We start from the raw sequence: 57,671 nt of genomic DNA, 5'->3' as shown, positions 1-57,671 counted from the left end.
GGCTCGCCACGAGCAATAGAGCTATCGAATACTTGTCCGTCAATCAAACGGCCTTCGTAATGTACACGAACAGTCGCTTCACGGCTTGGTGTTGCACCCGTACCTTCTTCAAGAACTTCAAACTGCAGACCACTTTCAGTCGTTTGAACGCCTTCTTTTGTTTTGTTTGTAGCAAGAAAGTCTTCGCCCGCTTTCACATTCTCTTCAGACTCTGCACGGCCTTTTTCTTCCATTTTTTGCTGTAGTTCAGCAAAAGCAGCTTCTAGCTCTGCGCCAGGAACACGCATTTCAGTTCCGTTTAGTGCATCTTCAATCGCAGCAAAAAGATGCGTTAGAGACAATTCACCAAGATCGCTACCACGTAGTTGATCACCAATTTGACGACCAATGCCGTATGCGATTTTTGCTTCGTTAGAGTCGAACGACAGTTCTGACATGTTTACACTCTCTTATTCGTTTACTAAAAAATTGAACGCGTATCATAACATAGGCAAATCTCATGAGCTTGTTTTTCAAACGCCTCGACTTACCAAAACCTAAGCAGTGAAAATATATTAATCAGCCCTATAGATTTATTAAATGATATTCATTATCATTTAATAAATCTATATTCATTCAGGAGTGCGTTATGAAACATAAGAGCTTTATCCCGTCTCCAAAGAGATATATAAACGATAAAAAGCCGACCGATTATTGGGGTATGCTGTTTATTAGCTTTATCTTCTTGTCATCAATGAGCTGTTTTTTATTTGCTAATCATGGCAATCGACAAGCTTCCAATAGCTTATCGCTTACCACTCATCAAATAAGCACAACGATAATTGACACAGATCAGAGCAGCAAAAGTTAAAAAGATTAAGCTATAGGTACATTAAAAGAGGATCTTGCCATGTTACCTAAAATAAACACCATTGTTTACGCTTGCGATCTAGACAGTAAAACACAGGCCGCTATGGAGCTAGTACTGAGCTTAGCCAAAACTCATGGGGCAAAAGTCATATTAATGCATGCAATTGAGCCTTTAAATGCTCAAGCATCAAATATGATAAACAACTATATTACCGAAGAAGTTAGAAATGCAATGCGCAAAGATGCCATCACAGACATCAATACACGCATGGATAAATTGCTAGCTGAATTTATGGAAAAGTATTCAGAAGAACTGTCTAGTTTAGAAACAGCTCCTGAAACCTTGATAGTCAATGGCGCTCCAGCTGACTCTATTCAGCGCATTGCAAAAGAAAAAAATGCTGATTTAATTGTTATGAATAGCCGAACACATGGCCGACTGAGCCAAATGATCATTGGCTCAACGGCAAATAAAGTCATTCACACCAGCTCAATTCCAGTGCTAGTTGTACCGATAAAGTAACGGTTGTACCGATAAAATAGCTGTTGTGCCAATAAAATAACACGTTACTCTAGTCACACTTCTCTGTGTCCGATACACTTACTGTATATATAAACAGTAAGTGTATTTATGATTCTTTATATTGCCGAAAAACCCAGCCTTGCCCGAGCCATTGCCGCCGCCCTTCCCTCACCACAAAAAAAAGAAGAGGGCTGTATTTGGTTGCCTAATGGTGACTGCGTTAGTTGGTGTATCGGCCACTTGCTCGAACAAGCTGAGCCTCATCAATATAATCCAGCTTATAAAAGTTGGAATTTAGACCACTTGCCTATCATTCCGACTGACTGGCAATGGCAAGAAAAAGCCAACACAAAGAAACAACTTGGCATTTTAAAAAAATTGATTAAAAAAGCCACTGTTTTAGTTCATGCAGGAGACCCGGATAGAGAAGGCCAATTGCTGGTCGATGAAGTACTTCACTACACCAAGGTTCCAGCACAGAAACTGAAAAACACTCAACGACTTTTGGTGAATGACTTAACACCTTCTGCGGTAAAGCAAGCACTTAGCAATTTGCGTTCAAATAATGAATTTGCGGCGCTATCTCGATCGGCGTTGGGCCGCGCTCGTGCAGACTGGTTGTTCGGCTTAAACCTAACACGTGCTTATACCATCAGGGGCCGTCAAGCTGGCTACCAAGGTGTTCTATCTATTGGGCGAGTGCAAACGCCAGTACTAGGACTTGTTGCTGCTAGGGACAAAGAAAGAGAAGCCTTTTTTCCAAAAGACTTTTATCAAGTATGGGCGAGCATACAAACAACTCAAGATGCCATATTTCAAGCTAAATGGTTGCCTAGTGAAGCTTGCCAACCTTACATGGACGATGAAAACCGAGTGCTAAGCTTGCCGCTTGCGCAAAACGTCGCCAATCGCATTACCAATAAACCAGCGATTGTGATTGAAGCAAATTACAAACAAAAGAAGCAACCAGCACCACTACCCTACAGTTTGTCAGCACTTCAAATTGATGCAGCAAAAGCATTTTCTCTTTCCGCCCAGCAAGTGTTAGATACTTGCCAAGCTCTTTATGAGCGTCATCAGATAATCACCTACCCTAGATCCGATTGCCGTTATTTACCCACTCAACAGCACAAAGACGCTGCAGCTATTATCGCCGCTCTCACACGTTCGGGAGGTGATATAAAACAAGGCGCAGAGAACGCCAATGCATCACGAAAAAGTAAAGCGTGGAACGATAAACAAGTCACGGCTCACCACGCTATTATTCCAACAACTCAAGCTCACAAAGCGGCATCACTTTCCAAAACAGAGGCGCTGGTATTTAACTTGATTGCCCGCCAATATCTTATGCAGTTTTATCCTGAATACGATTATTTGGCGTCTTACATCAAATTGGAAATTGAAGGTGGACTCTTTGAAGCGAAAGGTAATACACCGATTGCACTTGGCTGGAAAGCGCTTTTACCCAATAAAAACAAAAGTAAAGACCCAGAAGATGAAAACCAAAACGAGCTACCAAAGCTAAGTAAGAATGAAGAACTCTGGTGTATACAAGGGCAAGTCCAAGAGAAAGTCACTACGCCACCGGCAGCTTTCACTGACGCGACATTACTGGCTGCCATGACCGGTATCAGTCGCTTTGTGACTGATAAAGACATTCGAGCAATACTGAAAGAGACCGATGGTTTAGGTACAGAAGCGACGCGAGCGAGCATTATAGAGTTACTTTTCAAACGAGGCTTTTTGATGAGACAAGGTAAACAAATTCACGCCAGCCAAACAGGGCGTGCCTTTATTGATTGTCTACCTAAGCAACTGGTCACTCCTGATATGACGGCAAAATGGGAGTCAGCTCTTAACAGTATTAGTCTTGGAGAAGCAAGTTATCAAGAATTCATGACAAATTTAGAAGGCAACTTAAATCAGTTACTAAGTGCTTCCCGAGATATGCCGACATCCGCATTACACAACCTACCGCCGCCAACAAAAAATCCTTTCGCTAAACGAAAAGGCTCAACAAACAAAAGGACGACAAGTACAAGAAAAACAACCGGAACGAAATCTATCAGCACAAAAACGACAAGCTCAAATACAAAAAGACGCTCGAAAGCGCCTTCTTAGTCTATTCAATATTGTTCATTCCACATTTTATTAACGAACAATCAACCGATCGCGAGCCATACACCAACACCAACCATTAATGTACCAGCAATACGGTTCATGATGCGTACATTACCACTTTGCATAAGAATAGATTTTAAAGTTCTCCCGCCTGCAGCGTAAATAAGCAAACAAGTGAGTTCGAGCGTTAAAATGATGGCAATTAATACAATCAATTGACCAGTAAGTGGGCGACTAGCATCTAAAAAAGGTGGCAATAAAGCGACAAAAAAAGCCCAGCCCTTAGGATTAGCAATTGCGGTCACAAAACCTTGTGAGATTAAATCTAAACGTGAAGCAGGCTTGACTCCAGTGGCGTCCGCTTTAATGGCCATTTTACCTTTAGACAACCACATCTGAATCCCAACGAAGGCAAGATAGGCACCGCCTATATATTTCAACACCATAAACACACTAGGATAATTCAATAATAATGCAGCAACACCAATCGCGGATAAGATAGCCACAGTTGCAACACCGACTAACTCACCCAGCATCATCCAAAGTGCGCGCTTAACGCCAATAGTCATTCCCAACGTCATGGCTAATGTCATACACATGCCTGGCGTAATAGAGACAAAAAAGAAGGTCGGTATAAAAGCGGAGAGCAGTGCTAAATTCACAAGAGATCCTTATCTAACATGTAGTAATTTACGAGACAAAATTCTCATGACTTAGCATAAGTAGCAAGCACTAAAATACAGATAAATGGACTTGTTCTTAAAATATAAAAAGAAGGGAAACTAAAAATGTTTTTTTGTTTTAAATGTGGAGTCCTCAATAAACTTGCTCCATTCATCATCCAACTCCCCCTCATCTTCACTATCCATATTTTTAGTCATCTCTTCTTCTGCTTTTTGCAAAGCAAGATCATCTTCAATTTCTTGCAGCAGATCTTTAAGCTTAAGAATAGCAGGTTGAGCTTCGACAGACTCTTTGATGGGTGTTAATTGCGACAAAGCCTCTTTATACATTTCTATAGCTGTGTCCATTTGACCACTCAAAAACGCCTTACGAGCAAGGTAGGCATGATAATCCGAGTTAACTTTGTAGTGATAAAAATTTAATAACTTACTGTATCGATAAACAACATCTTGATCGATGGTTTTTTCTTTCTGCGATAAAATTAAATAGGATTTGAAGGACTCAAAGAGGCGCTTTACTTCTATTATAAGCAATTCATCATTCATCGGCTTAGCACGTCTTTTCTGCGTGTTCGTTTGGAACTCTGCCATTTCTTCTGCTAAATGACCGCGACGACGAGTTAATGTTGGATCTGGTTGCAATTCAATAAGCTGATCGTATATAGCGATCATTCGAGAAAATAACCACATTCTCATATCTTTGGGCTGATACTGGGGAGGCATCTCATCAAGATAGCGACGCACCTGACGCAATTGATTATTAAGCGTTGTCACTTTACGCAATTTTTCCAATCGAGCCTGCTCTTTTAACTGCAGAAAAATTGCGAAGGCAATAAATCCACCGATAACGAGCAAAAGCACTGTAATGGTAACGGCTGTCATATGATGAGTAGTTTACCTTAGTAATATTTATATACGAAACGCCTGCAGGCTTCAAAAGTACGAATACGAATAAAATTCGCCAACTAACTTCTATTTGAGCTCCGCTTTATTGTTCTTTGAAAATAAAACCTTTTCAACTTCCTGTATCATGCTTTGTAGACGTGCCATCTCTCTTTTCGAGCTACTCACAGAAGCATTTTTTTCCATAACTGATAACGCAATTCGATATTTTTCTAGCGCTCTATTTTTCTTATCATTATCTAAATCAAGTCTAGCCTGCCGTACTAAAAGATCGCGATAAGCCAAAGCATGCGCATAACGTATCAAAACAATATGATGCCTTATTATTACTCTACTCGCACCATAACTTTCACCCATGCTTCTCAACTCTCTGAGCATAAATTGAAGTGCGTTTTGGATTTGATCTAACTGCTCTTGACTGACGACACGATCCTTTGCTGTTACTTGACGCCCTAACTTCAGTTCTGTCAACAGTCTTAGTAGATCAGCCTGCTTTGAAACAAACTCCGACTTATAATTAGATGTCACAAGTTGAGTTATAACAGAAAGCAAATATTCTATGAGAAAGATTTTGGTATCTCTCGCCATGTAACGATCAGAAATCATTTCTAATGAATAAAGTAAGCGATCACTTCGATTCGATAAACGAGAAAGTAGCTTCTTTTTTAACTCCCTTTGATGTCTTCTCCAACGGAAAAAAGCAGGCAGCAAGCAAAGAACGGCCAAAAAGATAACGGCAACTAAAATCAACATACTTAATTTCATTACTTAATAGTTACCTAAGTTGCGACTTTATATAGAAATAAAAAAGTAACTTACTTTTATATAACACAGACGGCGGGATGAAAACAAAAAAAGATCAGAGAAGCTGATCTTTTTTTGTTTATCTTGAAAGAGACTTATCGAGAAACAGAAAAGCCGAGTAACATATAAAAAATTATAGCTGAAAGTACAGCAGAAGCAGGAACAGTAATCACCCATGCAGCAGCAATACGTAACAAAGCAGAGCGTTTCACCAATTCTTTCTTCGTTGCTTTCTTCAAGCCTTTACGTTCTTCAGATGAGATAGGGGATGAAGCTTGCGCGGCTTTCAATTCTTTCAAAATTGCACGCTTTTCCTCGACATCCGCCAACTTGAAACGTTTCACAAACTCTTGTGTTTGCTGACCATTGTGACCCGCAGATTCTGAATGAGAAATGATAGACGCCAGTTTTTTCTCATACGATTGTTTCAAGTACTCACGTAAGAAACCAACACCAAAGATCCCGCCCACAGCAATGTGAGTAGAACTAACAGGTAAACCAAGCTGAGAAGCGACAATTACCGTAATAGCAGCTGCCATGGCAACACAAAAAGCTCGTGTTTTATCCAATTCAGTGATTTCAGATCCGACCGTTTTGATAAGCTTAGGACCAAATAGAGCAAGACCAACAGCAATACCAATACCACCAACCATCATAATCCAAATAGGGATCGATGCTTTGCTAGAAACAGCACCAGTCATTAAAGCATCATTAATAGCAGCAAGTGGCCCAATCGCATTGGCAACATCGTTAGCACCATGAGCAAAGCTAAGCAAAGCAGCAGATACAATAAGAGGAAGTGTAAATAAACTATTCACAGCATCTTTATCATTTTTCAATGCAGTTGCCGCTTTATCGATCATAGGACGAATGAGGAAGTAAACAGTTAATGCAATTGCAAAAGCGATCATCGCTGCCGTAACAAAATCTAGCTTCCAAAGATGTTTAAGACCTTTAAGAATAAGATACGTTGAGAACGCCCAAACCATTAGGCCAACTAATAAAGGTACAACCTTTTTAGCCGCATCAATCATGTCGCTTTTATAGGTAATTGAACGTTTGATATACATTAGGAATAACGCAGCGATCACGCCCCCCATCACTGGCGAAATGATCCAGCTAGCAACAATCGCAATCAATTTATCCCAATTCGCAATATCCCAACCGCCAGCAGCAATACCTGCACCAAGTACACCACCAACAATAGAATGAGTTGTCGAAACAGGAGCACCAAGATAGGTCGCTAAGTTTAGCCAAATTGCACCAGCTAATAAGGCCGCCATCATAACCCAAATAAAGGTTTCAGCGTCGCCAATTGAATTAGGATTAATAATGCCATTTTTAATAGTACCAACAACTGTACCACCGGCAATCAAAGCACCAGCAGCTTCAAAAACAGCAGCTATCAAAATTGCTCCAGTCATAGATAAGGCTTTAGACCCTACCGCTGGCCCAACATTGTTAGCCACATCATTAGCGCCAATATTTACGGCCATGTAGGCGCCAATTGCCGCTGCGATGGCTAATATAGATAAATTAGAAACCCCAACACCATTAGCTGAAGCATAAAAACCTGATAGCAAAACAAAGGCTAAGGCAATCAATACACGGACAAACTCATGACCACTCAATAACGTGGATTCTTCTTTCGGGTTATTTGTAAGATCCATACGGGCTCTTCTTTCTATAATTAATCTATGCCAAACCGTTGATAATTTAAACGATGCTTAAACTACCGACGACATGCTTATCCTAGCATCCCAAATAAATTTGGCTCTCAATTCATCCCGTCACATTTTTTGAAAAATGTAAATTCGGCGCCATTCTACACTGGGAGTCTTCAGATAAAAACCCCTAAACTTGCTGATAGCTACGACTCGAAAAAGGACAAAAAAAGTGCCTAAAGAGGCACTGAATGAAAAGATACTACAGAAATATGACCGTTTTGTTACAAATATAATATTACTAAGCAGCTAGCATTCAATCACATTGACGGCTAGTCCGCCTCGAGATGTTTCTTTGTACTTATCATTCATATCTCTTCCTGTGTCTCGCATGGTACGAATGACTTTATCGAGGGAAACATAATGCGTTCCATCGCCCCGAAGTGCCATACTCGCAGAGTTAATGGCTTTAATTGATGCCATGGCATTGCGCTCTATACAAGGCACTTGCACCAAACCACCAATAGGGTCACAAGTCAGACCCAAATTATGTTCCATACCAATTTCTGCCGCGTTTTCTATTTGTTCAGGAGAACCGCCTGTCGCCGCTGCCAATCCAGCCGCAGCCATAGCACAAGCCGATCCCACTTCCCCTTGGCAACCCACTTCAGCACCAGAAATAGACGCATTTTCTTTGAACAACAACCCGATAGCCGCTGCAGTAAGGAAAAAATTAATCACGCCCTCTTCACTAGAACGAGGACAAAACTCCCAATAATAATGCAATACAGCCGGAATAATTCCCGCTGCACCGTTTGTCGGAGCCGTTACTACACGCCCACCAGCGGCATTTTCTTCATTCACTGCCAAGGCATAAAGATTGACCCAATCCATAGCACCTAACGATGGTGTAATCATATCCATGCGTGTTTTACTGGTTAAATCTCTGTATAGGCTAGCGGCTCTACGCTTTACTTTTAGTCCACCAGGTAAGATTCCTTCACTACGAATACCTTGCTGGACACAGGCCCTCATTACAGACCAGATGGAAAGAATGCCTTGCTTGATTTCATCTTCGGTCCGCCAATGTTTTTCATTTTCCATCATGATCTGCGCAATGCTTTTGTCTTGTGCTCGACAAAGCTGAATCAATGTTTCGGCGCTATGAAACACATGAGGAAGTTCAGTGGCATCCTCAACCAACGCCACATTTCCGTGCTCATCTTCCTGCACAATGAAGCCACCACCAACTGAATAAAAGGTCGCTTGGTGAATTACTTGGCCTTCAGTATCAAAGGCAACCAACACCATGCCATTAGCATGAAAGTCTAAACGATCAATACGGTGATAAATTAAGTCTGTCGTGACATCAATAAAAATAGGCCGCTGAGCCAATAGATTAAGATGTGAAGATGTCTCTATTTGCTCAACTCGCTCATTAACACGGCTAGGATCAATCAAATCTGGCAGTTCACCTTCAAGCCCCATTAAAACTGCTGATCCAGTACCATGTCCTTTCCCAGTAGCACCAAGCGAGCCATATAAATCAATTTTTAACCGACTCACTTTAGGTAATAGATGCCGATCTTGTAACTGATGAACAAATTGATTTGCAGCCACCATAGGGCCAACTGTATGAGAGCTGGAAGGACCAATTCCCACTTTAAAAAGGTCAAATAAACTGATTGCCATAGCCTTTTCCCTCTGCCGATAAATGCTTTTTTACACGGCGATTAAAATACAAAGTACGAGTTCAATGCCAAAAGAAATTATCACTTATGAGATAAAGTTTCCAATTGGAAACAGATTTTTTTTGTCTATATCAATTACAAGTTTCGAAAGAGGCAACTTTTTGACGTTTAAAGATCATTATATTGGTGATGAAATTAGTCCTTAAAGTAGAAAAGAAAAAAACCAAAAGACCGAAATCTTTTGGTTTTTCATTATTATTCATGATGAGTCAGCGATCTACTTTGACTGAATTAAAAGAATCCTAATGGATTCACATCATAACTAATCAACATATTTTTAGTCTGTTGGTAATGTTCTAGAGCGATTTTATGAGTCTCACGACCAACGCCAGATTTTTTATAACCACCAAAAGCAGAGTGAGCTGGATACTGGTGATAGCAGTTCATCCAAACACGACCTGCTTCTAAGTTACGCCCCATGCGATATGCAAGGTTGGTATCGCGTGTCCAAACCCCAGCACCTAAACCAAATTCACTATCATTGGCGATAGCAAGCGCTTCAGCCTCGTCTTTAAAGGTTGTTACGCTAACAACTGGGCCAAAGATTTCTTCTTGGAAGATACGCATGCTATTAGAGCCTTTGAACAAGGTTGGCTGTACATAGAAACCTTTATCCAAACCATCTACCGATTCGATGCCGCCGCCAATCAATAGCTCTGCACCTTCTTTTTTACCAATCTCGATGTAGCTTAAGATTTTATCAAATTGTTGTTTGGATGCTTGAGCGCCAACTTGCACGTCAGTATCCAATGGGTTGCCGCGCTTAATGGTTTTAGTACGCTCAATAACCAATGCCATGAACTCATCATAGATAGATTCATGGATCAGGGCGCGAGATGGACAAGTACAAACTTCACCTTGGTTAAAGAAAGCCAACACCAGACCTTCAACACATTTGCTGATAAAAGCTTCTTCATGTTGCATGACGTCTGCAAAGTAGATATTCGGCGATTTACCACCTAACTCAACCGTAGAAGGAATGATATTCTCTGCCGCACATTTCAAAATATGCGAACCAACAGGCGTCGACCCAGTAAAGGCAATTTTGGCAATACGTTTGCTGGTCGCTAGTGCTTCACCTGCTTCTTTACCATAACCGTTGACGATATTAAGCACGCCTGGTGGCAGAAGATCTTGGATCACTTTGACCAATTCAAGAATAGACGCTGGTGTTTGCTCTGCTGGTTTTAGAACCACACAGTTACCTGCAGCAAGTGCTGGAGCAAGTTTCCATGCAGCCATCAAGATCGGGAAGTTCCAAGGAATAATTTGACCAACTACACCTAATGGCTCGTGAAAATGATACGCCACAGTATGTTCGTCTAACTCAGCCGTGCTGCCTTCTTGCGCGCGTAAACAGCCTGCAAAATAACGAAAGTGATCTGCCGCTAAAGGAATGTCAGCATTTAAGGTCTCGCGAACTGCTTTACCATTGTCCCATGTTTCGGCAACAGCAAGGGCTTCTAGATTTTGCTCGATGCGATCCGCAATTTTCAACAATATATTGGAACGATTAGTAACGGATGTTTTACCCCAAGCCGCGCGTGCAGCATGTGCAGCATCTAGGGCTAAATTGATGTCTTCTTCAGTAGAACGAGGAATTCGACAAAATACTTCGCCATTAACTGGGCTAATATTATCGAAGTATTGACCTTTCACCGGTGCGACCCATTTACCGCCGATAAAATTACCGTACTCAGCTTCAAACGTAATAAGGCTACCGTTAGTACCAGGTTGAGCGTAGATCATAAAATATTCTCCATTCTTGTTGTTTTTATTTAAAGAGGACTTTGATGCCTGCTGCACTCGCAACTTCGTGCAAAGCTCTCTTTAGGTTTTTAATCTTTGTTTTAACCTTGATAGTAAGAGTAGGAAGAAAACGAGAAGAAAACTTGCCTGTGAGTCCATGAAACTTGTCTAGCGATCCATTTCTGCTGTGCTTTAGTATTGACCCACGAGCAAGCAAGAGTGATGATGAGTAAAAGATAATTAGCCACGCCGCACAATTAAAATAAAAAACATTGAGACAAAAGAGGTGTGTAAATGAGTCGCTCTATCTCAACAGAGAAAATATTACTGCAACATAAGCGCGCGCCAGTACAGTTGGTCGAAAATCGTGTTTGTTTTGCTGGGCCACACTCCGAGCTCAGTATTTACGACACTTACGAGCAAGCACAAAAAGTCAGCTTAAAAGCCGACTCTTTGCTTTATTGTGGAATGGTTACAGGAGCAAAAGTCATGCACACCAAAGAGCATGACAACATTCCCTTCTTGCCCCATGAATCTTTTATATTGGCACCAAAAGAAGAAGTCTTTATTGATTTCCCCGAAGCACAATTTCATCGCCCAACTACATGTCTCACCATTGCTATTTCACAAGAACGAGTAGCACAAATTTGTGATCGCATGAATGACATTATGGTGGAATCTTTACCCTCTGGCGTCGCACTAGATCCAAACCAACACCTGCACACCCTACATACTCAAGCAACGCAGCAAGTCATAGATAGACTTACCAGTGACTTTCTTCGCAATGATCCAGACAGAGATTTACTCGTCGACTTTGGTGTAAGTGAATTGGTCACTCGAATAATCCGACATCATGGTCGAGACGCTCTATTACGCTTCACCCAACGCTCACCAGATGCAAATGGTCTCACTTGTGTTATCCAATGTATCGAACAAAACCTAGCACAACCTTTGGATATAAATCAGCTAGCTAAGATGGCCTGTATGAGTCGTAGTCGCTTCTACGAAAGCTTTAAACGTCAACTAGGCTGCACGCCATTAGAATATCAACATCAACGCAGAATGAGCCGCGCTTACCAGCGTCTACAAGAAAAATGTTCAGTAACGGAAGTGAGTTATGAACTAGGTTACTTAAGTTTGAGTCACTTTAGCCGACGTTTCCATCAACACTTTGGTATGTCGCCTCGTCAAGCAACACAAACTCAGCTCAATTCATAACAGAAGATAGAACTAAAAGGCGTGTCCTGACTTGGATTTGCAGTACATGAAAACAACCAGCATAAAAATTAGCCCAAACATTAAACCAAAAAATGGCACTAACTGCCCTAATTGGTACAAAGAAGCCAAAATGACAGGCCCCAATGCAGCTCCCAGCCCTTGCATAGAAGCATTCATGCTTGCCAAGCGACTCTGTTGATCATCTTTTACCAACAAAGTTTGTGCGGTCACTATGCCCGGAAACAAGAACCCAAATCCTGCGCCAAACAACCCCATGGCAAACAAAACGCCAGCGTAGGAATCTAAAAAGATAAATGCTAGCTGAGCCAGCACTCCGACGCCAACCCCAGAAAAAATCAAAGTCACTACACCAAGCTGGAATCGTGGTACCAATATCATTTGTACTAAAATGCTAAAGCAAGACATGGTCATCATGGCAAATCCCAACTGATGTGTTGTCTGAGCAACATCAAGCTGAAACCTATCCTGAATCAAAAAGCTCATAATTTGCTGAACACCTGTCATCGATAAGATGGACAACGAAGACATGCACAAAAATGGCATAACCGGCTGAGTAAGCCAATTGATCTTAGGTGGTTTCACAAATTGACGCACATGCTTAGTATCTTTTACAAAAAATACCACCAGCAAAGCGATGCTACCCGCCAAAAAGGCAATGATATAGAAAGGCGCAGTCAGTCCTAAACTACTCAATAAAGACGCAAAAGCTGGACCTAAAATCATCCCTATACTAAAAGCTGCACCAATCATAGCAATGGTAGAACTACGATGTTTAATGTCAGTATGAGCGATTAAATAGGTCTGAACAGAAGGTAAAACACCAGCAATTCCAAGGGAAAAAATAATACGCAAACCGAACACCAAATAATAGGTTTCCTCCGCTGATAAATGCTTAGCCAAGGCTTCTTGCAGCACAAATCCTGTCAGGGTAATGGTCATTGCATAGCTACTCATGCCGATAATCACCGAACGCACACGACCAATTCGATTAATGATGCCACCCCATAAAAAAGCAGCAACAACAAAGGTTGCAGCGCCTGCGGTAATAAGCGTACTGATTCGAACATCAGCCAAACCAATTTCACGACCAATTGGCGGTAAAGACGTAAATATAAAAGACTGCCCAATCCCTACCGCCATCAAACAAGATAACAATAACCAACGGGACAAACGCTCATGAAGAGAGGAGTAGATTTCGGAATTAATCAATGCATATCCTTGATATCAAACTAGCAGTTCAGTCTGCCTAGATAGCAGATCTTTTTAAACAAGCAGGTGACGTAAACTTGATCTCATAAAAGGGCTATTTATCATCCTGATAAACTGCGCAATAAATTATCATATTCTGGTGTTTTTTTCTGGCCATTATGAGTAAAACCAAGGATTTAAAATGGAAATAACGACTATCAAGAAATAATCAGAAAAGCTTAGGTTTTCTTTTTGCACCAATGATAGAAAAATGCGTAAAATCATTTTTATAATAAATGTACCTTCTCGCTCACTCCCGTTAAAAATGGCCGAATTCCCAAAATTAACGTGCTTAACGAGTGCGCTAATGACTGTTTCAGCAATGAAAAAGAAAGGAAATCATGCAGCCTCTTTTTAAACACCCAAATTTTGTCCATTTCTGGATCGGGCAGATAGCCTCTTCTTTTGCTTTTCAAATGCTCAGTGTTGGTATTGGCTGGCAAATGTACGATCTGACCAACAGCCCAATGGCACTAGGTCTAGTGGGACTTTGCCAGTTTCTCCCGCAACTACTACTAACCTTGGTAGTAGGACATGTCGCAGATCGCTACAACCGTCGGTTAATTTGCGTTTGCACTCGCTTCACCATGGCTATGACGGTCGGAATACTAGCCTATGGTAATATGACATCGACTATCTCAGCCGATATGATTTATATTTGCGCTGCACTACTAGGCACAGCGAGAGCCTTTGAAATGCCTGCAAATCAGGCTATTTTACCCAATCTTATTCCTAGCGAACTATTATCTCGAGCTGTCAGCGCGATTGCCTCAGCAAGAGAAATTTCGGTTATCGCAGGGCCTGCACTTGGTGGCTTAATTTATCTCTTAGGGCCAACTACACTCTATTTATCGAGCATGAGTTGCTTCTTAATTTCTTGCGTCATTATGTTCTTTTTACATTACAACTTTACGGTAAAAACTAAGTCGCCAATTAGCATTGAGCACCTATTCGGTGGACTCACTTTTATACGCGGAAACAAAGTCATATTAGGCTCGGTATCATTAGATATGTTCGCGGTTTTATTAGGTGGCGCTACCGCTCTCTTACCTATTGTGGCAAAAGACATTCTTCATACTGGTCCATGGGGATTAGGTTTATTACGCTGTGCTCCAGCACTTGGCGCATTACTCATGTCGGTGTACTTAGCACGTCGTCCATTAACCCACAGCGTGGGGAAAATTATGTTTGCCGCAGTGGCTATTTTTGGTGTTGCAACCATTCTATTTGGTTTATCTGAAAACCTTATTCTATCGATGCTTGCCTTAGTTCTCCTAGGCTCGTCTGACATGATCAGCGTTGTTATCCGCTCAACACTTGTACAGTTAGAAACTCCGGATGAAATGCGCGGTCGAGTCAGTGCCGCTAACTCTGTATTTATTGGCAGTTCAAACCAATTAGGTGAATTTGAATCTGGGGTAACTGCAGCATGGTTCGGCGTGGTTCCAGCCATTGTTATCGGCGGAGTCGGAACCATTGCTATCGTTGGTATTTGGATGTATTTGTTCCCAACCTTATTAAAGCGTCACACATTAGACAAAGAAAACGATTAGCGCTCTTATGTTGGGATTGTGCTTACACTCAGGAAGCACGTCTTAAAATAATGTGGAACAAACCAAACAGTAGCACCGCATAAAACAAAAAGCTGATGGTTAAAGAGGTCAGCCCAAAGTGTCCGCCAATCAAACCACTTAAAAATGGCAAGGTCATGGCTCCAGACACTGCAGCGCTCATTTGAAAGCCGATTGCATGCACTGAATACTTTTTTCCAACTCGTGTGACTGTTTGTGAAATCATACAAGGGAAAATAGGCGCCGCGCAGAAGCCCATTAATGCCAAACCAAAATAACTCGTATAAGGTGTCGCACTCATTGTAAAAGAGAGTGCGCCTAAGGCGACACCAGCCAAACAAAGACGTAATAATTGATCTACGGCAAAACGCTCTACTAAGAACCCGAAAATTGCCCGACCAAATGCTAAAGCGCCCCAATAAACAGCTACCCAAGTTCCTGCGCTGGCTAATGAAATACCGCGAGATTCCGTCATCACAGTAAATGCCCACTGCCCAACACCCACTTCAACACCTGAATATAAAAAGAAAAATGCAATTTGAAAACGAATAACGGGGTGCTTCAATGCCTGAAATTGGGTAATTGCTGGCGTGTCATCTGCTTGAGTGTCGGCTTTTTTGGGGGCATGTTTATCGCTTTCCCAAAGGTGTCGACTAAATATAAATACCATCGCCATGACAAACAATATAGTCGCGAGAACAGCATAACCCAACCGCCAATTCTGAGAAAAACTTACCAAAACTGTTGTAACAATAATAGGTCCAGCGGTTGCACCTACACCGAATGCGGCGTGCAACCAATTCATATGACGGGTAGTAAAATGCTCTGCTGCGTAAGCATTAAGCCCTGCATCAATAGCGCCTGAGCCCATACCAATTACAATAGAAAACAAGACAAAAATAATAAATGAGGAACTGAAATAGAAACCGAAAAGACCGCAACTCACCAGCAAGCTACTGATAACTAGCAACCAACCGACACCAAAGCGAACCATTAAATAACCGACTGAAAAGCTCGACATTAGATAGCCCACGCCACCAGCGGCAATAACTAAACCCAGCCAGCCGGTAGGGACACCAAATTCAGTCCGAACAAATGGCCAATTGATACCATGCGCGGCGTCAGGTAAGCCCAGACTAATAAAGCCTAAATAGGCAATAAATAACAACACGCCAGATGTGCGCATGAAATATCCTTGTTCAAATAAAGATTATTTGAACCCATTCATTGGACAAATAAAATCTTTAAAATAACTTAATGCCACTTACGCTTATCTTTTTCAATAGTCTTCCATTTCCAGTTTGGCGCTTCACCTTTCCAGTAATAACATGCAATCAAAATAAGCGTGCTAATTACCATAGACACGGCCCATTTAAGCAGCTCAGTTTTTGGATCATTCACGATGCTAATAACGACGACCATCAACAGGTATAGGGCTAAAACAGCCCAGCCTTGCCAGGTGTTTGGCCTCCCCCAACCCCAACCATTCTTTTTTGCTGGAAACCAAACTGTCTTCTTTTTATCCGTCATATCAAAAACCCCAGAGCTAAATAATGCTATATGCTGAAACACTTTGCCTTAATTCAGCCCATAAAAAAAGAGCCTACGTGAGCAGACTCTTTTTATTGAAATTAATAATTCTACTTTTGGGCTTGATGATTATGTCTAAAGTACTAATCTAGCCAGCTTATATCTTACAGACTCTTATCTTGCGAGCTCTTATCTTGCAAGGAATTCACCACGCGTTTTGTCGCTGCGTTTAAACAGTCCGCCTAGAGCGGTGGTTTGAGTTGAAGAACTCGCATCCATAACGCCTCGAGCTTTTACACAGTAGTGCACGGCACTAATACTTACCGCAACGTTGTCGGTTTCAAGTAAGGCTTGCAAGGTGACTAGAATCTGCTGAGTAAGACGTTCTTGCACCTGCGGACGCTGGGCAAAGAAACGCACTATACGGTTGATTTTAGACAAACCTATAATTTTCGTTTTAGGTAAATAAGCAACTTTCGCTAAACCATCAATGGTCACAAAATGATGCTCACAAGTACTGGTGAAACTAATATCGCTTACTTTCACCATTTCATCTACTTGCATCTTATTTTCGATCACGGTAATTTTTGGAAACTGTGCGTAATCCAAACCAGAAAAGATTTCTTTTACGTACATTTTAGCAATACGGTGTGGCGTTTCAGCCAAGCTATCATCGGTCAAATCTAGACCAAGCGTTGTCACCACATCTTCAAATGCACTTTTAATACGCTGGTATTTTTCTTCGCTCGTCAAACCATTATCAATCATCGGGGTTTCTAAACCACTATTGATAAGAGCATCGCGTACTTTTATCGCCTCATTAGACAACACAAGGCGGTTTAAATTAGTTTGTTCAGCTGTGTTAGCTTTCATATGTTTGTCCTAAGTTGCTTAACCCTGTCTCATGACATGAAGGCGTTCAAAAAAAGAAGTCCCATTCGGCGAGTTAGACCAAATGCCGGCCTCCATCAAGTGACAAGGTTCGACCTGTCATATAGCGACTGTCTAATATGTACTGTATCGCTAGCACACCTTCTTGCTCCCCTGGCTCCTTGCGCAGCAAGGATTTATTCAATGCTTTGTTACGGTATTCTGTGTCATCGCCACTGTTAAACATTAAAAGTGACGGTGCGATCGCATTAACCTTAATTCGAGGTGCAAATCGTTTAGCAAACGAGCAAGTTAAGTTTGCTAAGCCTGCTTTACTCGCAGCATAAGCTATGTGTTTATCACTGCCTTTTTCAGCTACATAATCCGTCATGTGAATAATGTCTGCTTGCCCATCTTGCTCAGAACCCGCACATAATAATGCTTCGAAGGCCAGATTTATACGATAAGGCGCAAATACGTGGACTTGCCACATTTTTTCCATTAATAACGCCGTATCCAAACAATCTTCTTCAGAATCCCACTCAGAAGCATTATGAATAATCCCACCAAGTCCCGAATACCGAGCTTGTATTGTAGCAATAAATTCATCCACACCAGAGATGGATGAAAAATCAGCCTGTATACAAGAAATCCCCTGTCTTTCTAATATGGCAATGTCTTCTCGTTCTCTGCGATAAGTAATAATTACCTCATATCCTTGAGCAACTAACGCTTTAGCACAGGCAAGACCTAGGCGCTGCCCTCCGCCTGTAATAATAATTGGCATTTTACGCGTCATTAGTATCCGTTCCTACTGAGTTATCATCATTAACTACATGAAAAAATACTATCGATTCAACATCTGTATTTTGTTTCAGCCAACGTTTAATTCTTCGGCTAACCTTAGATACGTGCGCTTTTAAAAAAGAGATCAATCGATATCATCTAAAACATTTTTTTCTACGTATCCATTGAACCACTTTTCATTAATAAGTTCTAAAAAATGCGTTGTTGAATTTCACTATCCAACTAAAAGAAGGAATTGCGATGACCTTACTAAAAGAAAGATCGACCGATACATTATTAACAAGCGGCAGTATTCCCCAGGAAGCTTTCGATTGGTACGACGAATACGCTCATGGCGACATAGATCGACGCACCTTTTTATCTCGCCTTGGAACACTTAGCGTAACTGGATTAACTCTTTCCGTCGTCGCTGGAGCACTAACACCCAACTACGCGTTGGCGGAGCAAGTGTCATTTAATGACCCAGATATTACAGCTAGTTATGTGGTGTACGATTCACCCAATGGGCACGGTAAAGCTCGCGGCTATTTAGTTCTTCCAAAAAACGTCAATGCTGACAACAAAGCCCCAGCCGTGCTGGTTGCTCACGAAAACCGTGGTCTTAACCCATATATAGAAGATGTCGCCAGACGCTTAGCAAAAGCAGGATTCATCGCCTTTGCTCCTGATGCGCTGTTCCCTTTGGGTGGTTATCCTGGCAATGACGATAAAGGCCGAGAAATGCAGAAAACACTGGATGGAAATAAGATTGAAGGTGATTTCATGGATGCGGCAACTTTATTGAAAAAACATGAATTAAGTACTGGAAAAGTCGGCATGGTCGGCTTTTGTTATGGCGGTTACTTAACCAATGCCTTGGCCGCTTCAATGCCAGATACTATCGATGCTGGCGCACCTTATTACGGCACACCAGCTAAGTCCAACATAGATAAAATAAAAGCACCGTTGCAGCTGCATTTTGCCGAATTGGATAAACGAGTGAATGATACTTGGCAAGATTACGAAGCAGCGCTAAAGGCTAATAAGGTTGATTACACAGCCTATGTGTATGCTCAGGCAAATCATGGTTTTCACAATGATTCCACAGCTCGTTACCAAGAGAAAAATGCCGAGCTGGCATGGGAACGCACCATTAGTTTTTTCAAAAAAACATTAAGCGCTTAGTCTATGTAAGGCGTTACGGACGACTAACTTAAGCCGTAACGCCTTTAATATTCTTCACATTAATGGAAGACGATGCTTCATTGTATTTAAAATCAATACCGCGAACATTCGGTGTTTGTCGCCACAAGGACTCACACAAATCAGATACGCTGATATCATTACTAGATTGCAGCCAAGCAACAACTGCACGGGCAACATTCGGGTAAGATATCTGTACCACTCGGCTAGTTTCTAGCCATTCTTTAATCACTTGTGAATTTAAAACATCACTTGTTTTAGCTATGCCTAAAAAATCTAATGCAATGGCATTGGAATGCTGTTCAATTTGACCTTTTAATGGTTTTGCTAAAATACGACGGCCAAGCTGCAAGGCCTCAGAATTTAATTCAAATCCTGCATTACAAAGTACAGATTCGCATTCACCTAAGTTCTTTTGAAATACTTCTCGACCAAAAGGGAACACTTCTACATTGCCATACACACCAGGCTCAATATCTTTGCAATGAAGACGGAAACGATAATTCGGCACGCCATCTAGCCAATCCAACACAGCTTCACTGTTTTCAAAGGGCAGATAGACTAAAACTTGCTCAGGATCGGCCATGTTTTTTATTTGCTGAGCATGAATGAGTGGCGGCAAAATGGGATGACCAAAGTGATGCCAATGAGCACCTAGCTGAGTCGCAGCGGGCGCAAAGTTTGACATTATCCACTGAGCAATAAAGTTCTTCTTATAGCGAGGAATATCATATTTAAATGCATACTGATGACCAAACCCTACGCAAGGCACACCTTGACGTTTGGCCGCCCAAGCGACAATAGGCTCAAAATCCGTAATCACCAAATCGTAACCACGGGTATCTATCGAGCGAATGTCTCGGTACAGCTTATAAAAATTGACACTTTTACAAGTTGCGTACAGATCTAGTTGCCCATTTCGCGCCACAAAGCTCAAACCTTGGAAGGTTCGATAGTTACCAAATACAGCCATATCAAAGTAATCTTCTGGCGGACGACCAGAAAAAACAAAATCAACTTCTACGCCAGCAGCATGCATTTCTGCTGCCATAGCTCTTGCTCGAGTAATATGACCATTACCTGTCCCTTGAACACCGTACAATATTTTCATGCTAATATCCCTATTGCTAACGCAGCACAAGCCGTGCCTAACAAAGCACCAATTACCGTATCAGTTGGGAAATGAACACCAAGAAAAATGCGCGATAAGCCCACATTTGCTGCCCAAAAATACAACATCAGGTTCATACTTGGAAACCATTCAGATAAACAAAAGGCCATAAAAAATGCCCCTGAGGTATGTCCTGATGGGAAAGAAAATTGATCAGAAGGAATAATAAAACTGCTAAAATTATCGAGCGCATCAGCTGGACGATTACGCTTAAAACCTCGTTTTAAAACAAGATATAGAATACGCTCGACTGCAAAGCCCAATAGCAAAACAAGCGTCAAAGAGAGCTCTCCAGCAAACCAAAATAAAAGCGCTAAAAAAGCATAAATCGGGCCATCCGCTGAAAATGAAATAGCGCGCCCAATACGAGTCAGTGTCGCTCGGTGCTTTCTAGCCATACACCAAGAAAAAGTCTGTACATCTACTGCGTGGATATTCTGAAGTATGTTCATACTTATCACCTCACTGGTTTTGTCTTACTCTCAACATAAACCAGTAAAATGTCCGTTCTGTGGCATTACTATGACAACTTAGTGACAGACAGTAATCACAACTTTCAGGCAAAAAAATACCTCGTCATAACGAGGCACTTCAAAGCTTACAATATCAGATTATTTAAAGCCTATGATCAAGCTATAGCCAGTTAGTAAGCATTATCCCAATACCAAGCGACTGAGTCTGATGATTATAATCCAATAAGGATTGCCCATAACCATTAAAGTACTGAATATAGCCACGGCTTTTACCCCACAAAGGAAAAGTAAAACCGACCTGGATAGCCCCTCTGTTATCGGATGATTTAAGGTTATTTCTCAACATTACGTCAATCGTATAATCATCAATAACGTGTATTATATTGAACTCACCATAGCCGTAATAGTTTTCAATATTCGGGTTATCATCAACCTTTGAGCTCTCAGGAATCCGATACCAAGGCTTAAAAGAAAAAGCGGTATCGCCATGCTCAAACAGGAAGTCCACATAAAATCGATTCCACGAACGAGACAGCTCATTTGACTGGCCATTGGACTGATGAACAAAGCCGTAAGACACATAATCAGGGTTAATACCTAGAAAACCATGCTTTGGCTTGGTAACAATAAAGGCTTCAGGCTCATGGTTAGTATCACGAAAAGGTGCCGAGATACTACTGTTATACGCCTGCCAATAAGCTTGCTGCGTGTAAGCAAACCACAAACTACTATTTCTACCCACTACATCATAAGCAACGGGAAACTTAAGACTAAATTGAAACTTAAACTCTACGCTTTGTAGACTTTCAGAATCGCTCGCATCACCTAAAAAAGCACGATCGTTAGGATTAGATGTATAAGCAATAGGTAAAAAATAATTCGGTTTATGAGGTGTTAAAACAAACGGATTATTTACTGTTGCCGTTTCTCTATTCTCTCTTTGTTGCAATAACCCGTTGTCTTCTTTAGCCCGCTTGGCAGTAGATTCTGGTACTTGGGGCTCTTCTGGAGAATAAGCCTCCTCACCACCTTCAACAACCGTCGCTGTATCAGAGGTATTAAAAAAACTATCGCCTGATTTATCTAACGTAGTTGATTCCACTTCAGCCCATAGCAAACTTGGAAGAAGCATTATTGAGCATACAATGGCTTTCATTACTAAAACCCTTAAGTGAAAAACACTATTTCATTGGGACAGAACAACCTTTTTAGCGTAGGTATCACGTTCCATTTCACACACTTCGACCGAAAAACTAACATCTTTTAATGAAAATTGTGTTAATGCTTCTAGAACCAAATGAGAAAGATACTTTCTTTGCTCTATTGTGCGACCAGAAAGCATTCGCAGAATGACATGGACAAATGCATCTTCTTTTCCTGCTGTTAAAAAACTCTTATATGGAAAACTGCGTAATTTGATGTCTTCTTCAGTAAACAATGTCGAGGCAATACAAGCGCCTTTGACGGCTTCAAGAAGGTCAACTGGTGGCACTTCTTGTTCTAAATTTTGGCTATATTCAACAATGCAATGTGGCATTTAAAACTCCATTTTTAGATTTATTGGACGTATTTGACTAATAACCACGAAGCATATCAACAGCCGGCGGAATATTACCCGTTAATCGATACTGTTTAATATTCGTAGCTACAATTTCACTGGCACTAACAGGGTGTGTTGGTGCTGAAATATGTGGTAATACTGTAATAGAATCATGCAGCCAAAACGAGTGATTTATAGGCAACGGCTCTTGCATGAAAACATCCAATACAGCGTGAGACAAATCCCCTTGATCAAGTTTCGCCAATAGAGCTTCATCATCAATTATTAGACCACGGGCAAAATTAATCATGCTTGCTCCAACAGGCAAACAAGACAAATTTTGATGATTAAGCAACCCCTTGGTCTCCATCGTCAAGGGCAAAAGGCAAACGAGTATATCACTTTGATTCAGTAATGGGATGAGCCCCTCTTCACCGTGAAAACACTCCACGCCTTCAACCTGCTTTGGATTACGACTCCACCCAGCAACAGAAAAACCATTAGCAACTAAACGCTGCGCACTAACACGCCCTAATTCACCCAACCCAAGTACGCCAATTCGACGATCCTGAGCACGCACCATAGGCTGCTGAACCCAAGACTGTAAAGTCTGCTGTTTAGCGTATCTTGGCATATCTCTATGAAGGAAAAGCGTCCAGGCTAAAACGGCTTCTGACATAGTTTCAGCCAAATTGGAGTCAACTAACCGAACAATCGAAAAAGATGGCGACGATAATTCATTGATCATGCGTTCTACACCGGCCCATACACTATGAACCCACTTCAATGAAGGAAGAGACAGTAAATCTTTAGGATCTGGGTTGGCGACAATAGCGATTTCACACAGCTGTTTTTGCTCTGTAGTTAAATCGGCAAAAGGGACAATCACTTCATTGGGCATCGCTGATGATAAATGCTTAATCCAATTTTTTTGTTCTGCTAAATCTGCACGACTAACAAAAGGAATCATTTCTCATACACCTGGGCTAAGTCTTTAAATCCTTTTAACTCAATGGCATTACCACTTGGGTCTTTAAAAAACATAGTCCACTGCTCGCCCGGCAAGCCTTCAAAGCGAACACTTGGAGCAAGATCAAAAGCCACATTGGCTTCCGTTAAGCGCTTAGCGACTTTTTGCCATTCATAAAGTGGCAAAATCAAACCAAAGTGAGGCATAGGGACAAGATGCTCGCCCACTCGCCCCGTATTTGTCGTCGGGCTTGGCGTACCTAAATGTAAAGACAATTGATGACCATAAAAATCAAAGTCTATCCAGGTCTCGGTACTGCGACCTTCAATACAGCCTAAAACCTGAGTATAAAAAAGTCGTGTTTCATCTAAGGAAGTGACATGGAAAGCATAGTGAAATAAAGCAGACATAAGGACCCCTAACAATAATAGATTAGGTTAGAAAATACAGTACACAGGATAAAAGTAAACATGAAGCCGTTGTACAGCAACATATAGCAAGCATTAGAAATAGAAATGGCGATAGAAAATAGCCTAAGAAGCTGATTCGATAAGCATAAAATCAGCTGCTAACCAAATAATTTTATAGACTATTTCCACTGCCATATATATTAATTTGTTACTGCAACCTATCTTCCACAGATGAGGCTTTTTCTTGAAGCGCAGCCATATTGATATACTCAGGTCGTACATTAGGCATTGGGTTAATCTCTGAGAACAATACTGAACGACTTTGATTTTCGATAATTCGAACATGAGAGCGATTTAGCTCTCTTGGTTCTTTCACTCCGCAAGAATGCGCAATCATCCCAATACCATGTAATAGCTCTGCAGCGTAGTTAGCCACTCGTTCAGATTTTTCAGCAGCCACTAAGCCTTTTTGTAAATCAGGATTATGGGTCGTAATACCAGTCGGACAGGTATTTTTATTGCATTGCAATGCTTGAATACAGCCAAGAGAAAACAAAAAGCCACGAGCAGTAACAACGAAATCAGCACCCGCACTCAAGGCCCATGCCGCTTTTCCAGGGACAATCAGTTTTCCCGAAGCAATAATTTTAATGTAACGACGTAAACCATAAGAAGTCACAATATTCACCACAGTTGGCAAGCTTTCACGTAAATGCATACCAACATAATCCATTAATGGTTGAGGCGCTGCGCCTGTTCCGCCGTCTGAGCTATCAATTGTAATAAAGTCAGGACAGTAATCGATGCCCTTTTTATGTATTAACTCACATAGGGTTTCAAAAAACTTCAAATCCCCAACCACCATTTTAAAACCAACGGGTTTAGAGGTAACTTGACGGACATGGCGAACCATATTTAATAAATCATCAATGGATTTTATATCGGTATGACCATTTGGACTGATTGAGTCCTGACCCACTGCAATACCTCGAGTATGTGCGATTTCTTCGGTTACTTTTGTTCCTGGCAACATGCCACCTTTACCAGGCTTGGCACCTTGACTCATTTTAATTTCAAACATGCGTACATTTTGGTGTTCGGCCAAAGTCGCCAATTTGCTATCGTCTAAGTGGCCTTCTAAATTACGCACACCGTATTTTGCGGTGCCGATTTGAAACACCAAGTCACAACCACCTTCAAGATGATAAGGCGATAAGCCGCCCTCTCCGGTATTCATCCAGATCCCCGCTTTACGAGCCCCTTTTGACAAGGCTTGAACTGCAGGCTTAGACAAAGCACCAAAACTCATACCAGAAATATTCACCACAGATCGAGTGCGATACGGTTTTTTCGCAGTATATTCACCGATACAAACCTCTCTAGGTTGTGCGGCATCTTCATCTAGAGTTGGAAAAGCACAGTTTAAAAAGAAAATATCTCCCGGTGTTTCTAAAGAACGAGTCGAACCGAAAGCAATCGTCGAATCAACTTTTTTAGCCGCTCGATATGCCCACGAACGCTCAGCACGATCAAATGGTCGCTCCTCCCTATCCATTGCAAAAAAATACTGTCGAAAAAACTCGCCTAGGTGTTCAAAGAGGTAGCGAAAACGCCCAACAACAGGATAGTTTCGTCTGATTGTATGACTGGTTTGATGCGTATCAACCCAGTACATCACCACCACTGAAATAAGAGCTAAAAACAGTAAAAATACGAATAGCAACGCGCCCCAATGAATGGTCAATGTCGCCAATGAAGACAAAAAATCCATACTTAGCCCTTAAGATGAAATGGTGATATGTGAATTGATTTTTAATATTACGCTATAAAAAAGGCTTCAGCGTGGCTGAATCATGAACAAATGCAGTAATAAATTCATTTGGCGGCAAAGGATGTCCAAAATAATAACCTTGGTAATAAAAACAATCTATCTCTCGCAACCGATCATAATGAGGTAAGGTTTCTACTCCTTCAGCGAGAACGCTGATATTAAGAGCCTTTGCCATGGCAATAACCGCGTGAACAATCGCCTCATCACTTTTATCTGTCAATAAATCACGTACAAAAGACTGGTCGATTTTCAATCTATCAATAGGTAAAGATTTTAAATATTTAAGAGAGGAATAACCGGTTCCAAAATCATCAATAGAAAGGTGAACACCTAATGCTTTTATGGCGTTCATTTTCTCCAAACAGGATGAAAGATCGTTGAGTAGCATATTCTCCGTAATCTCAAGGTCAACACAGCTTGCAGGGACATCATGCTTTTCTAACTGTGCTTTTAACATAGGCAAGAAACCCGCTTGTTGAAACTGAATAGGGCTAACGTTAATCGACATACGCCATGATAATTGCCACTTCCCCTCTTTCAGCCAAGTCGCCACTTGGGACAAAGCTTCATTTAAAACCCAATGACCTATTTCAACAATAAGTCCTATTTCTTCTGCCACAGGTATAAATTCAGCGGGTGAAATAAAGCCCTTTTTCTCATCCTTCCAACGAATAAGCGCTTCAGCACCAATCAATTCATTTTTATCGTTGGTTTGCGGCTGATAATACAACTCAAACAATTTAAATTCCGTTGCATGATGAAGTGCCTTTTCCATTTCAAGACGAGCATCTGAAATTGCCTGCATCTCTGGTTTATACAAAGCAAAGGTATTACGCCCAGATTCCTTGGCACGATAGAGCGCGGTATCTGCTTGCTTTAAAATGGCTTCAGTTGAACCTTCATTACCATCAAAAATAGTGGCTCCTAGGCTCGCGGTAATATGAACTTCGTGGTGGCCTGCTTTTTTGACTTGCTGACAGGCATACATAATGCTTTCAACAAAGCCCTTAATCGCCTTTTCAACTTTATCTTTATCATCTCCGATATGAGTCAATAAAAAAGCAAACTCATCACCACCCATTCTAGCAAATACCACATTCTCTTCGGTCAACGAAGAAAGTTGTGAAGCAACACAGCAAAGTAATTGGTCACCAACATTATGTCCTAATGAATCATTAATGGTTTTAAATCTATCAAGATCCATAAAAACAACAGCAGAGTAGCTCAAAGTAAGCTTCTGCTGCTTACGCTTAAAGGTTTCATTAAGCTTATCAGCTAAATATTGGCGATTAGGTAGATTGGTTACCGAGTCGTAATAAGCTAAATGATGTATATGTGCTTCCGTTTCTTTACGTTCTGAAACATCACGGATCAGAAGCAACACTTCTGTTCTATCTAATACTTTATATTTTGCTAAGCGTATTTCGACAGGAAGTTCAACATCTCGAATCAGATAAATGGTTTCAACTGTTAATGGCGAGTTGACCTCGACAGCGCTTAATGAGTTTAAAAATGGCAACCAAGACGAAGAGGTATGAAGAGTTTCCAAAGAACTAGACTTGAGTTCTTCAGCACTCATTTTTAGCATGCGTTCAGCCGCAGTATTTACTAAGATAATTTGATTATTTTCATCCAACAACAGAATACCATCGGCGGCATGCTCTATCATTGCCTTGGTATGACTATCACTTCTCTCTAAATCACTCAGCGCTGTATTTAATTTCTTCCATAATCGCGCAAAAGTAGAATGTAAATTCCCTAGTTCATCAGACTTATGGTGTCGATAAAATGACTTAGGCAATGGCAACTCTTTTTTATAACCAACTGTCGATAAAGATTCAGTGAGACGCATCAAGGGGTGAGTAACTAAAAAGTAAAAAACTAAGGATATCAATGACGCCAACAACACATCTTTAAATAAGTTATAGATCAAACTGGCAAGATGTTCTTTAAATATTTTATCAAGAAGAAAGCGTTTTTCAGGCAATATAAGCAACCGTCCGGCTTGAAAAATAGGCGTTTCTAAACGAAGTTCGCGACTATAATCCTGAAGGTCAGGTAGAAAATAATTGGCTAATGAACTAGATACTGAAAAATGACGTTTAGTTGCTGTTGCTTCTACGAATAGATCACCAGACTCATCGCGAACTTCTACATGAGCAATAGATGGGTTAAAGAGTAAGCTATCAATTTGTTGTTGAGCAAAGGCGGTATCTAATCGAAAAACCGCTTCGGACAATGGCTTTTCAACCACTGCAAGTAACTCTTTAAAGTCTTGATTTATTTCGGTTTTCTGAGATCGCACTCCATCAACGAATTGAATACCACTGCTGACTAAGCTTAAAACAATCGCAAGTGCTAAGGTTAAAATTGCTTGCTTAGTAAATAATGATTTTGAAAATACGACACCCATTTTTACTCACTTAAATTTTTATATCCTGCTGCCACATAACCTTTACAGCATCCATACTAATAAAAATCACAAAAGAGACTGGAAATAACATCTTATCCACCAGACAAAAAATCTAATTTTTTACATTTATCATGCACATTAGCAAGACTGACACTTTATTCAAGGTTAAACAAGACGATATAAAAATAATTTATACTTCCTATGATATAAGTCATAATATAAGTCACTATGAGTATAGGGAGCAAAACATTCCCCCAATTTGTAAATAAAAAAGCCAGTATGAAAACATACTGGCTTTAGAAGCGACTATATATTGATAAAGCAGATAGTTAACCTATCACTGCACCATCTTCACGAGATATGGCTATCACACTAGAACGCGGTACAGACTGACCGCCATCAGGCCAATGAGAATGACCTTCTTCCCCTGGGTGCTGAACACCAATAAACATAGTAGTACGCTCGGCATTCCAGGCAGAACCCGTTATTTCAGATTCTTTTGGTCCGACTAGGAAACGACGAATTTCACCCGTTTCAGGATCGGCAACTAACATCTGGTTATTACCTTGGCCCTGGAAACCTTTTTCATTAGAGTAATTACCGTCTGTTTGAATCCACAATAAGCCTTTAGAATCGAACTTCAAGCCATCAGGCGAGTTAAACATGTTGTCTTGATTAACATTTCTAGAACCCGCATTGGCGTCGTCATACACTGCAGGGTTACCCGCTAAAACGAACAAGTCCCATTTGAACTCATTATGAGTATGATCCGAGTCCATTGGCATCCAACGTACGATTTGACCAAAGTTGTTTTTTACACGAGGATTTGGACCACCAGCTGGCGTTGCATCACCACCCGCATTTGGCTTAACGCCGCGATTTTTATTATTCGTCAATGAACAATATACTTCCGCTTTATGAGGATGAGCCGCTACCCACTCTGGACGATCCATGGTTGTAGCGCCGACTTTAGATGCAGCCATACGAGTATGAATCGAAATTTCTGCGTCAGTCATACCTGTAGTTTTAGGCGTAAGCGCCAGCCACTCACCACGGTTGTTGTCATGGAATTTAGCAACATAAAGAGTACCTTCTTCCAGGAGATCTCGATTATTGCCGCCAGCCAAATATTTGTGCTTAGAAATGAAGCGGTATAAAAATTCACCACGCTCATCATCACCTAGGTAAACCACGACATGTCCATTCGCTGCAATAGTCAGTTCAGCGTTTTCGTGTTTAAAACGACCGAGAGCCGTGCGCTTTTTAGGACGCGAAGTTGGATCTAGTGGATCGATCTCTACAATGTAACCAAAGCGGTTTGGCTCATTTGGCTCTTTAACTAGGTTAAAACGATCATCCGCCATAGCCCAGTTGTAGCGACCTTCGGTGCTCATGCCGTAGCGTTTGAATGCTTCAGGCATTTTGTAGTCTTTGTCGTTTGCCGTGAAGTAGCCATTAAAGTTCTCTTCACAAGTCAAATAAGTACCCCATGGCGTTTGTCCATTGCCACAGTTATTCCAAGTCCCTTTAGCCACTAAACCTTTAGGGTCTTCTGATGTTTGCATCCATTTATGACCACGCGCTGGGCCAGTAATATCCATGGCTGTATCAGCAGTAATGCGGCGGTTGTAAGGAGAGTCCTGGACGATGCCCCATTTACCACCACGTTGCGCCACCTCGATAATGGATACGCCATGGGCTGCTTTGTTCTTGCGGACATCATCAGCTGTTGCAGGCATGCCATCACCACGATTAGCGTGAAGTGTTTTCTCATTGGTATATTCATTGTTAATGGCCATGATTTGTTTGCCATCTTTAGAGAAGAAAGCCATGCCGTCATTATGATCGCCAAATGCTAACTCTTGAGAAGCGCCTGTGCCACCTGTCGCCGCATCAAAAGCAGGAGCATTGCTGAACAATGGGTCCCCCCAAGAAGCGACCACTTCCCATTTGTAGCCTTCAGGTACAGTCACGGTATCCAACGAGTTGGCTTTTACCATGCTGAATGCAAGACGAGACTCTGCCGTTCCAGCAGCTAGCGCTTTACCCGCAGCCAATGTCGTCGAGCCCATAACAAAAGCACCAGCTCCAACGGCCACACCGCCACCTAAAAAGCCGCGGCGAGAGACCATTTTAGTAGCGACTTCTTCGAACTCTACCACTTCAGGTGCTGGTCGTACCAGCTCATCTAATTCATCAAACCCTAGTTTTCTGTTGTTCTTGATATTCATAACACTGCCCTATTATTTATAAAAAATTTGTCGCCTAGGCACTCGAACTTCGGGGGCTTACCCTTTATAAATCGATCCTGGCTACTGGTTTTAGTGTCTATTTTTCAAATACGCTGCTTCCCCCTGCAAAAGGAAACTATCAATGAATTTACGGATAAAACATTACATAGAAATGACAGTAGAACGACATTGTGTTTAGATGAAAAAACATGTGTCAGGAAGACTCATATAAAAGACAAAAAAACGAGCAGCATCATAATAAAAAATATATCTATTAAAGGATGAATTTATGGTTAAGACCTTACGCAACATTCCAATTCGCTTACGCCTAACAGGTTTAGTAGTCTTTTTTTCATTAGGGCTCATCTCTGTTGTTTATTTATCGCTAACCGTCAGCAAGCAATCCTTGCTAGATGAAAAATACGCACAAACAAAAAACGTTGTTGAAACCGCTACAGGTGTATTCAATTACTTTTACAAACTTGAACAATCTGGAGAGCTAAGCCAAGCTGATGCCCAGCGCTATGCAATGAACATGGTTAAAGATACCCGCTATGCAAAGTCTGAATATTTCTGGATTAATGACTACAACGCAGCCATGGTTATGCACTCGGTAAACCCTTCTCTAGATGGCAAAGACCTATCCAACTTAGAAGACCCCAATGGCAAAAAGCTCTTCTCAGAGTTTGTCAAAGTGGTTAAAGCACAAGAAGCTGGTTTTGTGGATTACCTTTGGCCAAAACCTGGAAATAACACACCTGTAGAGAAAATATCTTATGTCCAAGGCTTTAAACCGTGGGGATGGATCATTGGCTCAGGTATTTACTTAGATGATGTGGACACACAATATAATAAAGAGGTCACTAAACTAGGTTCAATTAGTGCAGTCATTATACTAATCGCCCTCTTCATTTCCTTTTTGATAGTACGATCTATTCTTGTACCTATTGGGCAAATACAATCCGCCTTGCATAACATTGCAGATGGTGAAGGTGACTTAAGAGCCCGCCTACCTGAATCCGGTAAAGATCAATTGACCCAAATTGCCATTTACTACAATACGTTTGTAGAGCGCCTTTCACTCACTCTTAGTAAAGCTGTTCTGCTTAACCAAGAAGTCGAAAATAAGAGTCAGGAGCTAAAATCTGTTGCTGGAAAAACACAAGCCATTACACAACAGCGTGAAGGCATGTTTTTGCAAATGGCAGAAACCATAAAAGAAGTGGATGATTTTAAAAATGAGGTTATCGACAGTACTCAATCAACTCTTGCGTCAGCTCAAATCACGGTAGAAAAAACTCAAACAGGACAAAATGCGATTAATCAAACCGTCGAATCTCTTGAAAAACTTTCTTATGAACTAGAAGCAGGTCTAAGTACTGTTGTTCAATTAGCAGAACAATCGCAAACTATTGGGTCGGTACTCGATGTCATCAGCGCCATCGCAGAACAAACCAACCTATTGGCTCTTAATGCCGCCATTGAAGCCGCTCGCGCTGGTGAACAAGGTCGAGGTTTTGCTGTAGTAGCAGACGAAGTGAGAGGGCTAGCAAGCCGAACTCAGGCCTCCACGGATGAAATTCAAAACATGATTAGCAAACTTCAAAGCGGCGCAAAAGAAGCCGAAGCTCGTATCACTGCAAGCCATCAGCAATCACAAAAAACCACTGAAGAAATAACGCTCACCACACAATACCTGCAAGCTATCGCTACATCAGTAGATGGTATAAATAGCGCAAGCAACACCGTTATCCAAAGCGTTAATATGCAAAGCGACGCTGTTCAAAGACTTAACCATCTCAATGAGAAAGTATCGGAACTATCTACTCAGGCAGGCAAATTGGTTCAACAAAATAATCTAACCAGTGAATCACTTGCTAAAACAGCGAAAGAAACTCAAGACATAATGTCAATTTTTAAACTTTAAGATTGAAATAGAAACAGCCGATAAGTCATCACTTATTGGCTGCTTTACATTTAAGAATAAGAGCCTACGTATAAACTTGGTTTTCCATATCGTACTTCCAAGCCGTCTCTGATGGATTTTTTTAAACCTTTCACAACCAAACCATAGGAATGATCAATCAGCCTTTCTATTTCGCCCATGGGTAAATCACCATCTAAAATGACGGAGTTCCAGTGACGTTTGTTCATGTGATAAGCAGGAATAACCTCAGGGAAAATATCACGTAGTTCAATGGCATGATCAGGTGCGCATTTTAAATTAAGTAACAACTGGCCTTGCTTCTTAACCAACAAGGCAAACATCTTTCCTTGTACTTTAAACACAGCAGTGTGGTCATCAAATGGGTAATATTCTTCTGCTTCAGGTTTCAAAAGCAGATACTTTTTAAGTGCTGTTGAGTCCAAAATAGTGCCCTTTCAGATTCCAAATAGCCCTGAGTATAAAGCAAAAAAGCCGCTTACTGACAACCCGTAAGCGGCTTTAAATAAATACTATACCTAAACAAGGCTAACCTTGGTGAGCAAGGTACTCATCATATGTACCTTGGAAATCAATAACCTTTTGACCTTTAATTTCGATCACTCGGTTTGCCAAAGAAGAAACAAACGCCCTATCGTGGCTTACGAAAATCAGCGTGCCGTCAAAGTCTAACAAGGCATTGTTTAAGGCTTCGATCGCTTCCATGTCCATGTGGTTTGTTGGCTCATCCATAACTAAGACGTTTAAGTCCATCATCATCAACTTACCAAACAATAAGCGGTTTTTCTCACCACCTGAACACACTCGTACTTTTTTGTTGAAATCGTCTGCAGTGAACAACAAACGCCCAAGCATCGCTCGTACTTTTAGGTCGTCATGTTTAACAGTTCGCCATTTGGACATCCAATCAAACAAGGTTAAATCACAGTCGAAATCATCAGTGCTATCTTGTGGGCAGTAACCTATCTCGGCGTTTTCAGCCCATTTGATCTCGCCATGTTTTACATCTAGTTCTTTCATCAAACAACGTAAGAAAGTAGTTTTACCTGCGCCGTTTTCACCGATAATAGCCAGTCTTGAACCCGCTTCTAAAATAATACTGCCGCCAGAAAAAAGTAACTCGTCATACCCGTGGCCAATATCTTCTAAAATCAAAGCATGACGATGAAGTTTCTTGTCCTGTTTGAAAGACAAAGATGGTGTCATTCGGCTTGACTGTTTAACTTCTGACAATTCAATTTTTTCTAATTTCTTAGCGCGAGAACTGGCTTGTTTTGCTTTAGATGCATTAGCAGAAAAGCGATTCACGAACGCTTGAAGATCATCCATTTCCGCACTTTTCTTCGCATTTTCAGTTAATAACTGTTCGCGAATCAAAGACGAGGCTTCCATGAAGTATTCGTAGTTACCAGGGTAAATACGCAATTCACCAAAATCGATGTCTGCCATGTGAGTACATACAGAGTTCAAAAAATGACGGTCATGGGAAATGATAATCATGGTGCATTTACGTTGATTCAATACACCAGCCAACCAGTTAATGGTATGGATATCCAAGTTGTTGGTTGGTTCGTCGAGTAGCAAAATATCAGGATTAGCAAACAAAGCTTGCGCTAATAAAACACGAAGTTTCCAACCCGGTGCAACTTGGCTCATCAAACCAAAATGAAACTCTTCTTCGATGCCCGCTTCCAACAGAATATCGCCTGCGCGACTTTCCGCACTGTAACCATCCATCTCGGCGAATTCCGCTTCTAGCTCACCCGCGCGCATGCCATCTTCTTCACTCATTTCTGGCTTAGAGTAAATGGCGTCACGCTCTTGTTTGACTTTCCAAAGCGCCACATCCCCCATAATAACGGCGTCAACAACAGTATATTCTTCAAAAGCAAACTGGTCCTGACTCAAGGTACCGACTTTTTCACCTGGAGTAATAGATACGTTTCCAGATGTTGGCGTCAGCGCCCCACTAAGGATTTTCATGAAGGTAGACTTGCCACACCCGTTCGCACCAATTAAGCCATAGCGATTGCCGTTACCGAATTTTGCGGAGATGTTTTCAAACAATGGCGTTGCGCCAAATTGCATGGTGATATTAGCCGTGGAGATCAAAGGAAAAAGCCCTAAACAAAGAGAAATGAAAAACGTTTATACAGACCACAAAATCAGGGTCAAAAGACAAACACAAAGATGGGCGAATATAGAGACTTAAGGCACTAAAGTCGAGGGTTAAGTGTCGTTTTTTTGAACAAGTCGGTGTATTAGCAAAGATTATTTATAGAACAAACTCACAGCGCTCAATCACAGTGCATGATTCTTAATACTATCTTTTAAATACAGCTATCTTTCGATGCAACAAAAGGTGTTGCTGAGGAGGACGTGTCTTCTTCGCTAGAAGGTGTTCTATCTTCACTTTCAGAAGTCATACTCTCAGATGAGGTGCTTGCTTGTGCAGTGCTGTTTGCCATATAAACAGATACTTGCGTCATTAAAAAGCTTAAGACATCTCGACTAGCACCATTAAGCAAGTTTTTTCTAACCTTCCTTGTGATATCAAGTTGTGTACTTGCACCTAAAACAAAGCTAGCAATCAACCCTGTCGGGCTAGTCGCTTTGTCTAGAATATTATCAACAGCGTTATCACGTGACAATTTGGCACGTTTTTCCAAAACCTGAGTACGCAAATAAAGGCGCTCTCGCTTTTGGTGCATTTGTTTAAGACCAAACATATCCTAATCCTCATCCGTTGGAATAATGGCATCCAAAGTACGGGTAAAATCCATGCTTTTCAATGTTCGTTTCACAAAATAAAGCAAGACGATGGAGCTTAAGAAGGTCACTAAGGTAGCGGTTAACAAAATGCCAGCAAGAGAAAATCCGTAGCTCCATGCAATCGCGGCACTGCTGGCGATAATTAATAACCAGGTAGTAAGCAATAGGAAGATCACACCACACATTAAGGCAAGGAGCTGGGCACTGGACGTCACCCATAACTTCGCTTCTAATGCTCCAAGCCCCAATACACTCTTTAGCCAACTTTTATGAGTATCAATCACATCATCCAAGTCAGATTTTTTTTGCGATGAATCAGAGTGCTGTGGTGTTTCCATCTATACGGTTTCCATGCTTATTTACGTTTACATAAGAAACTAGCAGCTAGCGCACCTGCTAAGAACGCAATACCAATGGTTTTAACAGGATGCTCTTTAGCATACTCACCAACTGCTGAAGATATTTTTTCAGATTGGTTTTTCGCAGTATCGGCGATTTTATGTGCTTGCTCACTGATTTGGTGAGCCACTTCTTCGATGCGTTCTTGACTATGCTCTTTCATTTCAGCAGCACCATCTACTCCTTTATGAGCCGCTTCAGCAACGCTATCTACTTTTTCATGAGCTTTAGATTGAGCTGTACTTTTCGTTCCGGTAGCCATTCTTAATTCTCCTTTCAGAAATAAAACTAACTTTAAAATGCTCGTGAAGGTAAGGTGTTTTCTTGTTTTTTTAGAATCTCTTTATTAAAAAAGAGTCAACAAACACAAGTGATCAAACAAGAAAGCGCCAGCTACACTTCACTATTTACACTACGTGGTTAATTTATAATGGTCAAATACACTAGAAAAAACGTCCCTTCTTTCCTTTTTTTATAGCCGATCTTTAAAGAGTGAGGTGTTTACATAGTAGTCTTTAGAAAATATGCAAAGAAAACCTAAGGTAGATTAAGGTATTATTAGCAACTCAGTAGACATATAGAACAATTAGCAAAAGAACAAAAAATAGAAATAAAAAAGGGTAGAAAAGCACTATTTCATGCGCTTCCTACCCTTTTAAAATCGACTCATAGTAGCTCCGATTTATCTATTCAGGATTTATATCGAGTTTAAATAATATACAAAAAATATAGACTATTTTTTAACATCTACCCAAGCATCCCAGCCCCTCCATTCATCCATGTCTAAATTACTTCCGGCCTCAATATCAGCTAGTACTTCAGCATGGCGGTTAAATAACTGTATGTTCAATAGTTTTTTAATAAAACGAGACATCTAAGCTTCCTTATCTTTCATGATTTTGGAAATATCATGCTAGCATTGAAAAACTAAAGGGTACGTCAGCAACCCCTAAAGAAAGTCTATTTCCCTATTACTCGAACTATCCTTTAGTTTCTTGACGTATGGTTCTTATATGAAGCCAAAAACACTCTAATACGCCTAAAAATAACACTATATGAATGCTTTAAGGAGATTGGTACTCTAGCAAGACAATGATAGAAAAAGTGTCATGATTTTTTCATCCGCGTTACTAATAGCTGCTCGACTCTCACGCCTTCCAAATCCAGTACTTCAAACTTGTAGCCTTCATAGACAAAAAAATCTGTACGCTTAGGCAAGCGTTTTAAGCTGTACGTAATAAAGCCACCAAGTGTTTCATACTGAGTTCGGTCAGGAAATTCTTCTATACTCAAACTGCGCATCACGTCATTAATCGGCGTTAACCCTTCAATCAACCAAGAATTCGGATCACGCTGTACAATTTGCTCTTCATCATGCGGTGTTAATAAACCGCCCATAAAGCCACCCAATAAATCTTTCACTGTCACGATACCAACAATAGTTGCGTATTCATTTACAATGACAGCAAAGGCTTGTGGCGCCACTCTGAATGCGTTGAGAGCCTCGGAAAGCGTCAAAGTTTCCGGCAGATAAAATACTTCTTTATCAACTTTTTCCGGTTTAATTTGCGCCGGCTCACCTTTTAGTACCAAACGTAATATTTCTTTCGATTCAATAATGCCTTCGATTTTATCTAAGCTACCATTACAGACTAGAAAATCGTTATGTGGATGATCGATAATCTTCTGGCTGATTTCTTCACTACTGTCATCAATATCAAAATAGATAATTTGATCACGAGGCGTCATGGTACTAGAAATGTTTCGAGTTTCTAATTCAAACACATTACCAATAAGCTGATACTCTTGACTCTGCAAACTACCATCTTCAGCACCAGCGTCCATCATGGCGACAATGTCTTCTGTGGTAACAACTTCTTGGCGCTCAATAGGCACATTAAACAAACGTAGAATTAAATTGGTAAAACCATTAAACAAAAAAACCACGGGGGTTAATAAGAAAGTCACCCAAAGCATAGGCGTAACCATTCGAATTGCTACGGCTTCAGGCATAATCATCGCCAAACGCTTAGGTAACAGATCGGCAAATAAGATAAACAGTGACGTTAAACAAAGAAAAGAAAAGACAAAGCTAACTTGATCCAATAAGGGTCCAGAATAAAGCAAGTTTACCACTTGCTTTATATATGGTGTAAGCGCTTGCTCACCCACAATACCGCCCAAAATAGCAATCGCATTCAGTACGATTTGAATCATAGCAAAAAAAGCACCCGGCTTTTGCTGCAAGGTAAGAACAGCTTGCGCTTTAACATCGCCCTCGTCAGCGAGGACGCGCAATTTAATTTTCCTAGCTGCCGCCATGCCTATTTCAGACATAGCAAACAATGCACTGGCAATAATCAATAAGCCAATACTAAACATATCACTCATTTCTTTCTCTCTTTTTACGAAAATGCTAACTCAAACGCGGGCAGGAATATTCTATTCCTAGGGCAAAATATATAAATATAAGCGCATTATAGAAGGAAGTTGAGTCGATACAACGCTTATTTTTTATACTTTCAGAAGGGTAAAATGCAATACTAAATACCTTTAGGAAGACGTAGAATAAAGCAATTAAACAGTATTAAAAACATCTATTAATTCACAAGGTTGACCATGATTATCACACTCACTACACCAGCCATGTTGTTTCCTGCGGTTTCACTGTTGCTATTGGCTTACACCAACCGCTTTGTGACACTGGCCTCGATTATTCGTAACTTTGACCCAAAGCTAGAAGACGCAAACATTACAGAGCAAATAACCAACTTACGTAAGCGAATTTATTTGATAAGACGCATGCAGGAAGCCGGTGTTATCAGCTTTTTCCTTTGTGTATTATCCATGATGGCGATCTATCTTGAGTACCAACAAATAGGCAGTTACATTTTTGGTGCTAGCCTTATTTGCCTGATGTATTCTCTGTATCTATCTGTCAGAGAGATCACGATCTCTTGCGATGCCTTAGAAGTACATTTGCAACACTTTAGTACCAATTTTAAAAAACAAAATCGAAAAAAATAGAGCCAATCAGGCTTCGCTACCTTAAAATTTGAACATTAAATCCTTTCAAAGAAGAGCTAGCAGAATACTGCGAAAAATATTCGGCGAAGTTTTCGTCCACTACTTTTTTATGGGTTAAGCTGGCATGCCGAAGAAACAGTGTGCCATTTTTGCGAATAGCAAGCCCTTGGTGTGAGACGTTCATATTCGTACCAATATATTGTCTTAATGACCAATCAGGGCGAACCATACTGATCACGCTGCCGGAAGGAATACGATCTAATACCTCTTGGTTAACGTGCCGATCACTGCCAAGAAACAATTCAGTTAAAGGAACATAAGGCAAATAAGCCGGTTCTGGGACAAAAGCCTTTCCTTCTGCATGCAACTGAGCCAATAACTCTCGACAATCGCGGGAAGATTCTGCATCACAATGAATCACATCACTGCTAATACGTTGATACCAGGCGGCTTTATCGACAATCGTCTTTGCAACTCGAGCGCCACCATTAGCAACATCTGGCGTTATATCTTGCAACATAGCTTGATTATTATGAAACCAATCTAAGCTAGGGAAATGATTTCGCGTCACAAAGGAAACTTTTGCATCTTTATAACGCAAACGCATCAAGTTTGTTTTAAATGCTTCAGAAGTGGATGACATAGCACCAGCCAATACCGTTTCAACATAGGTAGTACAATCAAATACATCAAAACGAGTAAGAGGGTCTTTATCATATTTCCCTTGTTCTCCTTCCCCAACACTACCACCTACATACTCAGAACCAAGTAAAATACGACTCAAAGTATCTATTTTTTCTGCATGAGTCGAAGCTGAAGAAGCGGAAAGTTTAGTAGAGTTATCATCTATTGTTTTATAGAAAAGCACTTTATTCGTCGAATCAAGTTCATTAATAGCCATAGCAGGCGACAAGAAAAGAATAAGCGTACTAGCAACAACCGCCTTTTTAAAACTACCCTTCATACACATTCCTGCTCATACAGCTTTCAATTTGAAACATAAAAAAACAATCCTTGTTTAAAAAACAATCGCCCTATTGTGCTAGACTCAACTGATAATTTGAACTAAAGGCTCGACAATGCAAATCAATAACTCGTCATTTATTTATGGCCAACAAGGTCTACAGCGTAGCCAATACAAGCTAGATCAAGCAAGCCAAAAAGTAGCCGATGCGTCGACTCAAACATTGAGCCAGCCCACTTCCGCCCAAAACTCTGGACTTTACGGCTCTCCTATTCAAGATGGCTTGATAGAAGCAAAAAGCAGTGCATTAGAAGCGCAAGCGAATGCCAAAGTTCTAGATACTTCCGATAAGACCATTGGCCGCCTCATCGACATAACAGTCTAAACAATCCGATCTACTTACAGCTTAAACATTTGAGCCCAGCAACTCGTGAATTTCATCAACCGATGTAAAACGCACAATGCGAGCAACTTCTTGCCCATCTCGAAGCAAAATTAATGTAGGCCAAAGCTTTACGCCGAATTGGCGACCTAGCCGCTTTCCTTTACCGTCAAACACCTTAATATGAGTTAGCTCTAGATTTCCCTTCATTACTTCTTCGACAGAGTCATGTGAAGCCTGACAATGGCCACACCAAGGCGCACCAAACTCTAAAATAGCCATGCCTTTTAGGCTATTGATCTCATCAAGACTTGGGGATTCTTCTGTATATTCTGGATTAAACCCTATTTGCGTTGCGTGCATCAAAAAGCCCTCTCTTCAATATTTGAACAAATCACGTCTATATGAGATAAAGCATTACTAAATAATAATCATAAGGTAAGGATAAGACACCATGTTCAGTCACGTTATGCTAGGCGCTAATGACATACAAGCTTCAAAAACATTTTACGATGCTACTTTTAAAACGCTTGGCTACAGCGAAGGCTTTGTCGATCCAAAAGGAAGATGTTTTTATCGCACAGATACAGGTTCGTTTGCCATTACAAAACCTATTAACGGCGAAGCAGCGTGTCACGGAAATGGCAGCACAATAGGATTTTCAGCAAAATCTGAAGAAGTTGTCAATGCATGGCATGCAGCGGGCATAGCAAACGGTGGAACCACTTGTGAAGATCTACCAGGCATTCGTGAAATGGGCAGTATTAAGCTGTATTTAGCTTATTTACGTGATCCATCCGGCAATAAGCTTTGCGCTTTGTATAAACTTTGATCATTTAATCGCATCAGGTAGTCGCTATCAGTTCAGTTACTACCTGATAACATTAAACTCTTCTCGACACTCGTCAGAGCCCATTTCGAATTCACGACAAATCCATGGACGATTTTCATAAATTGTACATAAAAAAGTATCTCTATCGACAGCCGAACACCAACCATCATCTAATTTAAGCATGGTTTCTCCTCCCCACTCATCTACCGATACATGTTTGTCTGGCACACCAGTATCACTAATAATCATCACTTCCATACGACAGCAGCAAGCTTGGCAGTTAGAGCAAGTAACATCTGATTCAGCAATATTTTTGAGAGCGATATTCATAAATAACGACGGATTACCAAGAAGAGAAAATTGTGCCCGATTTCGCGAACCAAGCCAACACAGAAGGGAGCAATATACACGTGATCTAGTTTGGAAGATATTGATGAAAAACAAACCAACCAAACTAGATCGATAAGAAGCGTAAAAAACCAACAGTTAAAATTTATACCTTAAATTTAACCACCAATTCATTTAGCTCAATGGCTAATCGAGTTAATTCCGCTGTGCTTGCACTGGTTTGGTTTGCACCAACCACCGTTTGCGCAGCCAAATCACTAATGGTCGTGATGTTGCCATCAATTTCTTTCGCGACATTGGACTGTTCCTCTGCTGCACTCGCAATTATATGGTTACTATCACTAATCGCAATAATACGGGCGGTAATTTGTTCCAACGCCTTCGCGGCTTCAGCCGCAACCGTTTGAGCTTGATTGGTTTTTTGGCTCGTGCTTTCCATTGAAGACACAGCTTCATTCGCTGAAAGCTGAACCTGACGAACCATGGTTTCAATTTCACCAGTAGATTCTTGAGTTCGATGAGCAAGACTTCTTACTTCATCGGCCACTACCGCAAAACCTCGGCCCGCTTCACCGGCACGCGCAGCTTCGATTGCTGCGTTTAGAGCTAACAAGTTTGTCTGTTCTGCAACCGCACGAATCACATCAAGGATCTGACCAATCGACGCGACTTGTTCAGCCAATTGGTTAATTACTCGGGTACTGGTCGTCATTTCTTTATTCATATCAAGAATAACGGCCGTTGTATCACCAACACGTGCTTTACCTTCAGCCGCCAATTTAGCGGAATCCGCTGATGCTTCAGAAGTTTGCTGTGCAGTTCGAGCCACCTCGTCTACCGCGGTGCTCATCTGAGTAATAGCTGCTGCAGCTTGTTGGATTTCTTCATTTTGTAACATCAATCCATTCGACGAACTTTCCGTAACAGTATTTAGTTCTTCTGCAGCTGATGCTAACTGACTCGAAGAATCGCCAATGTGGATAATCGCTTCTCGTAGATTACCCTGCATTGCTTTTAAAGCATTAGTCAAACGCGTTAATTCATCGTTTCCTTGTGCTGTAATTGGTTGAGTCAAATCCCCCTTGGCAATGGTTTCTGCTGAGATAACAGCATCTTGTAATGGAGTATTGATACTTTTAGAAAGGACAACCGCAATGGTCGATGCTATTACGGCGGCAGCTCCAATAATAACGATAATTAGTGTGAAGCTTGCATCATATTCTCTTACCGAATCTGAATTGGCCTCATCCGCACCTTCTTGGTTAGCTTTTACAAGTGCCCTCAGTAGACGCACCATATTATCAGCCGCACTATTCATATCAGATACTAAAGCTGAAGCCGCTTCTTTATTACCTTGTATAGATAACGAAGAGACATCGCCTTGTAGTTTATAATAACTTTCTTCTGCTTTTTTAAACTCTTCAAATAAATGCAGTTCGCTATCTAAGTTAATAGTTGATTCGTATTCTGATCGGTATTTTCCTACTTCTTTTTTTATATTTTCAAGTTCGACTAAGGTTGCTTTCTTATCACCTTCATTAGTCTCATTCAGTAATCTTAAAGTAAAAATCCTCACTCGCATTAAATTACTATTCATATCACCTAGGCTTGTAATAGCAGGCAATATATTCGTTTCAATCATCTCAGAATTAGCTCGAATGTCTTTCATAGCTGACATAGTAACGCCACCTAGACAAACCAGTAAAAATATAATTATAGTAAAGGCCATCATTAAACGTGACCTGATATTGATTTTCCTTAACATTTCACCATCCTTTTTAAAGCAAAAAAACCTTATTACTTTATCACAAAAAACATGTATTTAATCTAGTTTGGAAGTTATTAATGGAATATAAACTTACCAAACTAGATCAAAAATATATTTTAAATTAAACCTAAAAAACTAACAGTTAAAATTTATACCTTAAATTTAACCACCAATTCATTTAACTCAATGGCTAATCGAGTTAATTCTGCTGTACTTGCACTAGTTTGGTTTGCACCAACCACTGTTTGCGCAGCCAAATCACTAATGGTCGTGATGTTGCCATCAATTTCTTTTGCAACATTAGACTGCTCTTCAGCCGCGCTCGCAATAACATGGTTACTATCACTAATCGCAATAATACGTGCAGTAATCTGCTCCAACGCCTTCGCTGCTTCAGCCGCAACCGTTTGAGCTTGATTGGTTTTTTGGCTCGTGCTTTCCATTGAAGACACGGCTTCATTTGCTGAAAGCTGAACTTGACGAACCATGGTTTCAATTTCACCAGTAGATTCTTGAGTTCGATGAGCAAGACTTCTTACTTCATCCGCCACTACCGCAAAACCTCGGCCTGCTTCACCGGCACGCGCTGCTTCGATTGCTGCGTTTAGAGCTAACAAGTTTGTCTGCTCTGCAACCGCACGAATCACATCAAGGATCTGACCAATCGACGCGACCTGTTCAGCCAATTGGTTAATTACTCGGGTACTGGTCGTCATTTCTTTATTCATATCAAGAATAACGGCCGTTGTATCACCAACACGTGCTTTACCTTCAGCCGCCAATTTGGCTGACTCAGCAGATGCTTCAGAAGTTTGCTGTGCAGTTCGAGCCACCTCATCTACCGCAGTGCTCATCTGAGTAATAGCTGCTGCAGCTTGTTGGATTTCTTCATTTTGTAACATTAATCCATTCGACGAGCTTTCTGTCACAGAGCTTAATTCTTCTGCCGCTGAGGCAAGCTGACTCGATGAATCGCCAATGTGGACAATGGCCTCTCGCAAATTCCCCTGCATCACTTTTAACGCATTGGTTAAACGCGTTAATTCATCATTTCCTTGTGCTGTAATTGGTTGAGTCAAATCCCCCTTGGCAATGGCTTCTGCTGAGATAACTGCATTTTGCAATGGATTATTGATACTTTTGGAGAGAACAACTGCAATAATCGACGCTATTGCCGCCGCAATAACAATTATAAAGATGATTAACGTGAAACTTTCATTATATTCTTTTGACGAGTCCGCACTGGCCTCGTCAGCACCTTCTTGGTTAGCTTTTACAAGTGCCCTCAGTAGACGCACCATATTATCAGCTGCACTATTCATATCAGATACCAAAGCTGAAGCCGCTTCTTTATTACCTTGTATAGATAACGAAGAGAGATCTTCTTGCAATTTATAATAATTTAATTCTGCTTTTTTAAACTCTTCAAACAAGCCACGCTCACTATCTAAATAAATAGTCGCTTCATATTCTGATCGATATTTAGCAACTTCTTTTTTAATATTTTCAAGCGCAGCTAAGGTACTCTTTTTATCTTCTTCATTAGTCTCATTCAGCAGTCTTAAAGTAAAAATCCTCACTCGCATCAAATTACTATTCACATCACCTAGGCTTGTAATAGCAGGCAATATATTCGTTTCAATCATCTCAGAATTAGCTCGAATGTCTTTCATAGCTGACATAGTAACGCCACCCAGGCAAACCAATAAAAATATAATTATCGTGAAGGCCATTAATAATCTTGACCTAATATTTATATTCCGTAACATTTTCACTCCTCTTAAAATTTCCGTTTTAAAAGCACAACACATTAGAAATAACTAATGAACATTAAGTGCTAAAAGATTAAAAAATTATTTTATTCAAATTAAAAATATCAAGAAGAAAAAAATAAAAATGTGTAGATTTGTAAATACATAATAAAATAAATCAAATAGAAAACCCATCAAATAAATAATGTATACTTTTGTAAATATTAAATTAATTTTAAATGTTTTTTCAATCGGTGATTTTCTAATTTATTCCATAGTATAAAGCCAATGTTCTAATTCAAATTTAGATAAAGGGGGAGAAAATATATAACCTTGAACAACCTCGTAACCCATATTTTTTAGACAAGACAGCTGCTGCTGAGTCTCAACACCTTCTGCAATCGCTACAGCACCTATTTTCTTACAAATAGAAAGCACTACTTCACTGAGGTCTTTAGAAAGCTTATTAGGTAAGTTGTTTACAAAAGTTCTATCTAACTTCAATTGAGATACAGGAAATTTCAGAAGTCTTTTTAAATTAGAATATCCTGTACCAAAATCATCTAAGGAAATAATTATGCCGATTGAATGAAGGTCATTAATTGCATCAATGAAAAGATCTGATGTCTTAATCTTCTCACTTTCAGTGACTTCAATAACTAAACTAGAAGCTAAAAGACCAGTTTGATCAAGAAGGGCTTGAATCTCATTTTTTAGGCTAGGATAATTAAAACTGAGAGGGGAGAAATTAACAGCAATCATAGGAATATGAATTCCTCTATCTCGCCATGAAGCTAATTGTAGACATGATTGACGTAATACCCATAAATCTAATTCAGCAATTAGCCCAAATTCTTCAGCAAGAGCAACGAAGCGATCAGGTGTAACACTTCCAAATTCATCGCTAGTCCATCTAGCTAAGACTTCCACTCCATAAAGACTGTTATCAACAATATTTATCTGAGGTTGATAGTGCAGCTCTAACAGACTATTTTTCAAATCCGCACTTAACGCCTGAGCCATGCCATAAAATGGATGTGTTTTGCCCTGATCAAACTCTACATGTTCGTCCTGAATAAGGAGGCTGTAATATTGTTGATTGAATAACTGAAACGCTTCTACCAGCACTTTCACTCTACGAGCTTCGGAGCCACTAGGCATAAATAGAAGCTTGATTTCTTTTCCAGCAATTTCTTTGAATTCACTAAAGCAAAATGTACGTTGATCGGCGTCTAGCCAGAAGCAATCTGACGGAAGAATATCCTCTCTGTGTAAGTCTAATCGAGCATGCTTTACCTTGTCATTACACGAAACAATCAGATCATTACTGTCTAACACAATAAAGCGACTATTCGTTTCTTGTAACTCCTGCCAATCACGCTCAGTATTCAAACTATCCGTTTTCACAAAAAAATCCTTCTACTGCATGCTTCGATTAACACAGATCACCATCAATTATTTGTCTTTTAGACACAAAGGTTCGTCAATATTGCCTATATGGCAAATAGTGTCAAGTGAATTGCCTCACAGGTTTTGCCACATAGGCAAAATTAAACAGATAATCTTGCCATGAACATTGGCCACGTTATTAAAATTTTGCGTATTCAACGTAAGATGACACAAGAACAAATTGCACTGGAGGCTGATATGGCTACCAGTAATGTTTCACGCATTGAAAAAGGCTTAAGGCAACCGTCCCAAAAAGTACTTCAAAAACTAGCTAAAGCACTCAATACCAAGCCATCTGTGCTCTATGCAGCCAGCGAACAGCCAATAACTAATATTTCGGATTTTTTAGAACAAGAAGGGAATGACGAAAAAAAAGAAGAGAACATTAACCAATTGCTGCTCAACCACGATACACAAGTGGCTCTAAAACTATTCAGCGAGCTGACACCAGACAACAAATCCTTGTTATTAGAGCAGTTAAAAACACTGCATAGATGGCAAACAAAACTAGGCCAATGAATATTTAAGAAAATCAAAAGAGCAGTAACTCAACTTTCTATTACTAAGCTCCATAATAAAAAATTGCAAAATAGTGACAAACCGTCCCACCTACAACAAATAAATGCCAAACAAAATGCCCATAGCGCAGACGCGAATCAATAACAAAAAATACCACTCCAAGCGTGTAAAGAACACCTCCCAACACCAACAGCAGCAAACCATTAGGCTCCATCAAGGAAACAAGCGGTTTAATTACGATAAGAATAAGCCAACCCAACACCACATAAAGTGTAGTGGATATAGCTGGATGGGAAGCTTTACCAAATGCCTTAAGACCAACACCAATAAGTGCTAACGTCCAAACAGCTGCAAGCAAGGACCATCCCCATGCGCCTTCCAAAACCCCCAACATAAAAGGTGTATAAGTCCCAGCGATCAATAAGTACACAGCAGAATGGTCAATCACCCGAAAAACGTATTTGGCTTTGCCTCTTGGCATCGCATGATAAAGCGTAGATGCCAAATACAGCAAAATCATAGTGCCGGAGAAAATACTTACCCCAACAACAAAACTCACATCAGCGTAGTCGATTGCACTCAGAATAAGGAATGGGGTACCGACAATAGCAGCCACCAGCCCCAAGCCATGACTGATGCTATTTGCCACTTCCTCACCTAATGACTGCCCTCGATTAGACACAGTCGAAATATACTTCCCCATACTCAAATCCTCCTAAATGCACTTTTAAAAGCATGGAACAAGTGGATCGATTTAACAATGAAAGACAGCGAATAAACTATGCAAACTGCAAGAACATATCAAATATCACTACTTGCTACATATCTGTGGTGCCTGATAATCGAGATCTAATAATTTAAAGTAATTTTCCCCCAAGGCAATATTACGAAAAGCGTTGTCATCTAGATATTGATGTATTCGACTCGTTACTTCCAGCTCCTGCTGATATACCTTAAAGCTATTATCTCGAAAGGCAACAAAGTCAGATCCTGGCAAAATTCGATCCGAATATTGATTTATGAAAGCAACATATTGAGGACGATAAGCAGATTTACTAAAGTAATAGTCCTCCAAAATTCGCCATGAAATATCCAGCATTAAATTGGGATACTGATCTAACAAACGAGACAAGATAGTAATATGCTCAGATGCCTTCATAGATTTTTGCTCATAAGACAAGCCCATGTGCGCCCAGACTATTTTATTCTCAGGGTAAAGTGCTAATGCTTGCTCCATTAAAGGCAAATACAAGGTAGGTGATGCATCGTTTCCGATATCTGAATGAATCGTAATTGGGTAATCTCTGGCTCTTAACTCCGCCATAAAACCAGCCCACTTAGTAATATCTTTCGGCGTTGCTGGCTTATGACGATTATTAAATTGGGCTTGTTTCACCAAATTAACTTCCCCCATCCAATGGAACATACCAGGGTATTCCTTTTCATAAAGCTTCATTAGCTCAATAGTCGGCTCTGGATTAGATAAATCAGTGAAGGTCATCGATAAAGTAAGATGAAGGTCGTCAGGTTTGTATTCCAGCATGTTTGCAGCATTAACGAAATCATTACGAGTCGTCGGAGAAACTGGTGTTCCTGGGCATTTCAGGTAATTAGAACAGGAAGAATTAGCTGGCAACATTTGCCCAATGCCGTAAACATTAGCAAAACGCACCGTGGTGCGAGACAAGTATTCATTTACCTCATTAAAAGGAATCGCTCGGCCATCAAAAGGTCGATAATGCAAGTGTGTATCTACAACAGAGGTGTAAGGCTCTGTCTCTCTGTCATAACAGGCAGATGTGCCTCTAAAGGAATCCAAAGAGCGATTTGCTGGCGTGTTATCAGAAGAAGCACAACCAGCCGCTAATAAAGAAGCCAAAATGGCGAAAGGAAAACAACGACGCATGACAAACATTCCCTATTAAATACATGATAAATGGCAGACAGAAAGAGACATTACAAAACATCCCTTTCTATGTGTAAACCACTATTCAATGTAAATCATGTTTCAATATGCGCTCTAATATAGATTAAGAGACCTTTGCAAGATTTCACTCCTTAAAAAGGTCTTAACTAAGCGAGAAACAACAAAAGCCCACCAAACAAAATACGATACCAACCAAAAGCCACAAAGGTGAATTTTTCCAAAAACGCCATAAACAACTTCATAACAACAAAAGCACTTAGAAAAGCCACCACAAAGCCGATCACCAAAGGCATCAATTGCTCGCCGGCGAATTCTTTGTAATTTGAGAGCAAATCATAACCAGAAGCTGCCATCATCACCGGCAACGCTAATAAGAAAGAAAACTCAGCACTGGCTTTTCGGCTTAAGCCTACGAACAAAGCGCCAACAATGGTTGAACCTGCGCGGCTAGTACCAGGAATAAGCGCAAATACTTGTGCAATACCAATCCACAGAGCTTGCTTGAAATTTAGGTTATCCAAGTTATCGACACTAGGTGATTTATATTTGATCCATCTCTCTGCCATCAGGAAAATCACACCACCAACAATAAACATTGTCGCCACTACAGAAACCGAAAACATGGCTTTTATCTGGTGACGAAACAAAAAACCGACCATAGCGACAGGTAAAAAAGCTACAAATACTTGGCACCACAAACGGAAATGCTTAAATGTAAAACGCTCTTTATAATTTGCTACAACCGCTAAAATCGCAGCCAGCTGAATAATCACTTCAAACGCTTTATTGCCTTCCGTCTGCTCCATTCCCAACCATTGACTGACAACAATCAGATGCCCTGTTGAAGAGATAGGTAAAAACTCTGTCGCTCCCTCTACCAATCCGAGAATGACACTATGTAGTACATCCATTAAAACCTACCTTCCACTATTTACAACTACTAATAACAACACAATAAAATCAAATGCATAAAAAACTGCGCCAGCAATATAAAGCATCTTAGGTGAAAGAAAAATAAAAAATGATCAATAAGAAATCTTGACCTAGGATCTAAGTCTAAGGTTTATACTAGGAGGTAATAAATAGGAGCAATATATGTATCGCATTGGAGAACTCGCTAAAGCATGTGACATAAACAATGACACATTACGATTTTATGAAAAAAACGCCCTACTCAGCCCTTCGAGTCGGTCTGAATCTGGCTACCGTATTTACACGGAAAAAGACAAAGAGATTCTACAATTTATCCTACGCGCAAAAGGGGTCGGATTCACCTTAGCTGAAATTCGCGAGCTGCTCTCTATTGAAGTAAACAAAGCCGACAACGCCTGTGCCGATGTAAAAGTCCTTGTCGATACAAAGCTCTCTGACGTCGAAAGAAAACTTGCGGAACTTACTCGCTTTCAGACCTCACTCAAGCGCTTATCTGATGCTTGCTGCGGCGGAGAAGAAAGTGCCGAGCATTGCACCATACTCGAAGCACTCGAATCCAATACAGACGATGTTCGCCATGAGCACCACCACGATTAAATAGGCAATAAACACTGTGATTCTTCATCAAAACGCTTAAGTAGAAAATCAAGAGACGCTCGGACTCTCTCTGACGTATGTCGACCAAAACCCGATGTGGTGAATGTTCCTCCTCTTGATCATGCCATCTAACACTTAGCACAAAGGCACATTCAAGTATGGAGCGACATTTATAGTCAGGTCATATCAAGAATTCAGAATAAAGAAGATTTAAATGCCAGTATCCTTGCTAAAGGCAAAGCAGATTGCTTACTGAGAGTCTGGCTTATTAAAGGAAGCATCTCAGTTTGTATCGATTCGAAATCAAAACCATTTAAACCCAAAAACGATTTTTCGTTATAAAAACAACGAAAAATCGTTCTTATAACGAAGAATCGTTAATTTTTTTCTTGTAGAAGAAGAAAAAATAATAAAAATCAATAGCTTGTATATTATTTGAGTTGGCGCAATTATCGCTTTAGATATTATGCATAAAATATTATAAAATTCAGTGATAATTAAATGGATTGTATAGAAATTTATTTTTCACAAGAAAAAAAATAAATACTCAGGAAGATACAAAGTGTCTGAAGAAACAAAAGCACTGTTTGACAAGCAAACTAAAAAATCGACACTAATCGCCGAGCAGGATCTACGTTCGATCGAAATCGAAGACGCGACGATTCAAGCGTCCATGCAACCTTGGGCTAACATGGAATGTTACCAGTTAAGCTCGGGCACGAAATTAGCAAAGATGGATATAATTGACCTAGGTAGCCAAAAGATTGTTAGAGAGTCTCAGTTAGCTTCCGTACAAAAGGTAGGGGCAACTCCTACAGACTTTTGCACCATCTCATATTGCACCCGAGATCCAAATTTTCGTTTTACTGAACTAAGCACAGACATAACCAACGTTTTATTCTTCTTACCTGAACAAACTGAGTACGATATTTTCGTACCAGCTGGCGTTCAAACCAACTATGTAAGCTTAAATCAGGAAACGTTTCTAAATAATGCTCGTATACTCAATCCAAGCTTGTGGGAAAATCCACCACAACAATTAGCCTTATTAAAAGCCGAGCAACTTAGTCAGTTCAAGACAGCGTTAAATCTATGGTTCAACACTGCCGAAGCGCTTCGCTCAAAAGGCATTGTTGCAGATAACAGCATTGTCAGTGATAGTTTGTTACAGCAAGTTCTGCAAATTCTCACCTCAACCAACCTTGAAGACTCGCTCCCTTCTCCTACAGAGCGACAACGCGCTTTCCATACTTGCCGTATGGTCCGCGCTTTTGTTGAGCATAAATTAGCCGCTGATATTACCCCAACAATAGCAGATATTTGTGCTTCAGTAGGCGTATCTGAGCGCACGCTTCAATATGCCTTTCGCTCTTACGTCAATATGCCGCCGCTGGCTTATCTTAGACTTTGTCGTTTAAACCGAGTGCGTGCGACCCTACTTATTTCTGACCCTCAAACCACAACAGTGACTGAAGTCGCTATGCGCTTTGGCTTTTTGCATCTTGGCCGTTTTGCTCTTGACTACAAACAAGTATTTAACGAATCACCCTCTATTACGCTCAGCCAACAGCACTATTAACTTACAAAAAATCAATATTACTTGCACTTTTGCGGAAACCGGATAGTGACACATATCCCCTCTAAGTATCTTAGATGGAATTTTCCGATTGAGTGCAGAGTGGCAATGTTTAAAGCAGCAATAGCAAATAAATCATGTAACAATACTTCTTCTACATTTGTACAGAAGTCCAGCTGTGCCATCAAATTAGACACGTCTTCTAAATATCCATATACGCGTCAACTAATAGCTGCAACAGCCACTATTTTGGTATTTATACCTGCCTATACAGCACAGGCGGCAGACTCAGGCACTCTTTTACGCGAACAACAGAGTCAACAAGACATTCAGCGCTTAGAATCCCTACCACAGCAGGAAGAGAAACAGCAAAAAACATCTACAGCAGAAACAACAGAAACTGGCAAAACCATTATTGTCAATGAAATACGCTTTACCGGTAAAACAGAGTTACTACCCGAACAAGTTCGCACAAATATAGCAGAAGGTGTTACCGGAAAACGTATTGGCATAGTAGGAATCCAAAACCTCGTCGATACAATAGCGTCAACTCTACAGCAACAAGGCCATCTACTAGCAAGCGTAATACTGCCACAACAAGACATTACTGAGGGAACTATCACTTTCCAGATTGTTGACGGGCGTTTAAGCGACATTGCCTTTGATAGATTTACACCAATACGGGCAAATGAAGAACGCTTACAAACTATAGCGGATAATTACATTTCACCAGATCAAGTTACCAAGTCTGGATTAGAAGAAGCACTTTTACGCATCAACGATCACCCAGGAGTAACGGCAAAAGCTCGACTAGCACCCGGAGATGAACCCAATACCAGCAACCTTCTTATATACCTCAAACAAGCACCTATCTTTTCAGCAACGGCCTCCATCGATAATTCTGGTTCATACAGCACCGGACGCGAGCAATTGAGAGCTGACACGACATTCACAGATATATCCGGTCATGGTGATTTAACAAAACTAATGGTCATTTCTTCAGAGGGACAAACATTCGCCAACAGTTCATTTAGTGCACCTATCGGAGTAAGTGATTTCATCGCGCGGGCAAATTACGGATACCTCGATTATCACAATATCGATGATACAGGCAAAACTCTAGAGCTTGAGGGTTATGCTCACTTTTTAGGCCTAGGATTAGATTACAGTCTTATTCGCAGTCGAGACTTCAACTTACACCTTAATAGCAGTCTAAATGCCAAAGCATTAGTTGATGACAGTATCTCTGGACATTTACAGGATAAACGCTCGCTGATAGGAACAATAGAACTTGCTGGCGATTCACGTGATCGCTTTATGGGAAATGGAATCACTTATTGGTCGGCGGCATGGAGTTATGGTGATCTAGATCTTTCAGGAGTCGAATCTGCACTGAGTAGCGATCAAGCCGGTTTAAAAACCAATGGACAATTCCAGCGCGTAAATGCCAGCCTCACCAGATTACAAAAACTACCCGCAACATTCTCATTATTTGGTCGTGTACGTGGACAATGGGCTAACAAAAACCTCGACAGTTCAGAAGATTTTTCTTTAGGTGGTCCTTATAGCGTACGTGGCTGGCCCATAGGCGAAGGTAGGGGCGATATGGGAACGATCAGTACTATTGAGTTGCGTTATGACGCTCCTACACCAACATCATGGGGTCAATTACAGTTTGCAACCTTTTTCGATGCAGGACATGTCTGGGTAAACAAAAATCCAAACGGAGTCTCATCCACCATCGCCTGCGGTTGTAATGATTATAGTCTTACAAGCGCTGGCGTATCGGCACTTTGGACCCATAAATTCTTTAATTTATCTGCAACATATGCACAAGGAATAGGCGACAACCCGGGACGTTCCTCAAGCACCGACAGAAATGCAGACAACAGCAAAAACCGTCATCAATTTTGGCTAACTGCCATGGCTAAATTCTGAGGAAACAACCATGAACAAGATCTATAAAGTTATTTATTCAAAAACCCTTGGCTGTCTAGTGGTTGTGTCCGAATCTGCAAAATGTGCAGGCAGTAAAAAAACCGCTCGCCGTAAGCTTGTTAGTCTGGTGGCGACTTCTAGCCTGTTGTCGATGCCGGTGTTTGCGGATAATTTACCCACTGGTGGGCAGGTTGTGTCTGGTGCGGCGTCTATTTCTTCGAATGGCTCGGCCATGACGGTCAATCAATCTACCGATAAGATGATCGCCAACTGGCAGAGTTTTTCTATCGGTGCCGGCAATTCGGTCACCTTTAATCAGCCCAGTGTGTCATCCGTGGCGCTCAACCGTGTGGTGGGTCAAGACGCTAGCCAAATTCTTGGTAACCTGAACGCTAATGGTCAAGTGTTTCTGATCAACCCTAATGGCGTGGCCATCGGCGCATCTGGCAGCGTACAAACAGGCGGTTTTATTGCGTCGACACTGGACATCACTAACGAGAATTTTCTTTCTGGAAATTATCAATTCACCGGCATCGGTGGCTCGATTAGCAACAAAGGCAATATCTCCGGTCGTATCGTCGCGCTGATTGCGCCTTCTGTTACCAACGAAGGTTCAATTAACTACCGTTCTACAAACACTACTTCATCGGATTCTGTGTCCAACGTGGCATTGGCGGCGGGTACCGATGTACTGCTCGACTTTGATGGAGATGGTTTGCTGTCTATCGAGGTAAAAGCCAATACCCTTGCCGGCTTGGTTGAAAACAAAGGCTTAATTCAAACCGATGGAGGTATCGCCATTCTAACCGCCAAAGGCGCATCCGATGCCCTAAAAGGCGTGGTAAACAACTCGGGGACGATACAAGCTAATACCATCGCCAGCCAGAACGGACGTATTTTATTGCTGGGCGATATGAGCAATGGTGAAGTCATTGCTTCTGGTTCTCTTGAAGCTAATTTTGTTGAAACCTCTGCAGCGACAGTAACTATTGACCAAGACCTAAAGGTCAACACCAATGGCGGTGAATGGCTAATCGATCCGGTGAACATCACCATTGATGCCAGTAAAGCCAGTGCGATTGAAACCGCACTAGCATCTGGTAATGTCACCGTATCAACAGAAGACGGTGTGAACTGGGCAGGCGAAACCAACGGCACAGGCACAGATGAAGGCAACATCACCGTCGATGCCAGCATAGATTGGAGTGCCAACACCCTCACCTTACGTGCCGATAACGACATCACCATCAATGCTGAACTGACAAGCACAGGTACAACAATCAGCGATGGTCTAGTGCTGCAATACGCGCAAACCACTTCCACTGGCGACTATTCTATCAATGCACCCGTTAACCTCGCGGCAGGAAGTCTATTCCAAACGAAAAAAGGCAATGATGCCGCCATCACCTACACCGTTATTACCGGCCTCGGCTCAGAAGGTTCCAGCACAGGAACAGACTTACAAGGCATAAATGGCGGACTTAACGGCAATTATGTCCTCGGCGCGAATATTGACGCTTCAAGCGTATCAACATGGAACAGCAACGCAGGTTTTGATCCGCTTGGCGATGGAACGAACAACTTCACTGGTTTATTTGACGGGCTTGGACATACCATCTCAAATCTTTTTATTGATAGAGACACAACAGGTTTTGTAGGACTCTTTGCAGGTGCAGAAAACTCAACTATTCGAAATGTTGGGCTTCTTGGCGCAGATATTACGGGTCATACTAATGTTGGCAGTCTTGCAGGATACCTCTCTAACACAACCAAAGTTTCAAACTCTTATGCAACAGGAAGTATAAATGGTTATTCAGTTGTCGGAGGTCTTGCTGGATACAACAGGGGAAACATTACAAACACATATTCAACAGCAAACGCAACAGCTACCAATGGTGTGGCGGGAGGTTTCATAGGAAGAAATGACGGGACAATATCAAACGCTTATGCTACAGGAAACGTTAGTGGTAATTCTGCCGTTGGTGGTTTCTTTGGAACTAGCTCAATAGGTGGATCCGTTTCAAACTCTTATGCGACAGGAAAAATAACCGGCGATGGTAATAATGTGGGTGGGTTTGCAGGAAGGATGGAGGGTTCAATTTCCAATGTCTATTGGGATATAGATGGTACAGGGCAAACTGATGCTGTTGGGTACGGGATTTCATCTGGAATAACTGGTGTTTACAGCTCAACAAACACAATAGATGCCTTTTCTGAAGCAATTTACGCTGGTTTTGATTTTACAAATGGCTGGTACATGATTGAAGGCTCTACCCGTCCTTTCTTACGCTCAGAATACTCAACTACTATTTCTAATGACCATCAACTCCAACTGATGGCGATGGACTTAACCGCATCATACACCTTAGCAAACGACATTATTTATAGCGGCGATATGTGGAGCAGTAGTGGTTTTAGTTCTATTGGGAGCCAGTCTACAAGATTCAGGGGGAATTTTGATGGCGTAGGACATACCATTTCTGATCTTTTTATCAATAGAGATAACACTGACTTTATCGGCTTATTCGGATTTTTAGATTCTAGCTCAACCATAAAGAACATTGGACTTATAAATGCAGACATAACAGGAAAAGATTATATCGGTGGTTTAGTAGGATGGAATTATGGTGCTATTAATAATAGTTTCACAACAGGAAAAATAATGGGTAATGACAGTGTTGGGGGGCTAATAGGTTCAAGTGAAAATAACATTACCATCAAAGATTCTTACTCTTTTGCTAGTGTAGATGGTAACGACTATATTGGAGGTTTAGTTGGGTATAATGCAAGAGGAATTGAAAATAGTTACGCTACAGGAACAGTAAATGGCAATAATTATGTTGGAGGCTTAGTTGGAAGTAGTGGCAGTTCTAGTAGCCAAATTATAAATAGCTATGCAACAGGCCAAGTCACAACCATTAATGATTATGCTGGTGGTTTGGCTGGATCCTCTGCGGGTTCAATTACAAACAGCTATGCAACAGGCAGTGTCAATAGTGGTCGTTATTATGTGGGGGGGCTGGTTGCAGCCAATAGTGGTGGCACAATCACGAATAGTTACTGGGATATTGATACCACAGGACGGACAATTGGTGTTGGACAAGATAGCGGCACTATTACAAATCTAAAAGGCGTTTATAGTAGTACAGGCACAATTGATGCCTTTATCCAAGATACTTACACAGGCTTTGACTTCACCAATGACTGGATACTCTACGAAGGATATACTCGTCCACTACTAAGAAATTTTATGACAACGTTAACTGTTACAGCTAATGATGCAACTAAAACCTATGATGGAAGTGCGTATTCTGGAGCGAATGGCGTAACCTACTCTACTACGCCAAATAGTAATCTTTTAGGAACTGTAAATTATTCTGGAACCAGTCAAGGCGCTAACAATACCGGCACTTATACCTTAACGCCATCTGGATTATATTCAAATCAACAAGGTTATATTATCTCCTATGTAGATGGATCGCTGACCATTGATCCGAAAGTTATCACCGCAACCTATACTGCAGATAATAAAGTCTATGATGGCAATACCGATGTTACCGTAAATGGAAGTTTGTCAGGAATAATAAGCGGAGATGATGTCAGTTTTTCACAAACAGCAGAATTTGATAATAAAAACGCAGGAGAAAATAAAACCGTTACTGTTTCCGGTTTAACTCTAAGTGGCGACGATGCCGCTAACTATTCCTTAGCAAGCACCACGGCGGTGACCACAGCGGACATAGCCAAAGCGGTTATCTCCGCCATTACAGGCATTACAGCCGATGACAAAACATACGATGGCAACACAACAGCGACGCTGGATACATCAGGGACAGGTTTTACTGGCATGGTGTCTGGGGATGACTTAATGGTAGCGTCCGCTTCAGGTGCATTTGCCGATAAAAACGCAGGAACAAATAAAACGGTTACCGTTTCTGGTTTGAGCCTAAGTGGCACCGATGCTGGTAATTATAACTTGTCTAATACCACCACAGTCACCACAGCGGACAT

At 40.9% G+C, this 57,671-nt stretch carries 51 protein-coding genes (1 of these 51 running past the window's edge); 14 read left to right on the top strand and 37 right to left on the bottom strand.

What is annotated here, in order from left to right:
- Nucleotides 1-437, bottom strand: partial view of an FKBP-type peptidyl-prolyl cis-trans isomerase gene (locus tag CCS02_RS18750; protein ID WP_072840989.1) — the 5' portion only. Its footprint begins 184 nt before the window's first position; only the first 437 of its 621 coding nucleotides appear in the window; it begins with the start codon at nt 435-437; the stop codon falls past the left edge of the window.
- 452 nt (nt 438-889) lie between these two features.
- On the opposite strand from CCS02_RS18750, the gene CCS02_RS18740 reads away from it, so the two are divergent.
- Together CCS02_RS18740 and CCS02_RS18735 are read left to right on the top strand one after the other, a co-directional pair.
- Nucleotides 890-1,372, top strand: coding sequence for a universal stress protein (locus tag CCS02_RS18740; protein WP_100187169.1), 483 nt, complete (start codon nt 890-892; stop codon nt 1,370-1,372).
- 108 nt (nt 1,373-1,480) lie between these two features.
- A complete protein-coding gene (locus tag CCS02_RS18735; protein WP_100187168.1) occupies nt 1,481-3,493 on the top strand; it encodes a DNA topoisomerase III in 2,013 nt (670 codons plus the stop codon).
- Between the two features lie 41 nt (nt 3,494-3,534).
- Here CCS02_RS18735 and CCS02_RS18730 read toward each other — a convergent pair whose 3' ends face one another.
- The 6 genes from CCS02_RS18730 to exaC all read right to left on the bottom strand — a co-directional run bounded on the left by CCS02_RS18730 (nt 3,535) and on the right by exaC (nt 11,047).
- Nucleotides 3,535-4,155: a LysE family translocator gene (locus CCS02_RS18730; RefSeq protein ID WP_100637422.1), complete on the bottom strand. Its 621-nt coding sequence runs from the start codon at nt 4,153-4,155 to the stop codon at nt 3,535-3,537.
- Nucleotides 4,156-4,275: 120 nt separating this feature from the next.
- On the bottom strand, nt 4,276-4,968 hold the full coding sequence (locus tag CCS02_RS18725) for a hypothetical protein (RefSeq protein WP_232617115.1): 693 nt from the start codon (nt 4,966-4,968) through the stop codon (nt 4,276-4,278).
- Nucleotides 4,969-5,148: 180 nt separating this feature from the next.
- A complete protein-coding gene (locus CCS02_RS18720; protein ID WP_157789895.1) occupies nt 5,149-5,844 on the bottom strand; it encodes a hypothetical protein in 696 nt (231 codons plus the stop codon).
- Between the two features lie 134 nt (nt 5,845-5,978).
- Nucleotides 5,979-7,553, bottom strand: coding sequence for an inorganic phosphate transporter (locus tag CCS02_RS18715; RefSeq protein ID WP_072840995.1), 1,575 nt, complete (start codon nt 7,551-7,553; stop codon nt 5,979-5,981).
- A 303-nt stretch (nt 7,554-7,856) separates the two neighbouring features.
- The gene (locus tag CCS02_RS18710) at nt 7,857-9,239 is read right to left on the bottom strand and encodes an L-serine ammonia-lyase (RefSeq protein ID WP_072840996.1); all 1,383 of its coding nucleotides are present in this window, start codon (nt 9,237-9,239) and stop codon (nt 7,857-7,859) included.
- 290 nt (nt 9,240-9,529) lie between these two features.
- Nucleotides 9,530-11,047 carry an acetaldehyde dehydrogenase ExaC gene (gene exaC, locus CCS02_RS18705; protein ID WP_100187165.1) on the bottom strand — a complete coding sequence of 506 codons (1,518 nt, stop codon included), beginning with the start codon at nt 11,045-11,047 and terminating at the stop codon, nt 9,530-9,532.
- A 294-nt stretch (nt 11,048-11,341) separates the two neighbouring features.
- Between exaC and CCS02_RS18700 the strand changes: the two genes are divergently transcribed.
- Complete coding sequence (locus tag CCS02_RS18700) at nt 11,342-12,265, top strand: AraC family transcriptional regulator (protein WP_072840998.1); 924 nt, start codon at nt 11,342-11,344, stop codon at nt 12,263-12,265.
- 12 nt (nt 12,266-12,277) lie between these two features.
- Here CCS02_RS18700 and CCS02_RS18695 read toward each other — a convergent pair whose 3' ends face one another.
- Nucleotides 12,278-13,495: an MFS transporter gene (locus CCS02_RS18695; protein ID WP_100187164.1), complete on the bottom strand. Its 1,218-nt coding sequence runs from the start codon at nt 13,493-13,495 to the stop codon at nt 12,278-12,280.
- Between the two features lie 380 nt (nt 13,496-13,875).
- Between CCS02_RS18695 and CCS02_RS18690 the strand changes: the two genes are divergently transcribed.
- Complete coding sequence (locus CCS02_RS18690) at nt 13,876-15,087, top strand: MFS transporter (protein ID WP_100187163.1); 1,212 nt, start codon at nt 13,876-13,878, stop codon at nt 15,085-15,087.
- 28 nt (nt 15,088-15,115) lie between these two features.
- Here CCS02_RS18690 and CCS02_RS18685 read toward each other — a convergent pair whose 3' ends face one another.
- From CCS02_RS18685 to folM, 4 genes are all read right to left on the bottom strand, one after another.
- Complete coding sequence (locus CCS02_RS18685; protein ID WP_100187162.1) at nt 15,116-16,291, bottom strand: MFS transporter; 1,176 nt, start codon at nt 16,289-16,291, stop codon at nt 15,116-15,118.
- A gap of 68 nt (nt 16,292-16,359) precedes the next feature.
- Complete coding sequence (locus CCS02_RS18680) at nt 16,360-16,635, bottom strand: hypothetical protein (protein WP_232617114.1); 276 nt, start codon at nt 16,633-16,635, stop codon at nt 16,360-16,362.
- A 189-nt stretch (nt 16,636-16,824) separates the two neighbouring features.
- On the bottom strand, nt 16,825-17,508 hold the full coding sequence (gene folE, locus CCS02_RS18675) for a GTP cyclohydrolase I FolE (RefSeq protein WP_072841003.1): 684 nt from the start codon (nt 17,506-17,508) through the stop codon (nt 16,825-16,827).
- A gap of 73 nt (nt 17,509-17,581) precedes the next feature.
- Nucleotides 17,582-18,304, bottom strand: a complete 723-nt coding sequence (gene folM, locus CCS02_RS18670; protein ID WP_100187160.1) for a dihydromonapterin reductase — start codon at nt 18,302-18,304, stop codon at nt 17,582-17,584.
- Between the two features lie 248 nt (nt 18,305-18,552).
- On the opposite strand from folM, the gene CCS02_RS18665 reads away from it, so the two are divergent.
- Nucleotides 18,553-19,476 (top strand): dienelactone hydrolase family protein, encoded by a 924-nt coding sequence (locus tag CCS02_RS18665; RefSeq protein WP_100187159.1) that lies wholly within the window; start codon nt 18,553-18,555, stop codon nt 19,474-19,476.
- Between the two features lie 28 nt (nt 19,477-19,504).
- On the opposite strand, the gene CCS02_RS18660 is transcribed toward CCS02_RS18665, so the two are convergent.
- From CCS02_RS18660 to CCS02_RS18620, 9 genes are all read right to left on the bottom strand, one after another.
- Complete coding sequence (locus CCS02_RS18660; protein ID WP_100187158.1) at nt 19,505-20,605, bottom strand: MJ1255/VC2487 family glycosyltransferase; 1,101 nt, start codon at nt 20,603-20,605, stop codon at nt 19,505-19,507.
- Nucleotides 20,602-21,117, bottom strand: coding sequence for a phosphatase PAP2 family protein (locus tag CCS02_RS18655; RefSeq protein ID WP_100187157.1), 516 nt, complete (start codon nt 21,115-21,117; stop codon nt 20,602-20,604). Before CCS02_RS18655 ends, CCS02_RS18660 begins: the two co-directional genes overlap by 4 nt.
- 181 nt (nt 21,118-21,298) lie before the next feature.
- Entirely contained in the window at nt 21,299-22,294 is a 996-nt protein-coding gene (locus CCS02_RS18650) for a phospholipase A (protein ID WP_100187156.1), read from the bottom strand.
- Nucleotides 22,295-22,324: 30 nt separating this feature from the next.
- The gene (locus CCS02_RS18645) at nt 22,325-22,675 is read right to left on the bottom strand and encodes a 5-carboxymethyl-2-hydroxymuconate Delta-isomerase (protein WP_072841009.1); all 351 of its coding nucleotides are present in this window, start codon (nt 22,673-22,675) and stop codon (nt 22,325-22,327) included.
- Nucleotides 22,676-22,712: 37 nt separating this feature from the next.
- On the bottom strand, nt 22,713-23,648 hold the full coding sequence (locus CCS02_RS18640) for a 2-hydroxyacid dehydrogenase (RefSeq protein ID WP_100187155.1): 936 nt from the start codon (nt 23,646-23,648) through the stop codon (nt 22,713-22,715).
- Nucleotides 23,645-24,058 carry a VOC family protein gene (locus CCS02_RS18635; protein ID WP_100187154.1) on the bottom strand — a complete coding sequence of 138 codons (414 nt, stop codon included), beginning with the start codon at nt 24,056-24,058 and terminating at the stop codon, nt 23,645-23,647. Before CCS02_RS18635 ends, CCS02_RS18640 begins: the two co-directional genes overlap by 4 nt.
- Before the next feature lie 208 nt (nt 24,059-24,266).
- Nucleotides 24,267-25,829: an FMN-binding glutamate synthase family protein gene (locus CCS02_RS18630; protein ID WP_100187153.1), complete on the bottom strand. Its 1,563-nt coding sequence runs from the start codon at nt 25,827-25,829 to the stop codon at nt 24,267-24,269.
- Between the two features lie 52 nt (nt 25,830-25,881).
- A complete protein-coding gene (locus CCS02_RS18625; RefSeq protein ID WP_100187152.1) occupies nt 25,882-28,302 on the bottom strand; it encodes a putative bifunctional diguanylate cyclase/phosphodiesterase in 2,421 nt (806 codons plus the stop codon).
- Between the two features lie 329 nt (nt 28,303-28,631).
- Complete coding sequence (locus CCS02_RS18620; protein WP_100187151.1) at nt 28,632-30,533, bottom strand: PhoX family protein; 1,902 nt, start codon at nt 30,531-30,533, stop codon at nt 28,632-28,634.
- Between the two features lie 289 nt (nt 30,534-30,822).
- Here CCS02_RS18620 and CCS02_RS18615 point away from each other — a divergent pair, with 289 nt between their 5' ends.
- A complete protein-coding gene (locus CCS02_RS18615) occupies nt 30,823-32,460 on the top strand; it encodes a methyl-accepting chemotaxis protein (RefSeq protein ID WP_100187150.1) in 1,638 nt (545 codons plus the stop codon).
- Nucleotides 32,461-32,510: 50 nt separating this feature from the next.
- On the opposite strand, the gene CCS02_RS18610 is transcribed toward CCS02_RS18615, so the two are convergent.
- From CCS02_RS18610 to CCS02_RS18585, 7 genes are all read right to left on the bottom strand, one after another.
- The gene (locus CCS02_RS18610; RefSeq protein WP_100187149.1) at nt 32,511-32,903 is read right to left on the bottom strand and encodes an MmcQ/YjbR family DNA-binding protein; all 393 of its coding nucleotides are present in this window, start codon (nt 32,901-32,903) and stop codon (nt 32,511-32,513) included.
- A 103-nt stretch (nt 32,904-33,006) separates the two neighbouring features.
- The gene (locus CCS02_RS18605; RefSeq protein ID WP_100637421.1) at nt 33,007-34,590 is read right to left on the bottom strand and encodes an ABC-F family ATPase; all 1,584 of its coding nucleotides are present in this window, start codon (nt 34,588-34,590) and stop codon (nt 33,007-33,009) included.
- Between the two features lie 218 nt (nt 34,591-34,808).
- Nucleotides 34,809-35,207 (bottom strand): hypothetical protein, encoded by a 399-nt coding sequence (locus tag CCS02_RS18600; RefSeq protein WP_100637420.1) that lies wholly within the window; start codon nt 35,205-35,207, stop codon nt 34,809-34,811.
- Nucleotides 35,208-35,210: 3 nt separating this feature from the next.
- A complete protein-coding gene (locus tag CCS02_RS18595; RefSeq protein WP_100187147.1) occupies nt 35,211-35,588 on the bottom strand; it encodes a hypothetical protein in 378 nt (125 codons plus the stop codon).
- Nucleotides 35,589-35,605: 17 nt separating this feature from the next.
- Nucleotides 35,606-35,911 carry a DUF883 C-terminal domain-containing protein gene (locus CCS02_RS18590; RefSeq protein WP_100187146.1) on the bottom strand — a complete coding sequence of 102 codons (306 nt, stop codon included), beginning with the start codon at nt 35,909-35,911 and terminating at the stop codon, nt 35,606-35,608.
- A gap of 471 nt (nt 35,912-36,382) precedes the next feature.
- On the bottom strand, nt 36,383-36,523 hold the full coding sequence (locus CCS02_RS22195) for a hypothetical protein (protein ID WP_157789894.1): 141 nt from the start codon (nt 36,521-36,523) through the stop codon (nt 36,383-36,385).
- Nucleotides 36,524-36,756: 233 nt separating this feature from the next.
- Entirely contained in the window at nt 36,757-38,040 is a 1,284-nt protein-coding gene (locus tag CCS02_RS18585; RefSeq protein ID WP_072841029.1) for a hemolysin family protein, read from the bottom strand.
- 228 nt (nt 38,041-38,268) lie between these two features.
- Here CCS02_RS18585 and CCS02_RS18580 point away from each other — a divergent pair, with 228 nt between their 5' ends.
- Entirely contained in the window at nt 38,269-38,676 is a 408-nt protein-coding gene (locus CCS02_RS18580) for a DUF2721 domain-containing protein (protein ID WP_072841030.1), read from the top strand.
- 16 nt (nt 38,677-38,692) lie between these two features.
- Here CCS02_RS18580 and CCS02_RS18575 read toward each other — a convergent pair whose 3' ends face one another.
- The gene (locus CCS02_RS18575) at nt 38,693-39,640 is read right to left on the bottom strand and encodes an N-acetylmuramoyl-L-alanine amidase-like domain-containing protein (protein WP_100637419.1); all 948 of its coding nucleotides are present in this window, start codon (nt 39,638-39,640) and stop codon (nt 38,693-38,695) included.
- Nucleotides 39,641-39,755: 115 nt separating this feature from the next.
- On the opposite strand from CCS02_RS18575, the gene CCS02_RS18570 reads away from it, so the two are divergent.
- A complete protein-coding gene (locus CCS02_RS18570) occupies nt 39,756-40,025 on the top strand; it encodes a hypothetical protein (protein WP_100637418.1) in 270 nt (89 codons plus the stop codon).
- 21 nt (nt 40,026-40,046) lie between these two features.
- Here the strand turns inward: CCS02_RS18570 and CCS02_RS18565 are convergent, their stop codons facing one another.
- On the bottom strand, nt 40,047-40,385 hold the full coding sequence (locus tag CCS02_RS18565) for a thioredoxin family protein (RefSeq protein ID WP_100187143.1): 339 nt from the start codon (nt 40,383-40,385) through the stop codon (nt 40,047-40,049).
- A gap of 91 nt (nt 40,386-40,476) precedes the next feature.
- Between CCS02_RS18565 and CCS02_RS18560 the strand changes: the two genes are divergently transcribed.
- Nucleotides 40,477-40,854 carry a VOC family protein gene (locus CCS02_RS18560; protein WP_100187142.1) on the top strand — a complete coding sequence of 126 codons (378 nt, stop codon included), beginning with the start codon at nt 40,477-40,479 and terminating at the stop codon, nt 40,852-40,854.
- A gap of 39 nt (nt 40,855-40,893) precedes the next feature.
- Here the strand turns inward: CCS02_RS18560 and CCS02_RS18555 are convergent, their stop codons facing one another.
- The 4 genes from CCS02_RS18555 to CCS02_RS18540 all read right to left on the bottom strand — a co-directional run bounded on the left by CCS02_RS18555 (nt 40,894) and on the right by CCS02_RS18540 (nt 46,128).
- The gene (locus CCS02_RS18555) at nt 40,894-41,184 is read right to left on the bottom strand and encodes a YkgJ family cysteine cluster protein (protein WP_100637417.1); all 291 of its coding nucleotides are present in this window, start codon (nt 41,182-41,184) and stop codon (nt 40,894-40,896) included.
- A 163-nt stretch (nt 41,185-41,347) separates the two neighbouring features.
- On the bottom strand, nt 41,348-42,967 hold the full coding sequence (locus CCS02_RS18550) for a methyl-accepting chemotaxis protein (protein ID WP_100637416.1): 1,620 nt from the start codon (nt 42,965-42,967) through the stop codon (nt 41,348-41,350).
- Nucleotides 42,968-43,119: 152 nt separating this feature from the next.
- On the bottom strand, nt 43,120-44,739 hold the full coding sequence (locus CCS02_RS18545) for a methyl-accepting chemotaxis protein (RefSeq protein WP_100637415.1): 1,620 nt from the start codon (nt 44,737-44,739) through the stop codon (nt 43,120-43,122).
- 249 nt (nt 44,740-44,988) lie between these two features.
- Complete coding sequence (locus tag CCS02_RS18540; protein ID WP_100637414.1) at nt 44,989-46,128, bottom strand: EAL domain-containing protein; 1,140 nt, start codon at nt 46,126-46,128, stop codon at nt 44,989-44,991.
- 162 nt (nt 46,129-46,290) lie between these two features.
- On the opposite strand from CCS02_RS18540, the gene CCS02_RS18535 reads away from it, so the two are divergent.
- Entirely contained in the window at nt 46,291-46,689 is a 399-nt protein-coding gene (locus CCS02_RS18535) for a helix-turn-helix domain-containing protein (protein WP_072841039.1), read from the top strand.
- Between the two features lie 43 nt (nt 46,690-46,732).
- Here the strand turns inward: CCS02_RS18535 and trhA are convergent, their stop codons facing one another.
- The 3 genes from trhA to CCS02_RS18520 form a co-directional block, all read right to left on the bottom strand.
- Nucleotides 46,733-47,392: a PAQR family membrane homeostasis protein TrhA gene (gene trhA, locus CCS02_RS18530; protein WP_100187138.1), complete on the bottom strand. Its 660-nt coding sequence runs from the start codon at nt 47,390-47,392 to the stop codon at nt 46,733-46,735.
- A gap of 108 nt (nt 47,393-47,500) precedes the next feature.
- A complete protein-coding gene (locus CCS02_RS18525) occupies nt 47,501-48,595 on the bottom strand; it encodes an amidohydrolase family protein (RefSeq protein WP_100637413.1) in 1,095 nt (364 codons plus the stop codon).
- A gap of 167 nt (nt 48,596-48,762) precedes the next feature.
- The gene (locus tag CCS02_RS18520; RefSeq protein WP_100637412.1) at nt 48,763-49,527 is read right to left on the bottom strand and encodes an undecaprenyl-diphosphate phosphatase; all 765 of its coding nucleotides are present in this window, start codon (nt 49,525-49,527) and stop codon (nt 48,763-48,765) included.
- A 184-nt stretch (nt 49,528-49,711) separates the two neighbouring features.
- On the opposite strand from CCS02_RS18520, the gene zntR reads away from it, so the two are divergent.
- From zntR to CCS02_RS18500, 4 genes are all read left to right on the top strand, one after another.
- On the top strand, nt 49,712-50,146 hold the full coding sequence (gene zntR, locus CCS02_RS18515) for a Zn(2+)-responsive transcriptional regulator (RefSeq protein WP_100637411.1): 435 nt from the start codon (nt 49,712-49,714) through the stop codon (nt 50,144-50,146).
- Nucleotides 50,147-50,708: 562 nt separating this feature from the next.
- Entirely contained in the window at nt 50,709-51,725 is a 1,017-nt protein-coding gene (locus CCS02_RS18510; protein WP_100637410.1) for a helix-turn-helix domain-containing protein, read from the top strand.
- Between the two features lie 105 nt (nt 51,726-51,830).
- Nucleotides 51,831-53,660, top strand: coding sequence for a ShlB/FhaC/HecB family hemolysin secretion/activation protein (locus CCS02_RS18505; RefSeq protein ID WP_100637409.1), 1,830 nt, complete (start codon nt 51,831-51,833; stop codon nt 53,658-53,660).
- Between the two features lie 10 nt (nt 53,661-53,670).
- On the top strand, nt 53,671-57,671 hold a 4,001-nt coding region (locus CCS02_RS18500), incomplete at its 3' end, for a YDG domain-containing protein (RefSeq protein WP_100637408.1).

The sequence above is a fragment of the Marinomonas sp. ef1 genome (genome assembly GCF_002806845.1).
Lineage (GTDB): Bacteria > Pseudomonadota > Gammaproteobacteria > Pseudomonadales > Marinomonadaceae > Marinomonas > Marinomonas polaris.
Note: the sequence above shows the minus strand (reverse complement) of the source record. Positions and strands in the feature narration are given on the sequence as shown.

What these genes read in the sequence shown, in the direction of transcription:
- CCS02_RS18620 (WP_100187151.1), bottom strand. Translation starts at nt 30,533, where the DNA reads ATGAATATCAAGAACAACAGAAAACTAGGGTTTGATGAATTAGATGAG.
- CCS02_RS18585 (WP_072841029.1), bottom strand. Translation starts at nt 38,040, where the DNA reads ATGAGTGATATGTTTAGTATTGGCTTATTGATTATTGCCAGTGCATTG.
- CCS02_RS22195 (WP_157789894.1), bottom strand. Translation starts at nt 36,523, where the DNA reads ATGTCTCGTTTTATTAAAAAACTATTGAACATACAGTTATTTAACCGC.
- folE (WP_072841003.1), bottom strand. Translation starts at nt 17,508, where the DNA reads ATGAAAGCTAACACAGCTGAACAAACTAATTTAAACCGCCTTGTGTTG.
- CCS02_RS18555 (WP_100637417.1), bottom strand. Translation starts at nt 41,184, where the DNA reads ATGAATATCGCTCTCAAAAATATTGCTGAATCAGATGTTACTTGCTCT.
- CCS02_RS18615 (WP_100187150.1), top strand. Translation starts at nt 30,823, where the DNA reads ATGGTTAAGACCTTACGCAACATTCCAATTCGCTTACGCCTAACAGGT.
- CCS02_RS18680 (WP_232617114.1), bottom strand. Translation starts at nt 16,635, where the DNA reads ATGACGGATAAAAAGAAGACAGTTTGGTTTCCAGCAAAAAAGAATGGT.
- CCS02_RS18580 (WP_072841030.1), top strand. Translation starts at nt 38,269, where the DNA reads ATGATTATCACACTCACTACACCAGCCATGTTGTTTCCTGCGGTTTCA.
- trhA (WP_100187138.1), bottom strand. Translation starts at nt 47,392, where the DNA reads ATGGGGAAGTATATTTCGACTGTGTCTAATCGAGGGCAGTCATTAGGT.
- CCS02_RS18645 (WP_072841009.1), bottom strand. Translation starts at nt 22,675, where the DNA reads ATGCCACATTGCATTGTTGAATATAGCCAAAATTTAGAACAAGAAGTG.
- exaC (WP_100187165.1), bottom strand. Translation starts at nt 11,047, where the DNA reads ATGATCTACGCTCAACCTGGTACTAACGGTAGCCTTATTACGTTTGAA.
- CCS02_RS18650 (WP_100187156.1), bottom strand. Translation starts at nt 22,294, where the DNA reads ATGAAAGCCATTGTATGCTCAATAATGCTTCTTCCAAGTTTGCTATGG.
- CCS02_RS18550 (WP_100637416.1), bottom strand. Translation starts at nt 42,967, where the DNA reads ATGTTAAGGAAAATCAATATCAGGTCACGTTTAATGATGGCCTTTACT.
- CCS02_RS18715 (WP_072840995.1), bottom strand. Translation starts at nt 7,553, where the DNA reads ATGGATCTTACAAATAACCCGAAAGAAGAATCCACGTTATTGAGTGGT.
- CCS02_RS18640 (WP_100187155.1), bottom strand. Translation starts at nt 23,648, where the DNA reads ATGATTCCTTTTGTTAGTCGTGCAGATTTAGCAGAACAAAAAAATTGG.
- CCS02_RS18685 (WP_100187162.1), bottom strand. Translation starts at nt 16,291, where the DNA reads ATGCGCACATCTGGCGTGTTGTTATTTATTGCCTATTTAGGCTTTATT.
- CCS02_RS18535 (WP_072841039.1), top strand. Translation starts at nt 46,291, where the DNA reads ATGAACATTGGCCACGTTATTAAAATTTTGCGTATTCAACGTAAGATG.
- CCS02_RS18570 (WP_100637418.1), top strand. Translation starts at nt 39,756, where the DNA reads ATGCAAATCAATAACTCGTCATTTATTTATGGCCAACAAGGTCTACAG.
- CCS02_RS18595 (WP_100187147.1), bottom strand. Translation starts at nt 35,588, where the DNA reads ATGGAAACACCACAGCACTCTGATTCATCGCAAAAAAAATCTGACTTG.
- folM (WP_100187160.1), bottom strand. Translation starts at nt 18,304, where the DNA reads ATGACGCGTAAAATGCCAATTATTATTACAGGCGGAGGGCAGCGCCTA.
- zntR (WP_100637411.1), top strand. Translation starts at nt 49,712, where the DNA reads ATGTATCGCATTGGAGAACTCGCTAAAGCATGTGACATAAACAATGAC.
- CCS02_RS18600 (WP_100637420.1), bottom strand. Translation starts at nt 35,207, where the DNA reads ATGTTTGGTCTTAAACAAATGCACCAAAAGCGAGAGCGCCTTTATTTG.
- CCS02_RS18655 (WP_100187157.1), bottom strand. Translation starts at nt 21,117, where the DNA reads ATGAACATACTTCAGAATATCCACGCAGTAGATGTACAGACTTTTTCT.
- CCS02_RS18565 (WP_100187143.1), bottom strand. Translation starts at nt 40,385, where the DNA reads ATGCACGCAACGCAAATAGGGTTTAATCCAGAATATACAGAAGAATCC.
- CCS02_RS18700 (WP_072840998.1), top strand. Translation starts at nt 11,342, where the DNA reads ATGAGTCGCTCTATCTCAACAGAGAAAATATTACTGCAACATAAGCGC.
- CCS02_RS18520 (WP_100637412.1), bottom strand. Translation starts at nt 49,527, where the DNA reads ATGGATGTACTACATAGTGTCATTCTCGGATTGGTAGAGGGAGCGACA.
- CCS02_RS18525 (WP_100637413.1), bottom strand. Translation starts at nt 48,595, where the DNA reads ATGCGTCGTTGTTTTCCTTTCGCCATTTTGGCTTCTTTATTAGCGGCT.
- CCS02_RS18560 (WP_100187142.1), top strand. Translation starts at nt 40,477, where the DNA reads ATGTTCAGTCACGTTATGCTAGGCGCTAATGACATACAAGCTTCAAAA.
- CCS02_RS18590 (WP_100187146.1), bottom strand. Translation starts at nt 35,911, where the DNA reads ATGGCTACCGGAACGAAAAGTACAGCTCAATCTAAAGCTCATGAAAAA.
- CCS02_RS18690 (WP_100187163.1), top strand. Translation starts at nt 13,876, where the DNA reads ATGCAGCCTCTTTTTAAACACCCAAATTTTGTCCATTTCTGGATCGGG.
- CCS02_RS18735 (WP_100187168.1), top strand. Translation starts at nt 1,481, where the DNA reads ATGATTCTTTATATTGCCGAAAAACCCAGCCTTGCCCGAGCCATTGCC.
- CCS02_RS18740 (WP_100187169.1), top strand. Translation starts at nt 890, where the DNA reads ATGTTACCTAAAATAAACACCATTGTTTACGCTTGCGATCTAGACAGT.
- CCS02_RS18660 (WP_100187158.1), bottom strand. Translation starts at nt 20,605, where the DNA reads ATGAAAATATTGTACGGTGTTCAAGGGACAGGTAATGGTCATATTACT.
- CCS02_RS18720 (WP_157789895.1), bottom strand. Translation starts at nt 5,844, where the DNA reads ATGAAATTAAGTATGTTGATTTTAGTTGCCGTTATCTTTTTGGCCGTT.
- CCS02_RS18630 (WP_100187153.1), bottom strand. Translation starts at nt 25,829, where the DNA reads ATGGATTTTTTGTCTTCATTGGCGACATTGACCATTCATTGGGGCGCG.
- CCS02_RS18545 (WP_100637415.1), bottom strand. Translation starts at nt 44,739, where the DNA reads ATGTTACGGAATATAAATATTAGGTCAAGATTATTAATGGCCTTCACG.
- CCS02_RS18625 (WP_100187152.1), bottom strand. Translation starts at nt 28,302, where the DNA reads ATGGGTGTCGTATTTTCAAAATCATTATTTACTAAGCAAGCAATTTTA.
- CCS02_RS18505 (WP_100637409.1), top strand. Translation starts at nt 51,831, where the DNA reads ATGTTTAAAGCAGCAATAGCAAATAAATCATGTAACAATACTTCTTCT.
- CCS02_RS18635 (WP_100187154.1), bottom strand. Translation starts at nt 24,058, where the DNA reads ATGTCTGCTTTATTTCACTATGCTTTCCATGTCACTTCCTTAGATGAA.
- CCS02_RS18575 (WP_100637419.1), bottom strand. Translation starts at nt 39,640, where the DNA reads ATGAAGGGTAGTTTTAAAAAGGCGGTTGTTGCTAGTACGCTTATTCTT.
- CCS02_RS18665 (WP_100187159.1), top strand. Translation starts at nt 18,553, where the DNA reads ATGACCTTACTAAAAGAAAGATCGACCGATACATTATTAACAAGCGGC.
- CCS02_RS18710 (WP_072840996.1), bottom strand. Translation starts at nt 9,239, where the DNA reads ATGGCAATCAGTTTATTTGACCTTTTTAAAGTGGGAATTGGTCCTTCC.